46 protein-coding genes and 1 tRNA gene (1 of these 47 running past the window's edge) are annotated in these 57671 nt (G+C 60.8%); 15 read left to right on the forward strand and 32 right to left on the reverse strand.

Features of this window, described 5'->3' with window-relative positions:
- Window positions 1–57 precede the first annotated feature (57 nt).
- Window positions 58–1428: a cell envelope integrity protein CreD gene (gene creD / locus J5M57_RS24980; protein WP_207849941.1), complete on the forward strand. Its 1371-nt coding sequence runs from the start codon at window positions 58–60 to the stop codon at window positions 1426–1428.
- A 202-nt stretch (window positions 1429–1630) separates the two neighbouring features.
- Here the strand turns inward: creD and J5M57_RS24985 are convergent, their stop codons facing one another.
- From J5M57_RS24985 to J5M57_RS25020, 8 genes are all read right to left on the reverse strand, one after another.
- Window positions 1631–2260: a glutathione S-transferase gene (locus J5M57_RS24985; protein ID WP_207849940.1), complete on the reverse strand. Its 630-nt coding sequence runs from the start codon at window positions 2258–2260 to the stop codon at window positions 1631–1633.
- Window positions 2261–2393: 133 nt separating this feature from the next.
- Window positions 2394–2573, reverse strand: coding sequence for a hypothetical protein (locus J5M57_RS24990; protein ID WP_064589543.1), 180 nt, complete (start codon window positions 2571–2573; stop codon window positions 2394–2396).
- A complete protein-coding gene (locus J5M57_RS24995) occupies window positions 2570–3694 on the reverse strand; it encodes a PepSY domain-containing protein (RefSeq protein WP_207849939.1) in 1125 nt (374 codons plus the stop codon). The genes J5M57_RS24990 and J5M57_RS24995 overlap by 4 nt, the downstream gene beginning before the upstream one ends.
- 74 nt (window positions 3695–3768) lie before the next feature.
- Complete coding sequence (locus J5M57_RS25000; RefSeq protein ID WP_207849938.1) at window positions 3769–6207, reverse strand: TonB-dependent siderophore receptor; 2439 nt, start codon at window positions 6205–6207, stop codon at window positions 3769–3771.
- Window positions 6208–6455: 248 nt separating this feature from the next.
- Window positions 6456–7427 (reverse strand): FecR family protein, encoded by a 972-nt coding sequence (locus J5M57_RS25005; protein ID WP_207849937.1) that lies wholly within the window; start codon window positions 7425–7427, stop codon window positions 6456–6458.
- On the reverse strand, window positions 7424–7942 hold the full coding sequence (locus tag J5M57_RS25010; protein WP_083369393.1) for an RNA polymerase sigma factor: 519 nt from the start codon (window positions 7940–7942) through the stop codon (window positions 7424–7426). The genes J5M57_RS25005 and J5M57_RS25010 overlap by 4 nt, the downstream gene beginning before the upstream one ends.
- A 137-nt stretch (window positions 7943–8079) precedes the next feature.
- Window positions 8080–8787 carry a 3'-5' exonuclease gene (locus tag J5M57_RS25015; protein WP_083367725.1) on the reverse strand — a complete coding sequence of 236 codons (708 nt, stop codon included), beginning with the start codon at window positions 8785–8787 and terminating at the stop codon, window positions 8080–8082.
- Window positions 8784–10718 carry a putative nucleotidyltransferase substrate binding domain-containing protein gene (locus J5M57_RS25020; protein ID WP_347709576.1) on the reverse strand — a complete coding sequence of 645 codons (1935 nt, stop codon included), beginning with the start codon at window positions 10716–10718 and terminating at the stop codon, window positions 8784–8786. Before J5M57_RS25020 ends, J5M57_RS25015 begins: the two co-directional genes overlap by 4 nt.
- Before the next feature lie 259 nt (window positions 10719–10977).
- Here J5M57_RS25020 and J5M57_RS25025 point away from each other — a divergent pair, with 259 nt between their 5' ends.
- Window positions 10978–11424: a response regulator gene (locus J5M57_RS25025; RefSeq protein ID WP_207849935.1), complete on the forward strand. Its 447-nt coding sequence runs from the start codon at window positions 10978–10980 to the stop codon at window positions 11422–11424.
- 241 nt (window positions 11425–11665) lie between these two features.
- On the opposite strand, the gene J5M57_RS25030 is transcribed toward J5M57_RS25025, so the two are convergent.
- A complete protein-coding gene (locus J5M57_RS25030; RefSeq protein WP_169843471.1) occupies window positions 11666–13843 on the reverse strand; it encodes a malate synthase G in 2178 nt (725 codons plus the stop codon).
- A gap of 606 nt (window positions 13844–14449) precedes the next feature.
- Here J5M57_RS25030 and J5M57_RS25035 point away from each other — a divergent pair.
- The gene (locus tag J5M57_RS25035) at window positions 14450–14968 is read left to right on the forward strand and encodes a glycine cleavage system protein R (protein WP_007966538.1); all 519 of its coding nucleotides are present in this window, start codon (window positions 14450–14452) and stop codon (window positions 14966–14968) included.
- A gap of 223 nt (window positions 14969–15191) precedes the next feature.
- Here the strand turns inward: J5M57_RS25035 and rarD are convergent, their stop codons facing one another.
- The 5 genes from rarD to J5M57_RS25060 all read right to left on the reverse strand — a co-directional run bounded on the left by rarD (window position 15192) and on the right by J5M57_RS25060 (window position 21035).
- On the reverse strand, window positions 15192–16079 hold the full coding sequence (rarD, locus tag J5M57_RS25040) for an EamA family transporter RarD (RefSeq protein ID WP_064589534.1): 888 nt from the start codon (window positions 16077–16079) through the stop codon (window positions 15192–15194).
- Window positions 16080–16238: 159 nt separating this feature from the next.
- Window positions 16239–17213, reverse strand: coding sequence for a serine/threonine protein kinase (locus tag J5M57_RS25045; RefSeq protein ID WP_083367728.1), 975 nt, complete (start codon window positions 17211–17213; stop codon window positions 16239–16241).
- 166 nt (window positions 17214–17379) lie between these two features.
- Window positions 17380–19281, reverse strand: coding sequence for a PhoX family phosphatase (locus J5M57_RS25050; RefSeq protein WP_207849934.1), 1902 nt, complete (start codon window positions 19279–19281; stop codon window positions 17380–17382).
- 71 nt (window positions 19282–19352) lie between these two features.
- The gene (locus J5M57_RS25055) at window positions 19353–20117 is read right to left on the reverse strand and encodes a TOBE domain-containing protein (RefSeq protein ID WP_207849933.1); all 765 of its coding nucleotides are present in this window, start codon (window positions 20115–20117) and stop codon (window positions 19353–19355) included.
- Between the two features lie 183 nt (window positions 20118–20300).
- Window positions 20301–21035, reverse strand: a complete 735-nt coding sequence (locus J5M57_RS25060; RefSeq protein WP_207849932.1) for a ComF family protein — start codon at window positions 21033–21035, stop codon at window positions 20301–20303.
- 91 nt (window positions 21036–21126) lie between these two features.
- Between J5M57_RS25060 and bioB the strand changes: the two genes are divergently transcribed.
- The 6 genes from bioB to J5M57_RS25090 all read left to right on the forward strand — a co-directional run bounded on the left by bioB (window position 21127) and on the right by J5M57_RS25090 (window position 26119).
- Window positions 21127–22182: a biotin synthase BioB gene (gene bioB / locus J5M57_RS25065; protein ID WP_064589529.1), complete on the forward strand. Its 1056-nt coding sequence runs from the start codon at window positions 21127–21129 to the stop codon at window positions 22180–22182.
- A 146-nt stretch (window positions 22183–22328) separates the two neighbouring features.
- Entirely contained in the window at window positions 22329–23507 is a 1179-nt protein-coding gene (gene bioF / locus J5M57_RS25070; protein WP_207849931.1) for an 8-amino-7-oxononanoate synthase, read from the forward strand.
- A complete protein-coding gene (locus tag J5M57_RS25075) occupies window positions 23500–24231 on the forward strand; it encodes an alpha/beta fold hydrolase (protein ID WP_207849930.1) in 732 nt (243 codons plus the stop codon). Before bioF ends, J5M57_RS25075 begins: the two co-directional genes overlap by 8 nt.
- Window positions 24224–25036 carry a malonyl-ACP O-methyltransferase BioC gene (gene bioC / locus J5M57_RS25080; RefSeq protein ID WP_207849929.1) on the forward strand — a complete coding sequence of 271 codons (813 nt, stop codon included), beginning with the start codon at window positions 24224–24226 and terminating at the stop codon, window positions 25034–25036. The genes J5M57_RS25075 and bioC overlap by 8 nt, the downstream gene beginning before the upstream one ends.
- Window positions 25033–25713 (forward strand): dethiobiotin synthase, encoded by a 681-nt coding sequence (gene bioD, locus J5M57_RS25085; RefSeq protein ID WP_064589525.1) that lies wholly within the window; start codon window positions 25033–25035, stop codon window positions 25711–25713. The genes bioC and bioD overlap by 4 nt, the downstream gene beginning before the upstream one ends.
- Window positions 25714–25822: 109 nt before the next feature.
- Window positions 25823–26119: a pyrroloquinoline quinone biosynthesis protein PqqE gene (locus tag J5M57_RS25090; RefSeq protein ID WP_207849928.1), complete on the forward strand. Its 297-nt coding sequence runs from the start codon at window positions 25823–25825 to the stop codon at window positions 26117–26119.
- 53 nt (window positions 26120–26172) lie between these two features.
- Here J5M57_RS25090 and J5M57_RS25095 read toward each other — a convergent pair whose 3' ends face one another.
- Window positions 26173–27411 (reverse strand): delta-60 repeat domain-containing protein, encoded by a 1239-nt coding sequence (locus J5M57_RS25095; RefSeq protein ID WP_207849927.1) that lies wholly within the window; start codon window positions 27409–27411, stop codon window positions 26173–26175.
- 360 nt (window positions 27412–27771) lie between these two features.
- Here J5M57_RS25095 and J5M57_RS25100 point away from each other — a divergent pair, with 360 nt between their 5' ends.
- From J5M57_RS25100 to J5M57_RS25110, 3 genes are all read left to right on the forward strand, one after another.
- A complete protein-coding gene (locus tag J5M57_RS25100; protein WP_169843482.1) occupies window positions 27772–29577 on the forward strand; it encodes a phenylacyl-CoA dehydrogenase in 1806 nt (601 codons plus the stop codon).
- A 191-nt stretch (window positions 29578–29768) separates the two neighbouring features.
- Window positions 29769–31058 carry a GGDEF domain-containing protein gene (locus J5M57_RS25105; RefSeq protein WP_169843483.1) on the forward strand — a complete coding sequence of 430 codons (1290 nt, stop codon included), beginning with the start codon at window positions 29769–29771 and terminating at the stop codon, window positions 31056–31058.
- Between the two features lie 189 nt (window positions 31059–31247).
- Window positions 31248–33026: an acyl-CoA dehydrogenase C-terminal domain-containing protein gene (locus J5M57_RS25110; RefSeq protein WP_064589521.1), complete on the forward strand. Its 1779-nt coding sequence runs from the start codon at window positions 31248–31250 to the stop codon at window positions 33024–33026.
- A gap of 227 nt (window positions 33027–33253) precedes the next feature.
- On the opposite strand, the gene J5M57_RS25115 is transcribed toward J5M57_RS25110, so the two are convergent.
- Window positions 33254–34183 (reverse strand): LysR family transcriptional regulator, encoded by a 930-nt coding sequence (locus tag J5M57_RS25115; protein ID WP_064589520.1) that lies wholly within the window; start codon window positions 34181–34183, stop codon window positions 33254–33256.
- Between the two features lie 169 nt (window positions 34184–34352).
- Between J5M57_RS25115 and J5M57_RS25120 the strand changes: the two genes are divergently transcribed.
- Window positions 34353–35636, forward strand: a complete 1284-nt coding sequence (locus J5M57_RS25120) for an aminotransferase class III-fold pyridoxal phosphate-dependent enzyme (protein WP_207849926.1) — start codon at window positions 34353–34355, stop codon at window positions 35634–35636.
- Window positions 35637–35831: 195 nt separating this feature from the next.
- Window positions 35832–35990, forward strand: a complete 159-nt coding sequence (locus J5M57_RS25125) for a YqaE/Pmp3 family membrane protein (protein WP_003228885.1) — start codon at window positions 35832–35834, stop codon at window positions 35988–35990.
- A 133-nt stretch (window positions 35991–36123) separates the two neighbouring features.
- Here the strand turns inward: J5M57_RS25125 and J5M57_RS25130 are convergent, their stop codons facing one another.
- The 16 genes from J5M57_RS25130 to rpsU all read right to left on the reverse strand — a co-directional run bounded on the left by J5M57_RS25130 (window position 36124) and on the right by rpsU (window position 56685).
- Window positions 36124–37935: a S9 family peptidase gene (locus J5M57_RS25130; protein WP_207849925.1), complete on the reverse strand. Its 1812-nt coding sequence runs from the start codon at window positions 37933–37935 to the stop codon at window positions 36124–36126.
- Window positions 37901–39061, reverse strand: coding sequence for a pyrroloquinoline quinone biosynthesis protein PqqE (pqqE, locus tag J5M57_RS25135; protein ID WP_207849924.1), 1161 nt, complete (start codon window positions 39059–39061; stop codon window positions 37901–37903). The genes J5M57_RS25130 and pqqE overlap by 35 nt, the downstream gene beginning before the upstream one ends.
- Entirely contained in the window at window positions 39033–39308 is a 276-nt protein-coding gene (gene pqqD, locus J5M57_RS25140; RefSeq protein WP_207849923.1) for a pyrroloquinoline quinone biosynthesis peptide chaperone PqqD, read from the reverse strand. Before pqqD ends, pqqE begins: the two co-directional genes overlap by 29 nt.
- The gene (pqqC, locus tag J5M57_RS25145; protein ID WP_123469296.1) at window positions 39305–40057 is read right to left on the reverse strand and encodes a pyrroloquinoline-quinone synthase PqqC; all 753 of its coding nucleotides are present in this window, start codon (window positions 40055–40057) and stop codon (window positions 39305–39307) included. Before pqqC ends, pqqD begins: the two co-directional genes overlap by 4 nt.
- A gap of 140 nt (window positions 40058–40197) precedes the next feature.
- On the reverse strand, window positions 40198–41109 hold the full coding sequence (gene pqqB / locus J5M57_RS25150) for a pyrroloquinoline quinone biosynthesis protein PqqB (protein ID WP_169843487.1): 912 nt from the start codon (window positions 41107–41109) through the stop codon (window positions 40198–40200).
- A gap of 81 nt (window positions 41110–41190) precedes the next feature.
- Complete coding sequence (gene pqqA, locus J5M57_RS25155) at window positions 41191–41265, reverse strand: pyrroloquinoline quinone precursor peptide PqqA (protein WP_003444522.1); 75 nt, start codon at window positions 41263–41265, stop codon at window positions 41191–41193.
- A 168-nt stretch (window positions 41266–41433) separates the two neighbouring features.
- The gene (gene pqqF, locus J5M57_RS25160) at window positions 41434–43851 is read right to left on the reverse strand and encodes a pyrroloquinoline quinone biosynthesis protein PqqF (protein ID WP_207849922.1); all 2418 of its coding nucleotides are present in this window, start codon (window positions 43849–43851) and stop codon (window positions 41434–41436) included.
- 48 nt (window positions 43852–43899) lie between these two features.
- Window positions 43900–44694 carry a carbon-nitrogen hydrolase family protein gene (locus tag J5M57_RS25165; RefSeq protein ID WP_169843489.1) on the reverse strand — a complete coding sequence of 265 codons (795 nt, stop codon included), beginning with the start codon at window positions 44692–44694 and terminating at the stop codon, window positions 43900–43902.
- Between the two features lie 12 nt (window positions 44695–44706).
- A complete protein-coding gene (locus tag J5M57_RS25170) occupies window positions 44707–46389 on the reverse strand; it encodes an NAD(P)/FAD-dependent oxidoreductase (RefSeq protein ID WP_207849921.1) in 1683 nt (560 codons plus the stop codon).
- Window positions 46390–46612: 223 nt separating this feature from the next.
- Window positions 46613–47074 (reverse strand): Lrp/AsnC family transcriptional regulator, encoded by a 462-nt coding sequence (locus J5M57_RS25175; protein WP_207849920.1) that lies wholly within the window; start codon window positions 47072–47074, stop codon window positions 46613–46615.
- Window positions 47075–47372: 298 nt separating this feature from the next.
- Complete coding sequence (locus tag J5M57_RS25180) at window positions 47373–47939, reverse strand: PBECR2 nuclease fold domain-containing protein (protein ID WP_207849919.1); 567 nt, start codon at window positions 47937–47939, stop codon at window positions 47373–47375.
- Between the two features lie 203 nt (window positions 47940–48142).
- Window positions 48143–48219, reverse strand: a tRNA-Ile gene (locus tag J5M57_RS25185).
- Window positions 48220–48234: 15 nt separating this feature from the next.
- On the reverse strand, window positions 48235–51981 hold the full coding sequence (locus J5M57_RS25190) for an EAL domain-containing protein (protein ID WP_207849918.1): 3747 nt from the start codon (window positions 51979–51981) through the stop codon (window positions 48235–48237).
- Between the two features lie 126 nt (window positions 51982–52107).
- The gene (gene rpoD / locus J5M57_RS25195; RefSeq protein WP_207849917.1) at window positions 52108–53955 is read right to left on the reverse strand and encodes an RNA polymerase sigma factor RpoD; all 1848 of its coding nucleotides are present in this window, start codon (window positions 53953–53955) and stop codon (window positions 52108–52110) included.
- A gap of 67 nt (window positions 53956–54022) precedes the next feature.
- Window positions 54023–55987, reverse strand: a complete 1965-nt coding sequence (dnaG, locus tag J5M57_RS25200) for a DNA primase (RefSeq protein WP_064589508.1) — start codon at window positions 55985–55987, stop codon at window positions 54023–54025.
- A 482-nt stretch (window positions 55988–56469) separates the two neighbouring features.
- On the reverse strand, window positions 56470–56685 hold the full coding sequence (gene rpsU, locus J5M57_RS25205) for a 30S ribosomal protein S21 (RefSeq protein ID WP_002551877.1): 216 nt from the start codon (window positions 56683–56685) through the stop codon (window positions 56470–56472).
- Window positions 56686–56884: 199 nt separating this feature from the next.
- Between rpsU and tsaD the strand changes: the two genes are divergently transcribed.
- Window positions 56885–57671, forward strand: the 5' portion of a protein-coding gene (gene tsaD, locus J5M57_RS25210) for a tRNA (adenosine(37)-N6)-threonylcarbamoyltransferase complex transferase subunit TsaD (RefSeq protein WP_207849916.1). Its footprint extends 239 nt past the window's final position; 787 of the gene's 1026 nt are visible here — the first part of the coding sequence; it begins with the start codon at window positions 56885–56887; its stop codon lies beyond the right edge, outside the window.

A 57671-nucleotide genomic window follows, 5' to 3' on the forward strand; every position in this document is an offset into this window, starting at 1 on the left:
CACAAAACCCCCACACCCCCCAACCAGACTCTGCCCCAACCAAACAGGGAGAGTCCCATGAACAAGAATCTGACGATAAAACTCGGGGCCATTGCCCTGCTGATCCTGCTGTTGCTGATACCACTGCTGATGATCGACGGCATCATCGACGACCGCCAGCAACTGCGCGACGGCGTGCTGGAAGACATCGCCCGCAGCTCCAGCTACAGCCAGCAACTGAGCGGGCCGGTGATGGTGGTGCCGTATCGCAAGGTGGTGCGTACCTGGAAAACCAACGAGAAAACCAATCAGCGCTATGAAGAGCTCGGCGAAGAACGCGGTCGTCTGTATTTCTTGCCGGAGCGCTTTGAGCTCGACGGGCAAGTGCAAACCGAACTGCGCAATCGCGGTATCTACGAAGCGCGGCTGTTCCATGCCGACAATCGCATCAATGGGCATTTCTCGTTGCCGGCGCAGTTGGGCATCCAGGAAGACTTCGCCGATTACCAGTTTGATGCGCCCTTTCTGGCGGTGGGCATCAGCGACATTCGCGGCATCGAGAACGCGCTGAAACTGGAACTCGATGGCCAGCGCCTGGACTTCGTACCCGGCACGCAGGTGGGCTGGCTCGGTGAAGGGGTGCGGGTGACGTTGCCGGCGCTGGACACCGGCAAAGTCATGGAGCTGACCTTCGGCTTTGACCTGCGCCTGCAAGGCACCGGTTCGCTGCAGGTGCTGCCGGTGGGCAAGACCAGCCACGTCAGCCTTGCTGCCAACTGGCCGCACCCGAGTTTCATCGGCAACTTCCTGCCAGGCAAACGCGAGGTCAGTGATCAGGGTTTCAGCGCCGATTGGCAGACCTCGTTTTTCTCCACCAACCTGCAAGAAGCCATGAACCGTTGCGTGACCGGCAATGACTGTGAGGCCTTCAACGGCCGCAGCTTTGGCGTGAGTTTCATCGACCCGGTGGACCAATACCTGAAGAGTGATCGGGCGATCAAATATGCGCTGCTGTTCATCGTCCTGACGTTCGCCGGTTTCTTCCTGTTCGAAGTACTCAAGAGTCTGGCGGTGCACCCGGTGCAATACGCGCTGGTGGGTGTGGCGCTGGCGTTCTTCTACCTGTTGCTGCTGTCGCTGTCGGAACACATCGGGTTTGCCTTGGCGTATCTGCTGTCGGCCAGTGGCTGTGTGTTGCTGATCGGGTTTTATGTTTGCCACGTGCTGCACAGCGTGCGCCATGGGCTGAGTTTTTCCGCAGGGCTGGCGGCGTTGTATGGCCTGCTGTATGGCTTGCTCAGCGCTGAGGACTACGCGCTGCTGATGGGGTCGCTGCTGCTGTTCGGCTTGCTCGGGGTGTTCATGGTGCTGACGCGCAAACTCGACTGGTACGGGATCGGGCAGAAACCGGCCAAGCCACTGGCGTTTGATATCGGGGCGGTGCAATGAGCGGGTTGCGTGAGGAGCAGCGAGAGGCAGAGGTGTTGGTGACGCTGATCGTTGCGTCACTGCCGTCGGAACCGAGGTGGTGCCATCGCGAGCAGGCTCACTCCCACACGGGATCTCTGTCGTTGCATCTATCGCATGAACAACATAAATCACCTGTAGGAGTGAGCCTGCTCGCGATGAGGCCAGAACCGACGCCGCAGCCTTAAGGCTTGGGCAGGGTGGCGACCATGGACGGTCGCTGGCTCACTTCGAAATACCAGTTGGCCAGTTGTGGATTGGCGGTACGCCAGTCCAGATCCGGATGACGCAGATCGAGGTAACCCAGCGCACAGGCGACGCTGATCGCTGCCACGTCGAAGTGGCTGGTCAGCTCGGCGATGGCGTCACTTTCCAGATAGGCGAGGGCGCGACGGATCTTCTCGCGCTGCGCGTCTAGCCACTCATCCCAGTGCTTTTCCGGGGCGCGTAGCACCAGTTCGTAACGCACGATCACTGAGGCGTCCATGATCCCGTCGGCCATCGAGGCCAGGGTCAGGCGCCGCCAGCGGGCCGAACCTTCGCGGGGGATCAGCGGATTGCCGACGTGCTGCTGATCGAGGTATTCGAGGATCACACGGCTGTCATGGATCACGCTACCGTCGGCCAGGCGCAGGGCCGGGATCTTGCCCAGCGGGTTGTCGGCGTTGAGCGCAGCGTCCGGGCTGACCGGGCTGAGAACGCAGTCTTGCAGGGCGACGCGATCCTGCTGGCCGGTCTCGTGCAACAGCACCATCACTTTGCGCACGAACGGGGAGAGTGTGTTGTGGAACAGGGTCATGCTGGGGGCGGACATTGGCAAACCTCGGTGATCATCGAAGAACAGGAGGTTAGCCGCAGGAGCTACGGAACGCTGCGATCTTTTGATCTTGATCTAAAAAAAGCATCAAGATCAAAAGATCGCAGCGTGCCGCAGCTCTTTCAGGTGTTCAGCTTCGCGGCAGCAGGCCTCTTATGGCCAGAAACGCCGGAACCCCCAACCCGACCCAGCTCAACGCATCCCAGATCCCATCCCCCAGCAGCGCCGAAAACAACCCCGCCGCACTCAGCAGCGCAATCACCAGCGGCGTGCTGAAGACCTTCCAGAAATTGGTCTGACGCGGCTTCATGCAACGGCCTCCGCTGGCAGCGGTTTCGCAGCCCTGCGCCGCACCAGCCACAGGTACACGCCACTGCCGAGGACGATGATGGTCAGCACGTCGAGGGTCGCCCAGAGGATTTTCATCGGCATGCCGCCGTAGTCACCGAAGTGCAGCGGCTGCGACATCCCCATGGCGTCCATGTACCACGGACGTTCACCGACGGCAGTGACTTGCAGGGTGCTGGCGTCGATCAGCACCGGTGTCAGCAAATGCGAAGTCAGGTGGGTGCCGCCTTTCATGAACACCGAGTAATGGTGCTCACTGGAAAACCGTGTGCCGGGGAAGGCGATGAAGTCCGGGTTCATCCCCGGCGCGACGTCTTTGGCGATGTCCAGCAAACGGGTGGCGGGTGCCAGATGGGTCAGCGGCGGGGCATCGCGGTAGGGCGCGACCATGGCGTTCAACGTATCGTTGCGCCACGCGGCGATGATCAGGTCGGCGCAGGCGCTGATCACGCCGGTCACGCCGACCACCAGCGCCCAGGTCAGGGTGACGACGCCGATCAGGTTGTGCAGATCGAGCCAGCGCAGGCGGGTGGATTTGTCCTGGCGCACGGTGCCGAACTGCAAGCGGCGCATGAACGGCAGGTACAACACCGTGCCGGAGATGATCGCGACCACGAACAGCAGGCCCATGAACGCCAGCAGCAACTTGCCCGGCAGTCCGGCAAACATGTCGACGTGCAGGCGCAGGATGAACAGCATCAGGCCGCCGTTGGCCGATGGGGTTTCCAGTGCTTCACCGGTGCGCGCATCGAGCATGAAGGTGTGCGAGGCGTTCGGTTCGGTGCCGGCGGTTTTCGCCATGATCGTCAGCACGGCGTTGGGCTCGTCGTCCTCGAAACCGAAGTACTGCACCACGTCGCCGGGACGATATTTTTCTGCGGCCTCGACCAGTTGCGCCAGGTTCAGGTGCGGGGTATCGGCGGGCATCTCGCGCACTTGCGGCGCATCGCCGAGCAGGTGCTCGATCTCGTGATGGAAGATCAGCGGCAGACCGGTCAATGCCAGCAGCAGCAAAAACACGGTGCAGATCAGGCTGGTCCAGGTGTGGATGAATGACCAGCGGCGAATTGTTTTACTTTTCATTTCATGACCTTCAAAAACACCGAAGCCGTCCACGGGGGACGGCTTGGTGACAGGACCGGTTTCAGCTCACGCGCTTACCATTTGTAAGTGGCGCTGGCGACGACACTGCGCTGGTCGCCGTAGTAGCAATAGAAACCGTCGCAGGTGGAGATGTAGTCCTTGTCGAACAGATTGGTGGCGTTGACCGCGACCGACGCCCCTTTCAGGCTGTTGTCGAGGCGCCCGAGGTCGTAATGCACGGCGGCGTCGAACACCGTGTAGGCGTCCGCCTTGCCCAGCCAGGTGTTGGCCTTGTCGCCGTAGGTGTTGCCGGTGTAACGCACACCACCGCCTATACCGAAGCCGTCGAGCACGCCGCTGTGCCAGGTGTAGTCGGTCCACAGCGACGCTTGCTGGTTGGGCATCAGTTGCAGGCGGTTGCCCTTGTCCACGCCTTTCTGCACTTCGGACTTGGCCAGGGTGTAGGCGGCGATCACTTTGAGGTTGTCGGTGACGTCCGAAACCGCTTCCAGCTCCAGACCTTTGACCTTCACTTCACCGGCCTGACCGGTGATCGTTACGTTATTGACGATGGTGTTGACCGAGACGTTCTTCTGGGTCAAGTCATACACCGCAGCGCTCAGCAGGGTCTTGCTGCCTGGCGGCTGGTACTTGATGCCCAGTTCCCACTGCTTGCCTTCGGTCGGTTTGAGCGAGCCGGTGGACGTGGCGTCGGCGCCGGCCGTTGGCTGGAAGGACTCGGCGTACGACAGGTACGGCACGAAGCCCGAATCGAACACGTAGCTGAGCGCTGCGTTGCCGCTGAAGGCCTTGTCGCGCTGGGTGTTGGTGGCATCGCCCTTGTTGATGAACTGGGTGCTTGTGTGCACCCAGTCTTCACGCCCGCCCAGGGTCAGGCGCCATTGGTCGAGGGCCATCTGGTCCTGCACGTACAGGCCGGTCTGGTAGGTCTTCTGGTCATAGTCATAGTAGGCCGAAGAGCGCGGCGGACGGGTGATCGGCTGACCGTAGATCGGGTTGTTGACGTTGATGTCCGGCGCGGTGCCGAAGATCGAGGTGTAGTTGGTGTTGCTGCGTTGATGATCCAGGCCGAGCAACAGCGTATGGCGGATGTCACCGGTGGCGAAGTCGGCCTGGAAGTTGTTGTCGACGGCGAACTGGCTGATGTCTTCATCGGCGTTGGTGGTGCCGCGACCGACATTGCCCTGATCGTCAACGGTGTATCCGGCGTATTGCGTGTTGTAGCTGTTGACGGTCACGGTCTGGAACGACAGGTCCGACTTGGTGTAGCGCAGGTTCTGCTTGAACTGCCAGACGTCGTTGAGGCGATGCTCGAAGGCATAACCAAGCGCGTAGTAGGTGCGGTCGTAGAAGTCGTAGTCAGGATCGCCAAGATTCTTGTGATGGGAAATCTTGCCGAACGGCATGTCGATCTTGGTGCCCTGGATCGGGTAGAACTGGCTGGTGACACCGGTATCGTCGCGAGTGAACTGGCTCAGCAGGGTGAGTTTGGTGTCGTCGTCGATGTTCCAGGTCAGGCTCGGCGCGATGTTGTAGCGCTTGTTCTCGATGTGATCGATCTGCGTGTCGCTGTCACGCACCACACCGCTGATGCCGTAGAGAAACTGTCCGGCGTCGTCGATCTTGCCGGTGCTGGCGAAGTTGATCTGGCGATGATTGTCGCTGCCGTACTGCAGCTGGATTTCGCTGCTGGCGTCGCTGCTCGGGCGCCGGCTGACCATGTCCAGCAAGCCACCCGGCGGGGTCTGGCCATAAACGGAAGAGGCCGGGCCGCGCAGCAGGGCGAGGCGGTCGAGGTTCCAGGTTTCCTGTTTCGGGTTGGCGTACACACCTTTTGGCAGTGGCAGGCCATCGAGGAACTGGGTCGGCTCGAAGCCGCGCACGCGCAGCCAGTCGGAGCGGGTGTCGCTGCCGTAGCTGCTGGCGGTGATGCCGGGCATGTAGCGCACGGCGTCATCGAGGCTGTGCACACTGCGGTCGTCCATTTGCTGGCGGGTGGCGACGGAGATCGAACGCGGCGCTTCGACCAGCGCGGTGTCGGTCTTGCTGCCGGCAGCGGTGCGGGTGGCGGTGTAGCCTTCGACCGGGCCCCAGGCCGTTTCCAGGTTTTCCACGCCGATCACGGCGGTTTCCGGCAGCGCCAGTGTCCCTTCCGGCACGGCCACCAGGGTGTAGGTGCCGGTGCTGCTTTGTTCCAGTTGCAGACCGGTGCCCTGCAGCGCCGCGCGCAGAGCGCCGGCGGCGTCGTACTGACCGTTGACCGGCGCCGACGTCTTGCCGGCGGCCAGCGCCGGGTTCAGCGACAGTGCGAGGCCGCCCTGGCTGGCGATCTGGTTCAGCGTGGTCGACAACGCAGCGGCCGGCAGGTTGTAGGCGCGCACGCTGGAAGCCTGCTCAGCGGCGAGCAACGGGCTGCTGAGCAGCGGTGCGCCGAAAGCGATGGCTGCCGCCAACAGACTGGGGCGCAACAAGGTGTCTAGCGAACGGGACATGCGAAGGCTCCTGAATGGAAATATTTCTCAATTGCCTGTGTGCCGGACGAGAAGTAAAAAGTGATAGGGCTGGATGAAAATAATTTCGATTAACTGAAAAGTGACCGATTACCTGTGGCGAGGGAGCTTGCTCCCGCTGGAGCGCGAAGCGGTCTCTGCTGTCTTTCAGATAAACCGCATTGACTGGTTTGACGACGGCTGCGCAGCCGAGCGGGAGCAAGCTCCCTCGCCACAGAGGTCGGTCGCTCTTAAGGCTTGGTATCTGCTTTGGCCACCGTGACCCAATACGGCGTATGCCGCTCGATCTGCACCGGCAGGGTCGGCAGCAGGGCGCTCAAGGCCTTGTCGGTGTCGTGCAGCGGGAAGCTGCCGGTGATGCGCAGATCAGCCACTTCCGGTGCCACGCCCAAATGCCCGCGACGATAGCGCCCCAGTTCATGCACCAGATCCTCCAGCCGCGCGTTATCCACCACCAGCATGCCGCGGGTCCAGGCATCGGCGCCGGGCGTGAGTGCAGCGACCGCGTCGAGGCGGTCATTGCGGATCAGCACTTGCTGGCCTTCGCGCAGGATCTGCTCTTCAGGATGGCTTTGCGGATGCGCGGCCACCGCCGATTGCAGGACGCTCAGGCGCGTGCCTTCGTCTTCACGCTTGACCAGAAACCGCGTGCCCAGCGCGCGCATGCTGCCTTCGCGGGTTTCGACAATGAACGGCCGCGCATCGCCATGGCCGGTCTCGACCATGATTTCGCCTTCCTGCAGGACGATCAGTCGTTGCCTGGCATCGAAGCGCACATCCACCGCGCTGTGGGTGTTGAGGTTGAGCAGGGTGCCGTCGACCAGGCGTACCGTGCGTTGTTCGCCGGTGGCGGTGCGTTGATCGGCGAGCCAGTAATCCAGCGGCAAGTAGCGATCTCCAACGAACAGCGCCAGACCTACCACCGCGACGATGCTCGCCAGACCACTGCCCAGCTTGCGCACCCGGCGACGAATGCCTTCGCGTGATTGCAGCAAGGCGCTGCGGGCCGGGCCGTTGGCCACGCTGAAACGCTGATCGAGCATGCCCAACTGGCGCCAGGCCCGGGCGTGTTCTTCATGGGCGGCATGCCATTTGGCGAACTCTTCGCGCTCCAGCGGAGTGCCGGAATCCAGCGACAACTGCCAGGCAATCGCCGCATCCAGCACCTGAGCCGAGACCGGTTTGGAACTGGCCGGGCTCATGTCGGCTCACCGTACAGGGCGATGTAGCACTGACGAATCCCCTGCGCGAGGTACTGCCGCACCCGCGGCACCGAGACCCCGAGCTTCTCGGCGATTTCGGCATGGCCGAGGCCGTCGAGGCGGTTATAAAGGAAAGCGGCGCGGGCCTTGGTCGACAGTTTGCCAAGCAGACGGTCGATGGCCTTGAGGTCTTCGAGGATCAGTTGCTGTTCTTCCACCGAAGGTTGTTCACCTTCGGGGATCAGCATCAATTCAGTGAGGTAGGCCTGCTCCAGCGCGGCGCGGCGGAAGTAGTCGAACAGCAGGCCTTTGGCGATCGCCACCAGAAACGCCCGGGGCTCGCGGGGCGTCAGTAGTTCATCGCGCCCGAGCAGGCGCACAAAAGTGTCCTGGCTCAAGTCTTCGGCCCGTTGCGGGCACGCCACATTGCGCCGCAACCAGCTCAGCAGCCAACCGCGATGGTCGCGATACAACGCACCGACGAGTTCACTGTGAGGGCTTGGGACTGACGACACCAGACGCACCGATTGGGAAATGTTAACCAACGAGAATTGTTCGCGATTCTCGCAGAGGTGGGAATGGTTAGCAATTGGCCACTGGTCGGGTGAAGTTAATGGTGAACTCCTACATGGGATGTGGTTCGGCCGAAAATCTAGAAGGATGGCGCCTGCTGTCGGCGTTTCCACTGACTCAAACGCTGCTGCAAATTCAGCGGGCTATGAATCTGCTGCTGCCGCGCCCGGCTGAACAGAATCAGCGCCAGTTCCGCCGTTGCCAGCGCATCGGCGCTCGCGTTGTGCCGTTCGAACACTTCAAGCTTGAACCAGTCGATCCACTCATCCAGCCCAGCCTCACGGATGTTCGCCTGCGGACACAGCAGCGGCGCCATGTCCGCGACATCCAGAAACACATTCTGCAGCTTGTAACCCAGGTGTTCCTTCAGCGCCCGTCCGAGCATGTGTTGATCGAAGGGCGCATGAAACGCCAGCACCGCGCTGTCGCCGATAAATTCCATGAGTTCCAGCAAGGCCTCAGCCGGCTCACTGCCCGCCGCAATCGCATTCGGCCCCAACCCGTGAATCAACACGCTCGGGCTGAGCTTCAGCTCTCGACATTGCAGGGTGCGCTCGAACTGCTGACTGAAGTCGATCGCGCCGTCTTCGATGACCACGGCGCCAATCGACAGCACGCGATCCTTGTTCAGGTTCAGCCCGGTGGTTTCCAGATCCAGCACCACCCAGCGCTGTTCGCGCAGGCTGCATTCGCGCAGTTCGCTGATTGCCGGCAGCTTCGCCAGACGCTGTTGCAGGTCGGCCGACAGCAGAGGGCTGGCCGGGCGCAGCCACGAAAACAGGCTCATAGCTGATACCGCAAGGCCAGGCTGCTTTGCAGGCGCTGGGCCTGACGCAGGGATTCGCGCAGGATGCGTCGGTCCAGATGATTGAGGCTGTCGGGATCGACGCGGTTGGACCAGGGCAGGTTCTCGCGGGTCTGGATCTGGTGCTGTTGCATGCGCGTCTGCTGGATGAAGTGATACGCCTCTTCATACGCGGCGCCGTCGAGCCGTTCGATGACATCTTTTTCGACCAGCTGGCGCAAGCGTTCCAGGGTGTTGTTGGTTTCGATGCCGTGCGCCAATGCCAACAGGCGTGCGCCGTCGACGAAGGGCGTCAGGCCCTGGACCTTGAGGTCGAGGGTGGCTTTCTCGCCGTTCTTGCGTGCCAGCACAAACTCGCGAAAGCGCCCCACGGGCGGACGATTGCGCAGGGCGTTCTCGGCCATCATGCGCTGGAACAGGCGGTTGTCGCCGACCTGATCGAGAATCCCCCGGCGCAGTTGCGCGCAGCCTTTCTCGTCGCCCCAGACCACTCGCAGGTCGAAATAGATGCTCGAACCGAGCAGGTTCTCCGGCGTCGCCTCACGGATAAACGCCGCAAAACGCCGCGCCCATTCCGCCCGGGACAGACACAGCTCGGGGTTGCCGGCCATGATGTTGCCCTTGCACAGGCTGAAGCCGCACAGCGCCAGGCTCTGATTGATCTGGTGGGCGATCGGCAGCAGCTTGCCGCGAATCTGCGCCGCGTGCGCGGCATCCCGTGCTTCGAACAGAATGCCGTTGTCCTGATCGGTGTGCAGGGTCTGCTCGCGCCGGCCCTCGCTGCCGAAGCATAGCCAACTGAACGGCACGCCGGGGTCGCCTTTTTCGGCGAGGGTCAATTCGATCACCCGGCACACGGTGTGGTCGTTGAGCAGGGTGATGATGTGCGTGATCTGCGTCGAAGACGCACCGTGAGCCAGCATGCGTTCGACCAGTTGACCGATCTCGCCGCGCAGGCTCACCAATTGCTCCACACGTTGGGCGCTGCGGATGGTCCGGGCCAGATGCACCAGGTCGACCCGTTGCAGGGAAAACAAGTCGCGCTCGGACACTACGCCGCACAGGCGCTGGTCTTTCACCAGGCAGACGTGGGCGATGTGCCGTTCGGTCATGGCAATCGCGGCATCGAAAGCGCTGTGATCCGGCGAAAGAAAAAACGGTGCGCGGGTCATGTGCTGGTCAATGGCTTCACTGAAATCACCGCTGCCGTTGGCCACCACCTCGCGCAGGTCGCGCAGGGTGAAAATCCCCAGCGGCGCCTTGTGTTCATCCACCGCGACGATGCTGCCGACCTGTTGCTCGTGCATCAGCTTCACCGCCTCGCGCAGTGGCGTGTCGGGGCTGCAGGTCACGGGATGACGCATCGCCAGTTCGCCGAGGCGGGTGTTGAGCGAATACTGGGTGCCGAGGGTTTCCACGGCTTTCTGCTGAACTTGCTGGTTGACCTGATCGAGCAGGCTGCTGACCCCGCGCAAAGCGAAGTCGCGGAAGCTGTTGGACAGGGCGAACAGTTTGATGAATGCCGGTTTGTTCAGTTGCAGGCAGAAGGTGTCTTCGCCCGCCACATGCTCGGTGCGAGTGGCCCGCTCGCCGATCAGCGCGGCCAGCGGGAAGCATTCGCCGGTGGTGATCTCGAAGGTGGTTTCGGTGCCGGGCCTGGTGATGTGCTGGCGCTCGCCGACCACGCGCCCCTGTTTGACGATGTAGAAAAATTCGACCGGCCCGTCGGCGGGCTTGATGATGCTCTCGCCCTGGCCGTAGAAACGCAGCTGACATTGCTCCACCAGATAAGCCAGGTGGGCGTGTTCCATCTGATTGAAGGGCGGGAAGCGCTGGAGGAATTGCAGGGTGCCCTGAATGTTCTGCAACACTGCGGTTTTCCCTGCCTGGGTGAAGGCGTCCGCTTTACTCATAACCATTACCGCAGTCTTTTTTGAATTGTTGTTGTCGGATCGTTGCAGCCATGGTCGGCCCCTGCGCGCGGGGTGCCCATTGGACGTAAGTCTAGGTTTGGGCTGCCGTTGGGCACATTTGGGAAGTGCCCTACAAAAACAGTCGGAAATTCGCCCGCCAGCCTCTTGGAAAAAAATCCGACGAAGTGCACATTGAAGCTCTGCTTAGCGATGTCTGACGACTGTGCCAGGTGATTGAATTGAAAACGTAGAGAACGCCATGTCCGACCACGATATTTTGAGCGACGCCGAGCGTGAAGCGCTCAGCGCTGTAATGCTCGAACCCGATTTGCCGCCGCAGCGTGTACTGATCGTCGATGACGACAAGGACGCCCGGGAGCTGTTGTCGGAGATACTCGCGTTGGATGGCATTCGTTGCATGACCGCGGCCAGCGGCGAAACCGCGCTGAAGATGCTCGACGAAAAACCTTCGATCGGGCTGGTGATCACTGATTTGCGCATGGGCAATATCGATGGCCTCGACCTGATCCGCCAGGTGCGCGAATCGGTCAGGGCGGCACTGCCGATCATCATTGTCTCGGGTGACGCGGACGTGAAAGATGCCATTGCGGCGATGCATCTGAGCGTGGTGGATTTTCTGCTCAAGCCGATTGATACAGTGAAGTTGCTGGGTCTGGTCAAACACGAATTGGGCATTGATCCGTAATCGTGTTTAGCCGCTACCCTTGTGGCGAGGGAGCTTGCTCCCGCTGGGCTGCGAAGCGGCCCCAAACCCTGCATCCACATTAATCCTGACACATCGCATTCGCTGAAATTACGACGGCTGCGCCGCCGAGCGGGAGCAAGCTCCCTCGCCACAGGGATTACTGCCTGCTTGGGATTTCAGTCCAAACAAAAAAGCCCTGATCGCAAGATCAGGGCTTTTTCATGTCCGGCTTCAGCGCTAGTTACAGGCCGTTGGCCTTCTTGAACTCGCGGCGACGACGGTGCAGCACCGGCTCGGTGTAGCCGTTCGGCTGCTTGGTGCCTTCGATCACCAGTTCGACCGCCGCCTGGAAGGCGATGTTGCTGTCGAAGTTCGGTGCCAGCGGACGGTACAGCGGGTCGTTGGCGTTCTGACGGTCGACCACCGGCGCCATGCGCTTGAGGCTTTCCATCACTTGCGCTTCGGTGACGATACCGTGGCGCAGCCAGTTGGCGATGTGCTGGCTGGAGATACGCAGCGTGGCACGGTCTTCCATCAGGCCGACGTCATTGATGTCCGGCACCTTCGAGCAACCGACGCCCTGGTCGATCCAGCGCACCACGTAACCGAGAATGCCCTGGGCGTTGTTGTCCAGTTCGTTCTTGATCTGCTCCGGGGTCCAGCTCGGGTTGACCGCCAGGGGGATGGTCAGGATGTCGTCCACCGAGGCGCGGGCACGTTTGGCCAGTTCGGCCTGACGGGCGAACACGTCAACCTTGTGGTAATGCAGCGCGTGCAGCGCAGCGGCGGTCGGCGACGGTACCCAGGCGGTGTTGGCACCGGCCAGCGGGTGAGCGATTTTCTGTTCGAGCATCGCCGCCATCAGGTCGGGCATCGCCCACATGCCTTTACCGATTTGCGCACGACCTTGCAGGCCGGTGCTCAGACCGATATCGACGTTCCAGTTTTCATAGGCGCCGATCCACTTCTCGGCCTTCATGTCGGCCTTGCGCACCATCGGGCCGGCTTCCATGGAGGTGTGGATTTCATCGCCGGTGCGGTCGAGGAACCCGGTGTTGATGAACACCACGCGCTCGCTGGCGGCCTTGATGCAGGCCTTGAGGTTGACCGTGGTGCGGCGCTCCTCGTCCATGATCCCGACTTTCAGCGTGTTGCGCTTCAAGCCCAGCACGTCTTCGATGCGACCGAACAGCTCGTTGGTGAACGCCGCTTCTTCCGGGCCGTGCATCTTCGGTTTAACGATGTAGACCGAACCGGTGCGAGTGTTCTTGCGCGAGGTGTTGCCGTTGAGGTTGTGCATCGCCGCCAGGCACGTGACCAGACCGTCGAGGATGCCTTCCGGCACTTCGTTGCCGTCTTTGTCGAGAATCGCGTCGATGGTCATCAGGTGACCGACGTTGCGCACGAACAACAGCGAGCGACCGTGCAGGGTCAGTTCACTGCCGTCGACCTGGGTGTAGGTGCGATCCGGGTTCATGGTGCGGGTGAAGGTCTGGCCGCCCTTGGCGACTTCTTCGGACAGGTCGCCCTTCATCAGGCCGAGCCAGTTGCGGTAGATCACCACTTTGTCGTCGGCATCGACGGCGGCCACGGAGTCTTCGCAGTCCATGATGGTGGTCAGTGCCGCTTCCATCAGGATGTCTTTGACGCCGGCGGCGTCGGTCTGGCCGACCGGGGTGCTGGCGTCGATCTGGATTTCGAAGTGCAGGCCGTGGTTCTTCAGCAGGATGGCGATCGGGGCATTGGCATCGCCCTGGAAGCCGATCAGCTGAGCATCGTTGCGCAGGCCGGTGTTGCTGCCGCCCTTGAGGGAGACCAGCAGTTTGCCGTCAACGATCTTGTAGCCGGTGGAGTCGACATGGGAGCCGGCAGCCAGTGGCGCCGCTTCGTCGAGGAAGGCACGGGCGAAGGCGATGACTTTGTCGCCACGCACCTTGTTGTAGCCTTTGCCTTTTTCCGCGCCACCGTCTTCGCTGATCGCGTCGGTGCCGTAGAGGGCGTCGTACAGCGAACCCCAACGGGCGTTCGAGGCATTGAGGGCGAAGCGGGCGTTCATTACCGGCACGACGAGTTGCGGGCCGGCGGTACGGGCGATTTCATCATCGACGTTTTGCGTCGTTGCCTGGAAATCAGCCGCTTCTGGCAGCAGATAACCGATTTCTTGCAGGAACGCTTTGTAGGCTACGGCGTCGTGCGCCTTGCCAGCGTGTTCCTGGTGCCAGGCATCAAGACGAGCCTGGAAGTCATCGCGTTTGGCGAGTAGGGCTTTGTTCTTCGGCGCCAGGTCATGAATGACCTTGTCGGCACCTTCCCAGAATTTGTCGGCGGTGAGGCCGGTACCGGGAATGGCTTCGTTGTTCACGAAGTCGAACAGGACTTTGGCGACCTGCAGGCCACCGACTTGAACGTGTTCAGTCATTGCTTGCCTCACTCTGCTCAGCTATTTCGCTTTTCAGCTCTTCAATTTAACAATGAAGCCTCTGGCCATTTAAACCACAAACCTTCCGACCAGTACATGCCATTGCTGGCGGCTGGGCTGGGACCAATCAACGGCTTGTTGGCCTTGCTGACGGGGCTTTCAGGGTTGCGAACGTGCCTTGGGCAGACATCGATCCAGCGTTATGTAGTGCGCGCTGCGGCATACTACATGATGCGTTGCGCTTGTGAAAATCAGACTAATTACGTCGTTCTGCGACCTCATGACGCATTGCGGTCACGTCGCGGAACGGGATGTTCTCAAAAAACCAGCGGATTGTTCCAGCTAAATATAAAAAGTTGTACACATAAATACTGTGTGGCTTCCATTCAGCTTCGCTGAGCCTGCATTTGTGGCGAGGGAGCTTGCTCCCGCTCAGGTGCGAAGCATCCGCAAAAGATATTACTGCCTGGAGAGGTCGTCCTGCGGCCGCCAGCGGGAGCAAGCTCCCTCGCCACAGGTGTTGTTCACTTGAGCATGGCGGCTGAATGTCGGTGCTTGCCTATACTTGCCCTTCTACAACAAAAGTCATGACAAGAGGGCTGCGCCATGGACCATCTCGTACTCACTGTCTTCGCCCCGGACAAGCCCGGGCAGGTCGAGCGCATCGCCCAATGCATCGCCGAGCACGGTGGCAACTGGCTGGAAAGCCGCATGTCACGGATGGCCGGGCAGTTCGCCGGAATTCTGCGGGTGGGCGTGCCGGCGGAGGCTTACGACGAATTAGTCGATTCCTTACAAGCACTGTCGGCCCAAGGCATTCGCGTGCTGATTGCCGAGAGCGGCATCGAGCAGTCCTGCACCTGGAAACCGATCGCCATGGAGCTGGTGGGCAATGACCGCCCGGGGATCGTGCGGGATATCACTCGGCTGTTGAGCGAGCAAGGTGTGAACCTGGAAAGGTTGGTCACTGAAGTGCGCCCGGCGCCGATGAGCAGCGAGCCGCTGTTTCACGCCGAAGCGATTCTGGCGGTGCCGCTGACGCTGTCGCTGGATGTGCTGCAATCGCGCCTGGAAACCCTGGCCGATGATCTGATGGTCGAGCTGGTGTTACGCACAGACGTTTAACCGGCGCTTGGGTTATCCAGTGTTAACGTGCACCTGCCTGTGGATAACCTGTAGAGACCAGGCGCAGCGCCAGGCCGGCCGTGGCTTGCAGGGAACTGATCAAAAAACCGCCAACATTCAGTGACTTGCGCACAAACGGCGGGGATCACGCTGTGGATAACCTTGGGAAGGAACGTTGCAGGCCACGAGAACCGTGGCCTGCGAAGCTTTGTGCGTTTTTTGATCAGCTGCGTCGACGCAGACTGATCACCGCATCGACGCTGTAAACGGCCAGACCGGCCCAGATAAAGATGAACGCGATCAGGGTGCTCGACGACAAATGCTCGCCGAACAGCAACACTGCCTGCAGCAGCACCAGGGTCGGCGCCAGGTATTGCAGGAAGCCGATGGTGGTGTAGGGCAGGTGGCGGGTGGCGGCGTTGAAGCACACCAGCGGCACCAGCGTCACCGGGCCGGCCGCCACCAGCCACCAGGCTTGTGATGTGGTCCAGAACTCGGGTTGGGCGCTGGTGGCGGTCTGGTTGAACAGCAGCCAGGCCAGAGCAATCGGCACCAGCATCCAGGTTTCCACCACCAGACCCGGCAAGGCTTTGACCGGCGCCTGTTTGCGGATCAAACCGTAGAAACCGAAGGTCAGCGCCAGCACCAGCGACACCCACGGCAGACTGCCGACCTGCCACACCTGCTGCGCCACGCCGATGGCCGCCAGGCCCACCGCGACCCACTGCATGCGCCGCAGACGTTCACCGAGAATCAGCATGCCCAACAGCACGTTGACCAGCGGGTTGATGTAGTAACCGAGGCTCGCTTCGAGCATGCGCCCGTTGTTCACCGACCATACGTAGGTCAGCCAGTTGGCCGCGATCAGGGTGCCGCTCAGTGCCAGAATCGCCAGACGCTTGGGGTTGTCGAGCAACTCGCGCAACCAGCCGGGATGCTTCCACACCATCAGCAGCAAGGCGCCGAACAGCGCTGACCACAGCACTCGGTGAATGATGATTTCGACGGCCGGGACTTCGGCGATGGCTTTGAAATAGATCGGGAACAGGCCCCAGATGATGTAGGCACTCAGGCCCAGAATGTACCCGCGACGCGGGTTGGCGGCTTGCATGCAGAATCCTTGCTCAGGCAGCTGACAAAGGAGGGATTGTAAGGAGGTTGTATAGATGTGTCGTGTCAGAAAGTGAAAAGATCGCAGCCTTTGGCAGCTCCTACAGGGGAATGCGATCCATGTAGGAGAGCCAAAGGCTGCGATCTTTTGATCTTTAATTCAGAACAACTTCAAAGGTTCTTCATTGAGCGCGGACAACTGCTCGCGCAGCGCCAGCACCTGATCGCCCCAATAACGCTCGGTACCAAACCACGGAAAGCTGTGCGGGAACGCCGGGTCGTCCCAGCGCCGCGCCAGCCAGGCGCTGTAGTGCATCAGGCGCAGGGCGCGCAGCGGCTCGATCAGTGCCAGCTCGCGCGGATCGAAGTCGTGGAATTCGTTGTAGCCGTCCATCAGTTCCGACAGTTGGCCGAGGCATTCCTGACGGTCGCCCGCCAGCATCATCCAGATGTCCTGCACCGCCGGGCCCATGCGGCAGTCGTCGAGGTCGACGATGTGGAACATCTCGTCGCGGCACATCATGTTGCCGGGGTGGCAGTCGCCGTGCATGCGGATGTTCTGGTGCGGCGTGGCGGCGTACACATCTTCCACACGCTTGAGCAGATCGCGAGCGACGGACTCGTAGGCGGGCAACAGGCTCTTGGGAATGAAGTTGCCCTCGAGCAGCGTGTTCAGCGAATCATGGCCGAAGTTTTTCACGCCCAGCGCTTCGCGGTGCTCGAACGGCTTGGTCGCGCCAACCGCATGAATGCGCCCGAGCAATTGGCCGAGGCGATACAACTGATCGAGATTGCCCGGCTCCGGCGCACGGCCGCCACGGCGGGGAAACAGGGTGAAGCGGAAACCGGCGTGTTCGTGCAGGGTCTGGCCGTTGTGGATCAGCGGCGCGACCACCGGGATGTCGACGTCGGCCAACTCAAAGGTGAACGTGTGTTCTTCGAGGATGGCTTCGTTGGTCCAGCGCTGCGGACGGTAGAACTTGGCGATCAGCGGTTCGGAGTCTTCGATGCCGACCTGATAGACGCGGTTTTCGTAGCTGTTGAGCGCGAGAATACGCGCATCACTGAGGAACCCGATGCTTTCGACGGCATCGAGTACAAGGTCTGGGGTGAGGGTTTCAAACGGGTGGGCCATGCTGACTCCTGCGCGCAGCAGGCTGCCGCGTCCGGCCCAGCATGGTAGCGCAGATGGCAGCGGGGGAGGTGGTTGGTGTCTGTGCTGACGCCATCGCTGGCAAGCCAGCTCCCACATTTGGAATGCAATCCCCTGTGGGAGCTGGCTTGCCAGCGATGAGGCCCGATCAGGCGCCGACTACTCCGCCATCCTCACGGGTAATCGCCATCACCGAAGACCGCGGCTTGCCGTTCGGCAGATGCTCGGGGAAAGTCGACCCACCGTTCTCCCCCGGGTGCTGAATCCCGACAAACAACGTCTTCTGATCCGGCGAGAAGCTGATCCCGGTGACTTCGCAACCGATCGGTCCGACCATGAAGCGGCGAATCTCGCCGGTCTTGGGATCGGCGCAGAGCATCTGGTTGTTGCCCATCCCGGCGAAGTCGCCGGCGTTGCTCGAGTCACCGTCAGTCAGAATCCACAAGCGTCCGGCCTTGTCGAAACCCAGGCCATCGGGGCTGTTGAACATGTTCTGCGCATTGATATTCGACGAGCCGCCCTTCGGCGTACCGGCGTGCACGCTCGGGTTGCCGGCCACCACGAACAGGTCCCAGGCGAAGGTCTTCGACGCGTGATCGTCGCGGTCGGTGCGCCAGCGCAGGATCTGCCCGTAGACGTTCTTCGCGCGCGGGTTGGGCCCGCCCACCGGTTGCCCGTCTTCGCCGCGTTTGGCGTTGTTGGTCAGGGTGCAATAGACCTGGCCGTCCTTCGGACTGACCACGATCCACTCCGGGCGGTCCATGCGCGTCGCGCCGACCACGCTGGCGGCAAGGCGCGCATGGATCAGCACTTCGGCCTGATCGGCGAAGCCGCTGCTGGCGTCGATGCCGTTTTTGCCGTGAGTCAGTTCGATCCACTGGCCCTGGCCTTTCGGGTGATCGGGGTTGCTGTCGCCGTTATCGAACTTCGCCACGTACAGGGTGCCGTGGTCGAGGATGTCGCGGTTGGCTTTCGGGTTGCGGTGGTTGATGCGGTCGCGGCTGACGAATTTGTAGATGAACTCGCCACGCTCGTCGTCGCCCATGTACACCACGGCGCGACCGTCATCGGTCTCGGCCAGGGCGGCGTTTTCATGTTTGAAGCGGCCCAGTGCGGTGCGTTTGACCGGAGTCGATTGCGGATCGAACGGATCGATCTCGACCACCCAGCCGTGACGGTTGAGTTCGTTAGGGTTCTTGGCCATGTCGAAACGCGGGTCGAACGGGTGCCAGTTGATCTCGCGGCTGGCAGCCGAGACGCCGTAGCGCTTTTGCGCCGGGTCGAACTGCTGTTGGGCGTTGCTGCTGCCGAAGCAGTCGGTGAAGTTCTCTTCGCAGGTCAGATAAGTGCCCCAAGGGGTTTTACCGTTGGCGCAGTTCTGGAAGGTGCCGAGGACTTTCTTGCCGTGTTTGTCGGCAGCCGTTTTCATCAAATCGTGGCCGGCGGCCGGGCCACTGATGCGCAGCGGCGAGTTGCCGTGGATGCGGCGGTTGTAGCGTGAGCCCTGGACGAACTGCCACTGACCGTTCTTGCGTTGCACTTCGATCACCGACACGCCTTCGCAGGCCAGCGCCTTGCGCACGTCTTCGGCCGATTGCGGCATGCCGCCGTGCGGGTAGAGGTAGCGGTAGTTGGTGTATTCGTTGTTGATGGCCATCAGCGCGCGGTTTCGGTCGTCGGGGAATTCGAACAGACTCATGCCGTCGTTGTTGTCACCGAACTGCACTTCCTGTGCGGCGGCGGTGCCATTGCCGCTCGGGTCGAAGGCCGGGCCGTTCTTTTGCAGCGGCTGGCCCCAACTGATCAGCACCGAGGATTTGTAGCCCTTGGGCAGGCTGATGACGTCGGTGGTCGCAGCGGGAATGCTCTCGAAACCGAGCAGGCGACTGTTGCCGGCGCTGACTCCGGCAGCCAGTGCGCTGCGGGTCAGCAGGTTGCCGCCGAGGAACATGGCTGCGCCGCACAGCGCGCCGGCGCTGATGAAACCGCGACGGCTGAGGCCGACCATCTTTTCCAGATCAGTGGATTGGTTTTCTTCTAATAGGCTCACATCAGGCTCCCTGCTTGGTTTTGGCAGCAACCTTAATGGGGCGCGATGAAGTTTTTGTTGCAGGAAGTCCGTTACAGCGGCGTGCCGATCAGCACATTGTACGGCGAAAACTGCACCTGCACCGGTTGCGCGACATTCAGCCCGCGCGTGCGCAGCTGCAGCGGCTCGGCCAGAGCGCAGAGGATCTGGCCGTTGGGCAGGGCGACGCGCACTTCGCTGGGGCCATCCTCGGCGTCGAGAATGGCTTCGATGGTACCGCTCAGAAGATTGTGTCCAGATGTTGCGACCTGGTTCGGCGCCAGCAATTCAAGCCAACCAGCCTTGATCAGTGCCACCACTTCGGTGCCCGGTTGCAGCTCCAGGTGCACGGTGCTGTCGTGGGTGATTTGCGCATCGATGCACAGGCCTTCGGCCAGTTCGAGGCGGATCAGGTCATTGCGCCCCTGGCCGTCGATCGCCACGACCTTGCCGTGCAACTGGTTGCGGGCGCTGGTGCGCAGCATCAGGCGACCGAGCAGGTCCAGGTCGCTGGCGTCTTCGGCGGCTTCCAGCACCTGCGCCTGCAAGGCCTGCAGCTTTTGATAAAGACGCAACACTCGCTCGCCCTCGCTGGACAGCCTGGCGCCACCACCGCCCTTGCCACCGACGACGCGTTCCACCAGTGGTTTCTGCGCCAGGTTGTTCAGCTCATCGATCGCGTCCCAGGCCGCTTTGTAACTCAGCCCGGCGCTTTTCGCGGCGCGGGTGATCGAACCCTGTTCGGCAATGTGCTGCAGCAGGGCAATGCGCTGCGGACGGCGGACGATGTGCTGGGACAACAGGCTGGGCAGGGACATGGATAAGCGCTTTTTTGCGGTGGCGGTGGGAAGTGAAGTTGGCGGCTTGCGGCGCGAGAGTCAAGCCGAGCCGAGATCCCTTGTAGGAGTGAGCCTGCTCGCGATGGCGTTGTCATTGCCAACATCTATGCTGACCTTTCCACCGCTATCGCGAGCAGGCTCACTCCTACAAGGGTGCCGATTTCAGCTTCCGGGCTTTGGTGTGCGGGCCAGGCAATAGACGTCGACCCTTGTCGCCCCTGCATCCCTCAACAGTCGCGCCAGTGCCTGGGCCGTGGCGCCGGTGGTCAGTACGTCATCGATCAACGCGAAGTGCCGACCTTTCACATCCGCCTCGGGCGCGAGTGCGAAGGCGTGACGCAAATTGCGCTTGCGCGCCTTGGCGTCCAGGTCCTGCTGGGCGCTGGTGTCGTGAATCCGCCGGAGCACCTGTTCTTCAAATGGCAGATCGAGCTGTTTGCTCAACCATCGCCCCAGCATCGCGGCTTGATTGAACCCGCGTTGACGCAGGCGTTTGCTCGCCAGTGGCACTGGCAACAAGACGTCGGGTCGCGGCAAACCTTCATCGAAGCGATGTTGCAGGTATTGTCCGGCAACGTCGGCGAGCAGGTGACCAAACGGCCATTTCGCGTTGTGTTTAAAACGCGTAATCAGACTGTCCACCGGGAAGTCATAACGCCACGGCACCACCACCTGTTCGAAGGCCGGAGGCTCTAGCAGGCACTCGCCGCACGTCATGCCAGCGCCGGGTAACGGCAGGGCGCAGGTCTGGCAGTGCTCGCCGAGCCAGGGCAAATCGGTTTCGCAGGCGACGCAGATTGGCATTTCTGCTTCTGCGGGCTCATCGCACAGTAAGCAGGTTTGTACGTTTTTTAAACAGATGTAAACCTGTTGTTCGTGTCGTGGTTGACAGCGCATGGCTCTTCCTTAAATATGCCGAACATCCGTGTCGCGCCTGTGGGTATTCCGTTCCTGCAGCCGCCAGCCAAGCATAACCAAGGAACTGCCCATGAGCGCCAGCACCTCTGCCACCCTGCGTCACGACTGGTCTTTAGCCGAAGTCAAAGCCCTCTTCGTACAGCCATTCAACGACTTGCTGTTCCAGGCGCAGACAGTGCACCGCGCGCATTTCAACGCTAACCGCGTGCAGGTTTCCACCCTGCTGTCGATCAAGACCGGTGCCTGTCCGGAAGACTGCAAATACTGTCCGCAGTCCGGTCACTACAACACCGGTCTGGAAAAAGAAAAGCTGATGGAAGTGCAGAAGGTCCTCGAAGAGGCTGCCCGCGCCAAAGCCATCGGTTCGACGCGCTTCTGCATGGGCGCGGCGTGGAAACACCCGTCGGCCAAAGACATGCCGTACGTGCTGAAGATGGTCGAAGGCGTCAAGGCCATGGGCCTGGAAACCTGCATGACCCTCGGTCGTCTCGACCAGGAGCAGACCGCAGCGCTGGCCAAGGCTGGTCTGGATTACTACAACCACAACCTCGACACCTCGCCGGAGTTCTACGGCAGCATCATCACCACCCGTACTTACAGCGAGCGCCTGCAGACCCTGGCCTACGTGCGTGAGTCGGGGATGAAGATCTGCTCCGGCGGCATTCTCGGCATGGGCGAGTCGCTGGATGACCGCGCCAATCTGCTGATCCAGCTGGCCAACCTGCCGGAGCATCCGGAATCGGTGCCGATCAACATGCTGGTGAAAGTCGCCGGCACGCCGCTGGAAAACGCTGACGACGTCGACCCGTTCGACTTCATCCGCATGCTCGCCGTGGCGCGCATCCTTATGCCGCAATCCCACGTGCGCCTGTCCGCCGGCCGCGAAGCGATGAACGAGCAGATGCAGGCCCTGGCGTTCTTTGCCGGTGCCAACTCGATTTTCTACGGCGACAAACTGCTGACCACCGCCAACCCGCAGGCCGACAAGGACATGCAACTGTTTGCGCGTCTGGGCATCCAGCCGGAAGCGCGCGAAGAGCATTCCGATGAGGTGCATCAGGCCGCGATCGAGCAGGCGCTGGTGGAGCAGAAGAGCAGCGAGCAGTTCTATAACGCTGCGGTTTGACCGCCACTTGAAATGCAAAACCTTGTAGGCGTGAGCCTGCTCGCGATAGCGGTCTGACATTCACCAATAATGTCGACTGATACACCGCCATCGCGAGCAGGCTCACTCCTACAGGGGATCTGTGTCACTTGAAAGTCGAGGCCTGCATGTCTTTCGATCTCGCCGCACGCCTTGCTGCCCGCCGTGCTGAAAACCTCTACCGCCAGCGCCCGTTGCTCGAGTCCCCGCAGGGACCTGAAGTGGTGGTCGACGGCCAGCCATTATTGGCGTTCTGCAACAACGACTACCTGGGCCTGGCCAATCACCCGCAGGTGATCGAAGCCTGGCGCGCCGGTGCCAAGCGCTGGGGCGTTGGTGGCGGCGCGTCGCATCTGGTGATCGGCCATAGCGGCCCGCACCATGCGCTCGAAGAAGCATTGGCCGATCTCACTGGCCGGCCGCGTGCGCTGCTGTTCACCACCGGCTACATGGCCAACCTCGGCGCGGTCACGGCGCTGGTCGGGCAGGGCGATACGGTGTTGGAAGACCGGCTCAACCATGCCTCGCTGCTTGATGCGGGGCTGTTGTCCGGCGCGCGTTTCAATCGTTATCTGCACAACGACGCCGACAGTCTGGCCAAGCGTCTGGAGAAAGCCACCGGCAATACGCTGGTGGTCACCGATGGCGTGTTCAGCATGGACGGCGACATCGCCGATCTGCCGGCGCTGGCGCGTGAGGCCAAGGCCAGGGGCGCGTGGCTGATGGTCGACGATGCCCATGGCTTCGGCCCGCTCGGCGCCAATGGCGGCGGGATCGTCGAGCATTTCGGCTTGAGTCAGGACGATGTGCCGGTGCTGGTCGGCACCCTCGGCAAGGCGTTCGGCACCGCCGGCGCCTTTGTCGCCGGCAGCGAAGAGCTGATCGAAAGCCTGATCCAGTTCGCCCGGCCGTACATCTACACCACCAGCCAACCTCCGGCGCTGGCCTGTGCCACGCTGAAAAGTCTGGAGTTGCTGCGCAGCGAACACTGGCGTCGTGAACATTTGCAGACGCTGATTCGCCAGTTCCGCCAAGGTGCCAAGCAGATCGGTCTGCAACTGATGGACAGCTTCACCCCGATCCAGCCGATCCTGATCGGCGATGCCGCTCGCGCGGTGCGCCTGTCGCAGATGCTGCGTGAGCGTGGCTTGATGGTCACTGCAATCCGTCCGCCTACCGTGCCCGCTGGCAGCGCACGCCTGCGCGTGACCCTGACCGCCGCCCACAGCGTGGCGCAGGTGCAGCTATTGTTAGAAGGACTGGCCGATTGCTTTGCCCAACTGTCGCCGGAGCCAAGCCATGCGTGATCGCCTGATTCTGCTGCCCGGCTGGGGCCTCGGTGTTTCGCCGCTGGAGCCCTTGGCGGCGGCGTTGCGCGGGCTCGACGAGCATCTGCATGTCGAGATCGAGCCGTTGCCGGAGCTGGACTCCAGCGCTCTGCAGGACTGGCTCAACGAACTCGATGAGCGCATTCCTCAAGATGTGTGGCTGGGCGGCTGGTCGCTGGGCGGCATGCTTGCCTCTGAATTGGCAGCACGGCGCGGTGAGCGTTGCTGCGGCCTGCTGACCTTGGCGAGTAATCCGTCGTTCGTGGCTCACGAGCAATGGCCGAGTGCGATGCCGGGCGAAACGTTCGATGCGTTTCTTGCCGGTTGCACGGCCGATCCGAAAACCACCCTCAAACGTTTTACGCTGCTGTGTGCCCAGGGTGCGCAAGACCCACGCGGTTTGTCGCGCCTGATGCTCGGCGGCGCGCCGAACACCGCGCCAGTCGCATTGATGGTCGGGCTGGAATTGCTCGCCCAACTGGACACCCGTGATGCGTTGCAGGCGTTCCGTGGGCCGCAATTGCACCTGTTCGCCGGGCAGGACGGCCTGGTGCCTGCGGAGGCGGCGGGCGTTTTGTTCGCGCTGTTGCCGGATATCGAAATTGGCCTGATCGAACAGGCCAGTCATGCGTTTCTTCTGGAAGACCCCCATGGTGTGGCGGGTGCGATCCAGGCTTTTCTACATGAGTGTGGCGATGACTGATTTGTCTCTTGTTGCGCTGCCCGGCGGCTTGCCCGACAAGCGCCAGGTCGCGGCCTCCTTTTCCCGTGCAGCGGCCAGTTACGACAGCGTCGCCGAGTTGCAGCGCGACGTTGGCACGCAGTTGCTGCAGCGCTTGCCGGCGAGTTTCGTGCCGTCCCGTTGGCTGGATCTGGGTTGCGGCACCGGTTATTTCACTCGCGCACTGGCCGAGCGTTTCCCGGATGGCCAGGGGTTGGCGCTGGACATCGCCGAAGGCATGCTCGAGCACGCACGTCCGCTGGGCGGCGCGGAGCATTTCATCGCCGGTGATGCCGAGCGTCTGCCGCTGCAGGATGCGACCTGCGAGCTGGTTTTCTCCAGCCTTGCGGTGCAGTGGTGCGCCGACTTCGAATCGGTGCTCAATGAGGCTGTTCGCGTGCTGAAACCCGGCGGGATTTTTGCGTTTGCTAGTCTTTGTGTCGGGACGCTGTACGAATTGCGCGACAGCTGGCGCGAGGTCGATGGGCTGGTGCACGTCAACCGCTTCCGTGAGTTCGCCCGTTATCAACAGTTGTGCACGGCCAGCGGCTTGCGCACGGTGAGTCTGCAGAATCAGGCGCACGTGCTGCATTATCCGGATGTGCGCAGCCTGACCCATGAGCTCAAGGCGCTGGGTGCGCACAATCTGAACCCTGGTCGACCGGGAGGTTTGACCGGGCGAGCGCGGATTCTCGGTCTGGTCGAGGCTTATGAGCAGTACCGTCAGGCACAGGGATTGCCGGCGACCTATCAAGTGGTTTACGCCGTGTTGGAGAAACCCTTATGAGCGCAGCCTATTTCATCACCGGAACGGACACCGACGTCGGCAAAACCACCGTGGCTGCCGGGTTGCTGCATGCGGCACGATCAGCAGGGTTGAGTACGGCGGCGGGCAAACCGGTGGCTTCGGGCTGCGAAGTGACGCCCAAAGGGCTGCGCAATGCCGATGCGCTGGCATTGCTGGCTGAGTGTTCGCTGCCACTGACGTATCAACAGGTCAATCCGGTGGCGTTCGAACCGGCCATCGCCCCGCATCTGGCGGCGCGCGAGGCAGGCGTGGCGTTGACGGTGCAATCGTTGCTGGCACCGATGCGCGAGATTCTGGCGCTGAATGCCGATTTCACCCTGATTGAGGGGGCGGGTGGCTGGCGCGTCCCGTTGGCGGATCAGGCCAATCTCTCCGACCTGGCCATGGCGTTGAAGCTGCCGGTGATCCTGGTGGTGGGGGTCCGGTTGGGCTGCATCAGTCATGCGTTGCTGACGGCTGAGGCGATCGCGCGCGATGGCCTGCAACTGGCCGGTTGGGTGGCCAACATCATTGATCCGAAGACTTCGCGGCTGGAAGAGAACCTGGCGACCCTGGCCGAGCGGCTGCCAGCGCCGTGCCTGGGGCGTGTGCCGAAATTGAAGGCGCTGAGCGCCGAGGCGGTGGCGGATCATTTGCAGCTGGATTTGCTCGACTAATGTTTTTGGCTATGACAAGGCACTGTGCCATCAGTATTTTTGACGGGTGTTTTTCTGGCGCCTCTGCTTCAATGGCAACCATTGATCCTTCCCAAGGATGAGAACTCCCATGGAAATCTCCGGTAATACAGCTTTTTATGCGGGTTTGAGCACCATTCAGACCGGGCAGAACCGCGTCGATCAGGCCGCCAGCCAGATTGCCAACAACACCATCGAGCGTTCGGTTACCAGCCAGTCTTCCGAAGCGCAAGTGGATCGTCTGCGCGGTATTGACCGCAGCCAGCAAATGGATCCGGCCAGCGCCATGGCCGAGATGGCCCAAGGCAAGTTCCAGGTGGAGCTGGGCACCAAGGTCGCCAAGGCCTCCGATGAAATGCTCGGTACCATCATCGACACGTTTGCCTAGGATCTTGTCACTGAAAAAGCGCTCAAAACCTTTGAGCGCTTTTTTTTGAAGGGTCAAGACTGACCGCGCAAACCTACCGCCAGCGCGTACGAACTTCTGTTAACTGCCGTTAGAACCAACCGTCCAGAAGTCTGAATGGCGATATCCGAGTAGCTAATCGGCTTTGGTGCCGATGTGAAACCGAAATCTGGCCGTCCATCCTCCAGAAAACGTTTCACAATGGACTCCTTCCCATCCCGCGTTTGAGCGGTGCCGGCTAAAACAATCCTGCCGCTGGATTGCACCGACATGCACGCCCATTGAAGGTTGTCGTATCCATCGCGGGTCAGAACGGGCATGCCATCGTTAAACGCTGGATCAATCTGGCCATCAGCATCAAATCTCATCAACAGAGCAGCGCTCTGCGGTCCGGTGATGGAGCCGGCACATATCAACTTGTCCTGATGGACAACCAGTTGATTAATCAAAGTGTTTTTTTCAGGTACTGCGTACTGCGCATATCCGTCGTCGCCGAAGCTCAGGTCGGGGCTGCCGTCGGTGGTGTAACGCGCCAGTGTGAGTTGATGTTGTCCATTACTGATCATCAGGCCTGCGACGATAATTTTTCCGTCGCGCTGGACTTGTACGTGATCGGCGTTAGTAGGTTTGCCATCAAACACGACATCAATACTTCCGCCGTTGCCAAACGTTGAGTCCCGCGAGCCGTCACTGTTTAATCGAGTCAGTTTGCTGGCGTAGTTAGAGGAATTCGCCGGCGCCAGCTGATACACGTTGGCGATCAGTATCTTGCCATCCGTTTGCAGGCAGCCATCGGCCATTTTTCTCGGAAACGGCGAGGCAGTCGCGTCTTCAGGAGGATGGCGCAATACCTGGCGCTCGAATACCAGATCAGGCGTTCCGTTGGCGTTAAAGCGGGTGATGGCCGGATGGGCGACGCGAAGGCGACTGTCGTTTGATTCGGGCGTGAAAGTGCCAATCATGATGATCTTGCCATCACGCTGTAGTAACAGCCGCGTCGGGCTGGACGTGCCTTCTGATTCAAACCCTGCTGATGTCGGTTGAAAGCCTGCGAGGGGGAAACCGTTCGCGTCTGCACGACTGAATTGATATTTGCCGTCTTCTGATGTGCTGGCCAGATTGAGCGACTGGTCAGGGCTCAGGACGACCGCGCGAATATTTCTGGGAACGATGGGAGTGATCGGCTCCGGAAAAAAGTAGCCCTTTTCAAGCCCGAAATCTGGATCAAGGTCCGGATCCCGCCACCATGCTTCACTATCCTTCAATACGTCCATTGTCATGTCCTATGTTAGGTCTGATGAAGGCACTTCGACTGGAAACGTGCTGTCGCTATCAGATACCCGCTGAAACATGTGCACAACTGTCAGAAATTACAGGGGGGGCCTGATATTCGCGTCTATCCAGTTTTTTCGGTCATGGATCGTGCTCTATCAGCTGACGGGGTTGATGCCTTGACGGCCAGAGGGGCAGAACCACAAAGATGGCGGTGCCTGTGAGGGGCGTGGTGACGAACGGCAAAAGATCGATGCTTGACAAGATTTCGGCGTAAACGTATGTTTCAAACAACTGTTTGACCGTCATAACAAATCAACGCGGTCGTTCATTCCCGGTTACATCAGCAGAGGTTTATCGCTATGCCTGACTACAAGGCCCCCTTGCGTGATATTCGCTTCGTTCGTGACGAACTGCTTGGCTACGAAGCGCACTATCAGAGCCTTCCGGCTTGCGCCGACGCAACTCCGGACATGGTTGATGCCATTCTCGAAGAAGGCGCCAAGTTTTGTGAGCAGGTACTGGCGCCGCTGAACCGTGTGGGCGACCTCGAAGGCTGCACCTGGAGCGAGTCTGGCGTGAAAACCCCGACTGGCTTCAAAGAGGCGTACAAGCAATTCGTCGAAGGCGGCTGGCCAAGCCTGGCGCACGACGTCGAGCACGGCGGTCAAGGCCTGCCGGAGTCGCTGGGTCTGGCCGTCAGCGAAATGGTTGGCGAAGCCAACTGGTCGTGGGGCATGTACCCAGGGCTGTCGCACGGCGCGATGAACACCATCTCCGAGCACGGCACCCCTGAGCAGCAAGAAGCCTATTTGACCAAACTGGTGTCCGGCGAGTGGACCGGCACCATGTGCCTGACCGAACCGCATTGCGGCACCGACCTGGGCATGCTGCGCACCAAGGCCGAGCCTCAGGCCGACGGTTCCTACAAAGTCTCCGGCACCAAGATCTTTATCTCGGCCGGTGAGCACGACATGGCCGACAACATCGTCCACATCGTACTGGCCCGCCTGCCGGACGCACCGGCTGGCACCAAAGGCATTTCGCTGTTCATCGTTCCAAAGTTCCTGCCGAACGCTGATGGCACCATCGGTGCTCGCAATGCCGTGAGCTGCGGCTCGCTGGAACACAAGATGGGCATCCACGGCAACGCCACTTGCGTGATGAACTTCGACGGCGCCACCGGTTTCCTGATCGGCCCGGCGAACAAAGGCCTGAACTGCATGTTCACCTTTATGAACACCGCACGTCTGGGTACCGCACTGCAAGGTCTGGCCCACGCCGAAATCGGCTTCCAGGGCGGCCTGAAATACGCTCGCGATCGTCTGCAAATGCGCTCCCTGACGGGCCCGAAAGCGCCGGACAAAGCCGCTGACCCGATCATCGTGCACCCAGACGTGCGCCGCATGCTGTTGACCATGAAGGCATTCGCCGAAGGCAACCGCGCGATGGTGTACTTCACTGCCAAACAGGTCGACATCGTCAAATACGGCGTCGATGAAGAAGAGAAGAAAAAGGCAGACGCACTGCTGGCGTTCATGACGCCAATCGCCAAAGCCTTCATGACCGAAGTCGGTTTCGAAGCCGCCAACCACGGCGTGCAGATCTACGGCGGCCACGGCTTCATCGCCGAGTGGGGCATGGAGCAGAACGTTCGCGACAGCCGCATCTCGATGCTGTACGAAGGCACCACCGGTATCCAGGCGCTCGACCTGCTGGGCCGTAAAGTGCTGATGACTCAAGGCGAGGCTCTGAAAGGCTTCACCAAGATCGTCCACAAGTTCTGCCAGACCAACGAAGGCAACGAAGCCGTCAAAGAATTCGTTGCACCGCTGGCAGCACTGAACAAAGAGTGGGGCGAGCTGACCATGAAGGTCGGTATGGCCGCCATGAAGGATCGCGAAGAAGTCGGCGCGGCCTCCGTGGACTACCTGATGTACTCCGGTTACGCCTGCTTGGCCTACTTCTGGGCCGACATGGCACGTGTCGCCGCCGAGAAGCTGGCAGAAGGCAGCGGCGACGCAGCGTTCTACACCGCCAAGCTGCAAACCGCGCGCTTCTACTTCCAGCGCATCCTGCCACGTACCCGTACCCACGTGGCCACCATGCTGTCGGGCGCCAACAACCTGATGGACATGAAGGAAGAAGACTTCGCACTGGGCTACTAAGCCTTAACGCGGTCTGACGAAACCGTTGCTCCTTCGGGGGCAGCGGTTTTTTTGTTTCTGAAGCGCTCAGAAACCCGGCTTTTCTGCCGTTAAAGAGACTGCCTGTGATCTGGATCACATTGTGTGTGCTTAACTGGCCACATTGCAGGCACAATGCCATCTCTTTGATATGACGGGTCGGAGCTTTACCCTTGCCGCGTTCTTCCGCTGTACGTTTCAGTCATTTCCTACCTTCACTGCTGTTGTTGCTTGCGGGGTTGGCGGCTGCGTACGTCAAAGACCTCAACGTGTTCTTCACTTCGCTGTTCAACGTGCTGCCGACCCTGGTGCTGCTGTTGGGCGGGGCTTACTGCGCGGTTTACCGACGTCAGCGCGAACTGTTTCTGATGCTCACGGTGTACATCGCCTACTTTCTGCTCGACACCCAGACCGATTATTACCGCGACAACGGCAAAGTACGCGACGACGCCGCCGTGGTGTTCCACCTGGTCTGCCTGCTGCTGCCGCTGCTGTTCGGCTTGTTTGCGGCGTGGCAGGAGCGCACGCATCTGTTTCAAGACATGGTCGCGCGCTTCGCGGTGTTGCTGGCCTTCGGCAGTGTGGCGTTGGGGCTTGAGCAAAGTTATCCCCAGGCGCTGCTGATGTGGCTTTCGGAGATCCGCTGGCCGGCGCTGCACGGCGCGTGGATGAGCCTGATCCAGCTCTCTTATCCAGTATTTATCTCGGCGTTCCTGCTGCTGGCCTGGCAATACTGGCGCAACCCGCGCCCGCTGCACGCGGCGCAACTGGTTGGCCTGCTCGGCGTGTTCTGGATGCTGCCGAAAACCTTCATCCTGCCGTTTACCCTGAACATCATGTGCAGCCAAGTGATGTTGATGATCGCCGCCGCCGTTGCGCACGAGGCTTACCAAATGGCCTTCCGTGACGAACTCACCGGTCTGCCGGGGCGTCGCGCGCTCAACGAACGCATGCAACGTCTGGGGCGCAACTATGTGCTGGCGATGAGCGACGTCGATCACTTCAAGAAATTCAACGACACCCACGGTCACGATGTCGGTGACCAGGTGTTGCGTCTGGTCGCCAGCAAACTGTCGAAAATCAGCGGTGGCGGTAGGGCGTATCGCTATGGCGGTGAGGAATTTGCTTTGGTGTTCGCAGGCAAAACCCTTGAGGAGTGCATGCCGCACCTGGAAGTCATCCGCGAGTCGATTGCGTCCTACAACATTCAGTTGCGCAATCAGGAAAACCGTCCACAGGATGACTTGCAAGGTCGGCAGCGTCGCGGTGGTTCCGGTGCTTCCAGTGTCTCGGTCACGGTCAGTATCGGCGTCGCCGAACGCGTCGAGCAGCGGACCCCGGAAGAAGTCCTGAAGTCCGCCGACCAGGCGTTGTATAGCGCCAAGGGTGCCGGGCGTAACTGCGTCATGGCGTTCGGACAGAACCGCCGCGGGGCGGTGCGCATGGACAGCGCCGCCGGCTGAATCGAGGCCCAACCGTATATAAAGAGCCCGCTGCTTGCGGGCTTCTTTTTACCCTTGAAACGCCAGTGACCAAAAATAACAAATCGGTCACTGCCTGACCCTATGTGTCGCAAAAGTTGTTGAGGTACACTCGGCCTCACAGAAAACACCCTTCCACGAATCACCTGTTTAGATCTTGCGAGGTTTGCCATGGCTGACTACAAAGCGCCGCTGCGCGATATGCGCTTCGTCCTCAATGAAGTATTCGAAGTCGCCAAACTCTGGGCCGAACTCCCGGCACTGGCCGAGACCGTTGATGCGGAAACCGTAGAGGCCATTCTCGAAGAAGCCGGTAAGGTCACCAGCAAAAGCATCGCGCCACTGAGCCGAGCTGCCGACGAAGAAGGCTGCCACTGGAAGGACGGTGCCGTCACCACGCCGGCCGGTTTCCCACAGGCTTATCAGACTTACGCTGAAGGCGGCTGGGTCGGTGTCGGTGGCGATCCGGCTTACGGCGGCATGGGTATGCCCAAAGCCGTTTCGGCGCAGGTCGAAGAAATGGTCAACTCCGCCAGCCTGTCGTTCGGTCTGTATCCGATGTTGACCGCCGGCGCGTGCCTGTCGATCAACGCCCACGCCAGCGAAGAGCTGAAAGCCGCGTACCTGCCGAACATGTACGCCGGCATCTGGGCCGGGTCCATGTGCCTGACCGAGCCGCACGCCGGCACCGACCTGGGCATCATCCGCACCAAGGCCGAGCCTCAGGCCGACGGCTCCTACAAGGTCAGCGGCACCAAGATCTTCATCACCGGCGGTGAGCACGACCTGACCGAAAACATCATTCACCTGGTGCTGGCGAAACTGCCGGACGCCCCGGCGGGCCCGAAAGGTATTTCGCTGTTTCTGGTGCCGAAGTTCATGGTCAATGCCGATGGCAGCCTCGGCGCGCGCAACCCGGCGAACTGCGGTTCGATCGAACACAAGATGGGCATCCAGGCGTCCGCGACCTGCGTCATGAACTTTGATGAAGCCGTGGGTTATCTGGTCGGTGAACCGAACAAGGGCCTGGCGGCGATGTTCACCATGATGAACTACGAGCGTCTGGGCGTCGGCATTCAAGGCCTGGCCAGCGGTGAGCGTTCCTACCAGAACGCCGTCGAATACGCCCGTGATCGTCTGCAAAGCCGTTCACCGACCGGTGCGCAAAACAAAGACAAGGTCGCTGACCCGATCATCGTCCACCCGGACGTGCGTCGCATGCTGCTGACCATGAAAGCCTCGAACGAAGGTGGCCGCGCATTCTCCACCTACGTGGCGATGCAGCTCGACACCGCCAAGTTCAGCGAAGACCCGACCACCCGCAAGCGTGCGGAAGATCTGGTGGCGCTGCTGACGCCAGTGGCCAAGGCATTCCTGACCGACCTGGGTCTGGAAACCACCGTTCACGGCCAACAGATTTTCGGCGGCCACGGCTACATCCGCGAGTGGGGCCAGGAGCAACTGGTGCGTGACGTACGCATCACGCAAATCTACGAAGGCACCAATGGCATTCAGGCGCTGGACCTGGTCGGGCGCAAGATCGTCGGTAGCGGCGGCGCGTTCTACAAGTTGTTTGCTGACGAGATCCGCCACTTCACCGCGACGGCCAGCGCTGATCTGGGCGAATTCACCAAGCCGCTGAACGACGCCGTCGGCACTCTTGACGAGCTGACCGCATGGCTGCTGGATCGAGCGAAAACCAATCCGAACGAAATCGGCGCGGCCTCGGTCGAATATTTGCAAGCGTTCGGCTACACCGCCTACGCCTACATGTGGGCACTGATGGCGAAAGCCGCGCTGGGCAAAGAAGCGCAGGACGATTTCTACGCCAGCAAGCTGGGTACCGCGCGGTTCTATTTCGCCCGTCTGCTGCCGCGTATCCACTCGCTGAGCGCGTCAGTGAAGGCTGGTAGTGAATCGCTGTTCCTGCTGAACGCTGAACAGTTCTGATGATGTAGCGTGATGTAAGCATTCTCTTACATGACGTGCTGCTGTTCTCCCATAGGCGTAGATTGGATCCACAGCTAATCTACAACTCATGGACGTCGCGCAGGAAGCGCAAAGCAACAACACGGACACGTAGGATTCTGCCAGGGTGGCGGAGTGAAATGGATGTCAGGGAAACAGTCTGCAAAGCCCCGCTTCGGCGGGGTTTTCTTTTGCCTGAAGAAAAGTGTTCAGCTCAATGGATCTCGCGCAGGCGCGCCTTTGAGCGGTTTGTCCTCACGCTGAATCACCTCTTCCAGTAACGTCCGCAGCAGGGCCAAAGACGCCTGCTGGCGTTGCACATCGCGGCATACCAGCCCGACTGTCAGCGGCACCCGCGGTTCGCTCAGCGGTTTCCACAACAGATCCTCATCGTCGTATTCCTTCTGTGAACGCCCGGGCAGCACCGTCGCCAGTTTGGTGTGCGGCAGACTGTCGAGAATCCCCAGCATATTGTTCAGTTCGGCCTGCACCTGCGGCCGACGCCCGAGGCTCGTCAGTTGCGCCTGCCAGATCTGGCGGATCTGAAACTCTTCACCCAGCAGCAACATCGGCAACTCGGCGGCCTGACGCATCGAGACCTTCTTGAACTCACGCAACGGATGATCCGCCGGGATCACCAGCGTCAGCTCATCTTCATACAGCATCACGCCATGCAGCCCGGGCTGCCGCGGTGGCAGATAGCTGATACCGATGTCCAGCGAGCCGTTAAGCAAGCGGCGCTCGATTTCCAGCCCGGTCAGCTCATAAATCTGCACCACCAGATGCGGCTGCGCCTTGCGTACCCGCTCCAGCATTTGCGGCACGAGGCTGGTGTGCACGGTTTGCAGCACGCCAATCGCCAAGGTGCGCAAGGCCTGGCCCTTGAAGTTGCCCAGTGCCTCACGCGCGCGCTGCAGTCCATCGAGCAGCGGCAGGGCGTGGTTGTACAGCGTATGCGCGGCGAGTGTCGGCAACAGGCGTTTGCTGCTGCGTTCGAACAGGGTGACGTCGAGATTCTGCTCAAGTTGGCGAATCTGCTGCGACAGCGCCGGTTGCGAGATCGACAGGCGTTCGGCAGCGCGGCCGACATGACCCTCTTCGTAGACCGCGACGAAATAACGCAGTTGTTTGAAATCCATAAGTAATGCTTATCGAAAATGCTGGTAAATCGAAATGGCCCGAAGCCTTCAGTGAGCCTAGTCTAACCGCAATCACAAGGCTTACAGGGCCAGAGAGCGCGATGAATAGCGTTTGCTTCGACAGTGTTTGCATAGGCAGTTCAAAAAACCTCAAACGAGGTTTTTTTCAATGAATCTGTTCAGTTTGCGGCGCCAGGCGCCGAGTCTCGATGACCTCGCGTTTGATGCCAGCCCTCCCGATGCAGGCGAAAGCCTGAATGCCGCCCGCCTGATGCCCAGCGTCGAGCGCCCGCAGCAGGTGTTCGTTCGTGGTCAGGGTTCCTGGTTGTGGGACAGCAATGACCGCGCCTACCTCGACTTCTCCCAGGCCGGCGGCGCCAACAGTCTCGGGCACAGCCCCTCGGCGCTGGTCAAAGCCATTGCCGGGCAGGCCCAGGCGCTGATCAATCCCGGTTTCAATCTGCACAATCGCGGCATGCTCAGCCTCGCCGAGCGCCTGTGTGCCAGCACTCGCAGTGATCAGGCCTACCTGCTCAACAGCGGTAGTGAGGCTTGTGAAGCGGCGATCAAACTGGCGCGCAAATGGGGCCAGCTGCATCGTGGTGGCGCCTCACGGATCATCGTGGCCAAACAAGGCTGCCACGGCCGTAGTCTGGCGACGATTTCCGCGTCAGACAGTGGCAACCTGCACAACCGCTTCGCCCCGTTGCTGCCGGGTTTCGATCGAGTGCCATTCAACGACTTGCCGGCGCTGCACGCTGCGGTGGACGCGCACACCGTGGCGATCATGCTCGAACCGATCCAGAGCGATGCCGGGGTGATTCCGGCCACCGAACATTACCTCAAGGGTGTCGAGCGCCTGTGCCGCGAGCTGAGCATTCTGCTGATCCTTGACGAAGTGCAGACCGGCATCGGTCGCTGTGGCACCTTGCTCGCCGAACAGTCCTACGGCGTACGCGCCGATATCGTCGTGCTCGGCAAGGGCCTTGGCGGCGGCGTTCCGCTGGCGGCGTTGCTGGCTCGGGGCAAGGCCTGCTGCTTCGATGCGGGTGAGTTGGGCGGCACTCATCATGGCAACGCGCTGATGGCTGCGGCCGGTCTGGTGGTCCTCGACAGCGTGCAGGATCGGGCCTTTCTGCAGCAAGTCAACGAGAGCGGCCAGCACCTGCGTGAGGGCCTCGCGCGACTGGCACGCCGCTACGGCCATGGCGAGTTACGCGGGCAAGGGCTGTTCTGGGGCTTGAGCCTGTCAGAGGATTCTGCCGATGCCGTAGTCAATGCCGCGTTGCACGAAGGCTTGCTGCTCAACGCGCCGCATGCCAATTGCCTGCGCTTCACCCCGGCGCTCACCGTGAGCAAGGCCAACATCGACGAAATGCTCCTGCGTCTGACCCGCGCCTTTTCGCGGGTGCGCACCGCCCAACTGCAATGCCGTAAAGGAATTGCCGTTTGAGCTGAAGTGTCCTGCCTGATTTCAAGAACCGTCTCGCGGTATAACGCACGCCTCACGCCTGATTCTTTTGGCGTGGGGCGTTTTTTTGGCCTGGATGATGGCGATCAAATGGCGTTTGCACTGAACCCTGACGAATGGCGCTGGTCGATTAGCTTGTATGGCTCATGTGAGCCAACCCCCATTCAGGAGCTGACCATGGACTTCATTCGCATCATCATCGCCATTCTGTTGCCGCCACTGGGCGTGTTTCTGCAGGTCGGGTTCGGCGGGGCGTTCTGGTTGAATATTCTGCTGACGCTGTGTGGCTACATTCCGGGGATCGTGCATGCGGTGTATATCATTGCCAAGCGCTGAGCATTGCGGCGTCTGATACAAAGCCATCGCGAGCAGGCTCACTCCTACAGAGGATCGGTGTCGTTCACAAATCCTGTAGGAGTGAGCCTGCTCGCGATTGGGACACCGCAATTCCGAATAGCAAATGCGGTGTTCAGTCCGCCAACCCCATCACCCGCCGGTAAAACTTCCACTCCTGCTCCAGCGCATGCGCCTGATTCACCGCCCGGCGAAAGCCATGGCGCTCGTCAGCGTAGTAATGCGCTTCGACATCAATGCCATTGCGCTCCAGTGCCGTGACCATGTCGCGGGTCTGTTGCGGCACGACGACGGCGTCCAGTTCACCCTGAAAGAAAATCACCGGCACACGAATGTTGCTCGCGTGCAGCAATGGCGTGCGCGCCGCATAGCGCTCGGCGTCCTGCTCGGGATCGCCGATCAGCCAGTCCAGATAATCACCTTCAAACTTGTGCGTCGCCCGGGCCAGTGCCACCGGGTCGCTGACGCCATACAAACTGGCGCCGGCGCGGAACACCTGGTGAAACGCCAGTGCGCACAACGTGGTGTAACCCCCGGCGCTGCCGCCACGGATGAAGGCGCGCTCGCCATCGATCAAGCCTTGTCCGGCCAGGTATGCCACCACCGCGCAGGCGTCCTCGACATCCACCTCGCCCCAGCTCAGGTGCAAAGCCTGGCGATACTCGCGGCCATAACCGCTGCTGCCGCGATAGTTGAGGTCGGCGACGGCGAAACCGCGTTGCGTCCAGTACTGGATGCGCGGGTCGAGCATCGGGTAGCAGGCCGAGGTCGGGCCGCCGTGGATGAATACCACCAGCGGTGGTCTGGCTTCGTCATTCATGGCCGCGTAGAAAAAGCCATGGGCCTCGCCCGTGCCGCTCGGATAGCGCAGGGTTTGCGGACGGCTGATGCGTTCGGCGGGCAAGGGCGCCACACCACCGGCCAGCACCTGCACTTTGCGGGTAGCGCGATCAATCGCGATCACCGCTGAAGGGCTGATCGGCGAGGCAGCGATGCAGTAGATGAATTGCTGATCCAGCGCCAGATGGCGGAAGCGGCTGTAGTCGCCAGTGAAGTCTTCGCCGCCGAGCATCAGGCGGCCAAAACCGCCCTCGGTCCAACTCGCCAGTAACGAATCCTCGACCGGGAGCCAAGTGCAACCGCCCAGTTGCCACGGCGCCGGCGCATGATCGGCCTGCGCCGCTGGCAATGGTCTTAAGCCGTCGGAGGTTTCTACCCACGGCTGCCAGAATCCACCGCGATCGGTCAGGCAATGCAGGCGATTTCCGGCATCGAATCGCGGTTGCTGGATGGACTCTTCACCCTCGGCGCCAGCCACGCATCGCGGTGAACTGAATGCATCCTCGGCCAGGCGTTCAGCCACCATCAAACGCGTTGAGGTCCACGGCTGATGCGGGCGGCTCCACTCGATCCACGCCAAACGTCGACCATCCGGGCTGATGGTGGGGGAGGCATAAAAATCCGCGCCCTCAGCCAAGACATGCCGGGTGCCGTCAGCCAGATCAAGCGCTACCAGCCGATGCTGATCTTGCTGTTCCTCAACCGCCAGAACCTGGCCGCCAGCAAAATGCAGATCGCCATAACGGCACTCGCCTGACGTCAGCGCCTCAGGCGCGCCATCCAGCGTCTGTCGGTACAGCTGCTGGTCTGTCTCATTGACGAAAACCACCCCGTCCGGCGTCAGACAGAACGCCCCGCCGCCATATTCGTACACCCGGCTGCGCACACTGAAGCCCTTCGGCGTCAGGCATTTCGCCACGCCGTCGCGCCACTGCCAGATCCGGCACGCGGCATCTTCCGGGCGATATTCATTCCAGAACACACCGTGGGCGCCGAGCTGCAGCTCGGCGAAATCCATGCCGGCGGCGACGGCCTGGGTGGCGCTGAAAGGCTCAGCCCTTGGCGATGAGGCGTGAGTTTCGTTCATTACGGAAGGCCAGTTGTTCGATGGTCTGGGTAGCGTGCTCGGCTTCTTCGCGGGCCTTGAGGATCACGCCGTGATGTTCGGATTTGCTGCACACCGGGTCGGCATTGCTCGCGTCACCTGTGAGCATGAAGGCTTGGCAGCGGCAGCCGCCGAAGTCCTGTTCCTTCTCGTCGCAGGAGCGGCACGGCTCGGGCATCCAGTCGTAACCGCGAAAACGGTTGAAGCCGAACGAGTCGTACCAGATGTGCTGCATGCTGTGGTCGCGCACGTTGGGAAATTGTACCGGCAGTTGTCGGGCGCCATGACAGGGCAGGGCGGTGCCGTCCGGGGTGACCGTCAGAAACAGGCTGCCCCAGCCGTTCATGCAGGCTTTCGGGCGTTCTTCGTAGTAATCCGGGGTGACGAAAATCAGCTTGCATGGATGCCCTTCGGCTTCCAGCTTGGCGCGGTATTCGTTGGTGATGCGCTCGGCGCGCACCAGTTGCTCTTTGGTCGGCAACAGGCCGACACGATTGAGCTGCGCCCAGCCGTAGAACTGGCAGGTGGCGAGTTCGACGAAGTCGGCCTCCAGCGCGATGCACAGCTCGATGATGCGGTCGATCTTGTCGATGTTGTGCCGGTGGGTGACGAAGTTCAGCACCATCGGATAGCCGTGGGCCTTCACCGCACGAGCCATTTCCAGCTTCTGCGCGAAGGCTTTTTTCGAGCCGGCGAGCAGGTTATTCACTTGCTCGTCACTGGCCTGGAAACTGATCTGGATGTGATCGAGACCGGCCTTCTTGAAGTCGCTGATTTTCTGCTCGGTCAGGCCGATGCCGGAGGTGATCAGGTTGGTGTAAAACCCCAATTTTCGCGCTTCAGCTATCAGCTCGGCGAGGTCCTGGCGCACCAGTGGCTCGCCACCGGAAAAGCCCAACTGCGCCGCGCCCATCTCCCGCGCTTCGCGGAATACCTTGATCCACTGCTCGGTGCTCAGCTCTTTGCCCTGCTCGGCGAAATCCAGCGGATTGGAGCAGTACGGGCATTGCAGCGGGCAGCGGTAAGTCAGCTCGGCGAGCAGCCACAGCGGCAGGCCGACCTCAGGCTTGGGCGGCAGATCAGTCAAGGGTGATCCAGTGCTGCGCACGGGCAACCTCCATGAATTGCTCGATGTCGTCACCGAGCTCAGGCACGCCGGGGAACTGTTCATCGAGTTTGGCGATGATTGCCGCGACATCGCGTTCACCGTCGATCAAACCGCCGATCAGCCCGGCGCTGTCGTTGAGCTTGATCATGCCCTCGGGGTAGAGCAGCACGTGGCCTTTTTGCGCCGGTTCGTACTGGAAACGATAGCCGGGACGCCAGGTCGGGGTCTTGCTGCGGTCGAAACTCATAGGGTGATTCCTTTGTGCCAGACCCGTTGCTCGGTGACGCTGTGATACGGCGGGCGGTTCAGTTCGTAAGCCATGCTCATGGCATCGAGCATGCTCCAAAGAATGTCCAGTTTGAACTGGAGAATTTCCAGCATGCGCTCCTGACCCTCACGGGTCTTGTAGTGCTCGAGCGTGATCGCCAGACCATGCTCGACATCGCGCCGCGCCTGACCGAGGCGGGTACGGAAATATTCGTAACCGGCCGGGTCGATCCACGGGTAATGCTGCGGCCAGCTGTCGAGGCGCGACTGGTGGATCTGCGGCGCGAACAGTTCAGTCAGCGAGCTGCTGGCGGCTTCCTGCCAACTGGCGCGGCGGGCGAAGTTGACGTAGGCATCGACGGCGAAACGCACCCCGGGCAGCACCAGCTCCTGAGAGCGCAGTTGATCCGGGTCGAGACCGACCGCTTGCCCAAGGCGCAGCCAGGCTTCGATGCCGCCGTCTTCACCGGGAGCGCCGTCGTGGTCGAGCAGGCGTTGAATCCACTCGCGGCGGATTTCGCGATCCGGGCAATTGGCGAGAATCGCCGCGTCTTTCAGGGGGATGTTCACCTGATAGTAGAAGCGGTTGGCGACCCAGCCCTGAATCTGCTCGCGGGTGGCGCGGCCTTCATACATCGCCACGTGATACGGATGGTAGATGTGGTAGTAGGCGCCCTTGGCGCGCAGGGCCGCTTCGAATTCGCTGGGGGACATAGGCGTGTCAGTCATTGCGGTTCTCCGGGGAACAACCCTAGAAATATCTGGTGTCTGTGCCGGCCTTATCGCGAGCAGGCTCACTCCTACAGGTGATCGCATTCCAATGTAGGAGTGAGCCTGCTCGCGATAGACCGCGCAGCGGTCTCAAATGCTTACAGCACGATACTCATGCCATCAAACGCCACTTCAACATTACGCCGCGCCAGTTCCGCGCGCTCAGCCGAATCCTCATCGAGAATCGGGTTGGTGTTGTTGATGTGGATAAGCACCTTGCGCTGTTCGGGCAACTGTTCCAGCACTTCGAGCATGCCGCCGGGGCCGTTCTGCGCCAAGTGGCCCATCTCGCGACCGGTGCGGGTGCCGACGCCACGGCGCTGCATTTCATCGTCGTCCCACAGCGTACCGTCCACCAGCAAGCAATCGCTGCCGGCCATGATCTCCAGCAGCGGCGCGTCGACCTTGCCCAGGCCCGGGGCGTAAAACAGTTTGCCGCCGGTGTTGAGGTCTTCGACGATCAGGCCGATGTTGTCGCCCGGGTGCGGGTCGAAGCGGTGCGGCGAATACGGCGGCGCGGCGCTACGCAACGGCAGCGGGGTGAAGCGCAGGTTCGGGCAGGCGGCGACGGTGAAGCTCTGGTCGAGCTCGATGCGATTCCAGTCCAAGCCGCCGTTCCAGTGGGTGAGCATCTTGAACAGCGGGAAGCCGGTGCTCAGGTCTTCGTGAACCATGTCCGTGCACCACACCTGATGCGGGCAGCCTTCGCGCAGGCTGAGCAGGCCGGTGGTGTGGTCGATCTGGCTGTCCATCAGAATGATCGCGCTGATGCCGGTGTCACGCAGGGCGCGACCCGGTTGCATCGGGGCGAAACTCTGCAGTTGCGCGCGGATGTCCGGCGAGGCGTTGCACAGCACCCAGTTCACGCCATCATCGGAAATCGCGATGGACGACTGGGTGCGGGCCTTGGCATTCAGGCTGCCGTCGCGAAAGCCTGCGCAATTGACGCAGTTGCAGTTCCACTGCGGAAATCCGCCACCGGCGGCCGAACCCAGAATCTGGACGAACATGAACGCTCCCATCTTTCAACGCTGAAAATAAAACGCCTCGGCGAGCCGAGGCGTTGCACTGCAAGTCTGCGTAGGCAGAACTCAGCGGCTGGCGAAGTACATGGTGACTTCGAAGCCGATACGCAGGTCGGTGTAAGCCGGTTTGGTCCAAGCCATGAGGTGACTCCTTCAAGTGGGTGACGCGGTGGGTGGGATAGCGCTGTCCATAGTTATAGTCCACGGCAGCGCAGGGATGTTCCAAATAGTTAGGCTGCTATGTTACTCAAAATTTCCAGGTGATTGCCCGTGAATCTTTGAGAAAGCTCCTTGCAGCCTGCGTAATGATCATTTTCCCGCTTGCCACGGTGCGCCCGGTGACACGCTGCTGGCCAGACAGTGCCAGCCGGCCTCGGCGTTGATCAAGCGTTGCGCGGCCGCCAGCAGTGCCGGACGCTGCAGTTGCGCAATGGCTGCGATCAATTGCGCCAGATAATCCGACGAGTGGCCGGCGAGCTTGGCCTGCCACAGCAGCTCGGCGGCGTCCCTGACGGACAGATTGCTCTCGTCGAATTGCTCCACGAGTGACTGGCGCAACTGGTTGAAGCTGTGGTCGTCCAGGCTTTCGATCAGCTCCGGAGCGCTGGCGAGGAACTGTTGAATATGCTTGAGCAACGCCTCGGGCGCGGCGTTGGGCGACTGCACGCCAAACAGCAGTCCGCTCTGGCCGTGCAGCTGGCGCAAGGCGCTGAACACTGCATAACCCAACTGCAATTCGACCCGCAGACGCTGATAGAACGGTGTCTGGCACAGCTGCGCGAGCAGACGCCAAGCGGCTTCGTCGGCGATCTCGTGGCTCGCGGTCGGACAGAACAGCAGCAGCGCATGTTCGCTGGAGTCGGTGTCGATGTGGCTCCAGATTTGTCGAGCGTCACTCGCTGGCTGGACGGGGAGGTGATTGTCCGGGACCCCGGGGATCCGGCTCAGGGCCAGGCCCATGGCAGATTGGGTCTGTGCGCTCAAGCCAAGGGCGAGTCCGTCCCAACGGGAAGTTGTCCACAGTTGTTTGACGTCGTCCGAACGCGCCGCCGTTGGCAGGCAGTGTTCAGGCAATGCCTTGAGTAACTGGCGGATCGGTATCAGCGGGGCTTCTGGCTCTGGGCTCGCAGAATCGGCATCAACTTGCGTCAGACATTTCAGCGCATGCTCCAGGACGCTGGGCATGGGTTCCTGCAGACCGGTCAGTTTCAGCAGCCATTGAGTCCCGCTGGCACTGAATGACAACTCGACCCCGGCCTGACGCGCGTCCTCTTGGGTTTCCCGCAGACTGCGTTGCAGCTTCCCGTGCAGATCGGCCGTTGCCGCCGCTTCCAGTTGCCAGCGCAGGTAAATCGCCCCTTCAGCAGTGGTGTCCGCCAAAGCCTGGCTGAATTGCATCGGTGAGCGTTCGCGGCGGCTGCGTGAACGATCCTGAGCGAACGTGCGCAGGCCTCGGTGGGCGCTGGTTTGACCGCGAATCAACCCGGCATTGGCCAAAGGTTCGCTGGAGCCGAGGAAGGGGTTGGCGGCGGGTAGCTGCCAGTGCGCGCTGAAGTTACCCACAACGCCGATGTCGCGCAGGATCTGTCTGAGCGCGACGACGCCGTTTTCCGACAAGCCGTGTTCGTGGCGTTCGCTATCGAGCCGTGCCAGTTGCAGTGCGCCGCTGATCTGTTGCTGACGCTCCAGCAGCTTGGCGTACTCCTCGCGCAACGCTTTCCAGTCCTGCTGCGCGGCGAAGAAGCTCAGCCAATCCAGCACCTGTTCGCGAAGGGCGTTCAGGGATTCGCCGGCGGCGCTGAATTGCAGGTGCAGCAAGGCTTGTCCGGCAAACTGGTACAGCGGCGTGGCTTTCAGGCTGTGCGCGAGATTCTGTTGTTGCAGATGGGCGAGCAGGCCGCCGGGCTTGGCGTTGTTCAGCCAGTAGCAGAGGAACGCCAGCGCTTCGACGGAGGCGTCGGGCAGTGCTTCGAAGCCAAACAGTAGATGGCAGTGCTGCTCGCCGACCTGTTGATAACTGTTTGCCGGCAGTGGCTGGGTCGTCGCTTGCGCAATGTTATCCCCAACCGGCAACGCCGCCGCGAACTGCTGCGCCAGTGTTCGCAACACTTCAAGGCTTTGCGGCCCGACCAGACTCAAGGTCATTTGCCCGCTGCGATAAAAACGCTGATGAAACTCCTTCAACGCCTGCTGGAACGCCGGTTGCTCGACCTTCAGGCTGTCGCGATTACCCGCATGAAATCCACGCAACGGATGCGTCGCTGGTAAACCCTCGTACAAGGAAAGTGCCTGCTGCGCTGTAGGATCCTGCGACCACGCGACAAATTCCGCGTCGAGTACTTCGCGTTCACGCAACTGATCGTCCGGATTCATACGCGGGTGTGCGAGCATGTCTGACAGACGTTCGAGCCCGGCGCCGAAGGCCGAGGTCGGCAGTTCAAAGAAGAAGTCAGTGGTGCGCTCGCGGGTGCTGGCATTCACCTGGCCGCCATGCCTTTGCACGAACGCCATCAGTGCCTGATCGGCAGGAAAGCGCTCAGTGCCGAGAAACAGTAAATGCTCAAGGAAGTGCGCCAGCCCCGGCCACTCCAGCGGCACATCATGACTGCCGGCGGCCACTCGCAACGCGGCGGCGCTGCGCTTCAAGCCGGGCACATGACGCAGGGTCACGCGCAAGCCGTTGGCCAGAATTTCAGTGTGAGGGCGGGGGTGAGTCGGCGCAGGCATGGGCACTTCCAGAACAGTGAAGTGCCAATGCTAGCGGATTGCGTGGGGTCAGCGCTTGTTCAGTGCGTCGTAAAGCTCGGGACGACGGTCACTGAGGTAGCGATTGGCGGCGCGGGAATCGACCATCAACTGACGATCCAGCTCACCGACGATCAGCGCCTCATCAAGGCCCGCCTGGGCGACACGACTGCCGTCCGGCGCGGCGATGCTGCTTTGCCCGCAATAGTGGATCTCGCCTTCATGCCCGCAATAGTTGGCGTACGCCACGTAGCACTGGTTTTCGAAGGCGCGGGAACGCACGGTCACGTCGGCGACGAAATCGAACGGAATCATGTTCGCCGTCGGCACCAGAATCAGCTCGGCGCCGGCCAGCGCCAGACGCCGCGCGTTCTCCGGAAACTCCAGGTCGTAGCAGATCAGGAAGCCGAGCTTCCAGCCATTGAGCTCGACCACTGGAAACTCGTCTTCGCCCCGGCTGAACATTGAGCGATCCAGATCACCAAACAGATGCGTCTTGCGGTAATTGCACAGGCGCTCGCCGTGCGCATCGATCAACTGCACGGCGTTGTAGATCTGCCCGTCGGCGGTGCGCTCCGGATAGCCGTAGACAATCGCCAGGCCGGCGGCTTTGGCGATTCGAGCGATCTGTTGCGCCCACTCACCGTTGTAGACCTCGGCCAGCGTACTGGCTGCCTCGGCGCCGATGTTGTAGCCGGTCAGAAACATCTCCGGCAGCACCAGCAGGTCGGCGCCCTTGGCCTCCATCGCCACTTGGTGCAGGCGATGCAGGTTGGCGGCGGGCTCCAGGGGCAGCGGTGGACATTGGTAAAGGGCTACACGCATCAGGGATTCCTCTTACTCGGGCAAGGCGATAGGGCCGATGTCTTTGAACACATCACCCGGGCCCGGGTTCTCTTTATGTGTCGACCCGCCGAAATGCTTCATGATGCCCCACACCGCGTTGAGCGAGGTCTGCACTGCGCCTTCGACCCACGCCGGGGTCCACGATACGTCGTCGCCGGCGATGAAAATCCCGCGCTGCTCGGCGGGCATGTCGTCCTGCATGAAGTGCGCGTACATGCGCTGGTTGTAGCGATAGTGGCCGGGCAGGGCGCCTTTGAATGCACCGAGGAAGTGCGGATCGGCTTCCCACGACACGGTGATCGGATCGCCGATGATGCGCGCGGCGATGTCGACTTTCGGGTAAATCTTCTTCAGCGCGTTCAACGCCAGTTCCACGCGTTTTTCCACTGGGTGCGGCAGCATCTTCAGTGCGTCGCTCATCCACGAGTACGACAGGCAGATCACGCCCGGCTTGTCGTCACCGTTGTCGAACAGGTAGGTGCCACGGGTCAGGCGATCGGTGAGGGTCATGCTCATCAGGTCGCGACCGGTTTCCGGATCCTTGTCCTTCCAGAACGGCCGGTCGACCATCACGAAGGTTTTCGACGACTGCATGTAGCGCGTGCGGTCCAGCGCCATCCACATCTTCTGCGAGAACAGGGTTTCGTCGCACTCGATCTGGGTGGTCAGCAGCCAGCTCTGGCAGGTGGTCAGCACGGCGGCGTATTCACGGGTGTCGCCGTTGTTGTCGGTGACGGCGAACCGGCCGTCCGGCGCGTGGGCGATTTTCTTCACGCCGGAACGCGGCGCACCACGGTGCAGGGATTTCAGGCTGGTGCCTTCAGGCCAGTGCACGCAACGCTCCGGCACATGCCGCCAGATGCCTTGTGGCACTTGTTCCACGCCGCCGACCACCAGGTGCTGGTGATCGTCGCAGTTGGTCATCACCACCCGGAAGATTTCCAGCATCGAGTTAGGGAAGTCCGAGTCCCAGCCACCGGTGCCGAAACCGACCTGACCGAACACTTCGCGGTGATGGAACGACAGCTTGGCGAAGGCCTTGGAAGTGGCAACGAAGTCGTAGAAGGTGCGGTCGTCCCACAGCGGTACGAGCGTGTTCCACAGCTCTTTGAGGCGCGGCACATCGCGGTCGCGGATCGCTTGCTGGATATCGGAGAATTGCGAGCCGGCCTCCAGCGCATCCGCCCAGGCGTCAGCCACTTCCTGGAACAGTGCAGGAAGGTCCGCCAGTTTCTGTGCGTAATGGGTTTTGCCTTCCAGGTCGATCACCGTGCTGCCGGAAGCCGGCGTCAGCGGGTTCGGGAACGGTTTGGTCTCGAGGCCGAGCTTGTCGACGTAGTGGTAGAACGCGGTGGAGGACACCGGGAAACGCATGCCACCGAGTTCCGCGACAATGCCGTCGGTGCCGTTGAACGCTTGCGAACGCAGACGTCCGCCGAGCTTCGAAGCCTCGTAAACCACCGGTTTCAAACCGAGTTTCATCAGCTCGTACGCGGCCACCAGGCCTGCAATACCAGCGCCGACAATCGCCACTTCAGCGCCATGATGGTGTTCAGGAATACTGCCGAGACCGGCCGGGTGTTCGATCCAGTCGTCGAAAGCGAAGGGAAAGTCCGGACCGAAAATGGTGACTGGTTTTTTACCGTCTGCAGGATGGCGATTGTTCTTGTTCATGGCTGACCTTGCTGGCGACCCGACGCCGAATGCGCGTCTGAGTATAGGAAAAGATGCCAGCCATTCTAGGGAGCACGGACCACGTTAATAAGACGCAAAGTGTCGTCGTTTTGCCAAATAACTGATCAATATGACGATTAGTAACTACACACCGACCAAAATAGGGGGGCGAGCCTGCCCGCGAAGAGGCCCTGTAATCCACCCGAGAAGTCCGGACACAACCTTAAACCGGCTGCCCCCGATCAATCTTGCTACTCAAAATGATCGACGTCGTCGTCTTCTCCACCCCGTCCACACTGCCAATCTGATCCAGTAACTGGTCCAGTTGCTCCGGCGAATCGGTGCGCAACCACGCCACATAATCAAATTCGCCACTCACCGCACACAATTGCTGCACCTGCGCCATCGCACTCAAACGGCGTAACACTTCCTTGCCGGAACGTGGCTGCACCTTGATCCCGACGTACGCCTGCAACCCACCATCGACCACACGTTGCCCTAAACGCACGCCATAACCGGTAATCACTTTGGCCTTTTCCAACCGCGCCAGGCGTGAAGTCACGGTGGTGCGTGCAATGCCCAACTGCCGGGCGAGCATGGCTACGCTTTCGCGGGCATTGATCTGCAGGGCGGCGATTAGCTGTCGATCGATTTCATCGAGTGCGGGGGGGCGGTTGTCGGGCAAGGGGTGGGCTCCATTGGCGCGGCGGCGGGTGAGTTATGCATGTTACAGGCACGATCAGCGACACGCTTGCAGGTGATGTTTAAACGGATCATCCAAGCGTCGACGTTATCGTCCTGCGCTAACAAAACATCGGATATTTGATTTGACTTGCCTGGCCTATTTCTCAAGAATGCCAGCAAGAGCGCGAAATCTGCTGCCTTGCAGGGCATTAGCGGACGTAGGTACCTCAGCGATGCTGCAACATCGGTGTAAGGTGAGACCTCTTCATCCCATTTCCTGAGGATGCAAATATCAGGATTCAAACATCAAGGGCAGCCAAATGGCTGCCCTTTTCTTTGTCTTCAAGAATGTATCGCTTGTACAAAAGGTCGCCTTGGCGGTGCTTGTTCATGGCTCTTGCCGGAGCATGCATAAAGTTCCAGAGGACGTGCCCGTTTCGCACATCGACCACGACAAGCATGTCATTTTTTGCCTCATACGCATTGATGAATGCCATTCGGTATCCGCCGTTATCGTAAAGGACTTTCCATACTTCGAAAGGCCCCGTCAGTGTATCAATGGCATGTCGGACATAGCGTTCTCGGGAGTCTGGACGTTTCTCGACGATGTGCGCCAGTTTGTCTCTCATAACTGCAACATTCCCAATGGGCGTGAGGATGGTAACCGCCAATACGGAGTCGTCGAAAAACCCGAAGTGATCCAAGAGGATTTTGAGGGCGCCTTCTGCGTCGTCAGCCCTTTTTATTTCTTCTATTGCGGCTGACCGAAGCTCTCGCGATAACGTTCTCAGGTCGGGTAGAGCAAGGTCGATCCAGGTTTGTTGATCGGCTGCTTCCTTTATCAGTGGCGCAGCATTCACGAGCATGAAAATAATCCTGAGCGGGCGGTAGCGTCCGGAGATTACTCGTCGGGAGAAACGCTCAACAATATGCGGGGAGTTGAGATAACACAGCTTCGGAACTTGCCTACAGCCTCCGGGGAAGTCTTCTGAACATTGCGCTCGCAAAGACTTGTCCTCTCAACCGATCGCCCAAGAAAAAGCCGCGCATGTAGCGCGGCTTTCAAATTTGGTGGGCCCACACGGACTTGAACCGTGGACCAAAGGATTATGAGTCCTCTGCTCTAACCAACTGAGCTATAGGCCCTCAGTAGGTCGCGGATTATAGCGACGGTTTGGCGGCTGTGCTATCCGAATAATCCGATACGGTTATATGAAGAAATGTCGCGGCGAATTCTTCTGGCGGCAGTGGCAGGCTGACGATGTAGCCCTGGATCTGTTCGCAGCCCTCGGCGGCGAGGAATTGTTGTTGGGCCTGGGTTTCCACGCCTTCGGCAATCACGGTGAATTGCATGCTCCGGCCGAGCGCGATGATTGCCCGCACAATGGCCGCGTCGTGGGGATCGTCCGGCAGGCCGCGGACGAACGACTGGTCGATCTTGAGGATGTCCAGCGGCAGGCGCTTGAGGTAGCTGAGCGAGGAGTAGCCGGTGCCGAAGTCGTCGATCGCCAGTTGCACACCCAGGTGTTTGAGCTGATGCAGCACCGCCAGCGCTTCTTCGGCCTGGCTCATGATGAAGTTTTCGGTAATTTCCAGTTGCAGCAAATCCGGCTGCAGACGGTTTTCCCTGAGCAGTTGTTCGATGCGCCCGAGCAGGTTCGGCTGGCGCAGTTGTGCGCCCGCGAGGTTGACCGACAAAGGACCGAGGCTGTCGTAGATCTGGTTCCACTCGAACATCTGCCGGCAGGCGGTCTCGAGCACCCAGTCACCGATCTGTAGGATCATGCCGTTCTCTTCGGCCAGCGGGATGAAGTGCTCGGGCGGCACGTCGCCGAAGGTCGGATGGTGCCAGCGAATCAGGGCTTCGGCGCCGACCAGGCTATGGTCGTCGAGGCTGATTTTGGGTTGGTAGTAGAGGAACAACTCATTGCGCTCGATGGCTCGGCGCAGTTCATGCTCCAGCGCCACCCGTTCGCTGGCCTGGGCGGTGAGGTCGCGGGTGTAGCTCTCGACGCGGTTGCGGCCCTTGGCCTTGGAGCGGTACATCGCTGCGTCGGCGTTTTTCACCAGGGTGGCGACGTCACAGCCGTCCCTTGGGTAGAGGCTGGTGCCGATACTGGCGCTGATGAAGAACTCGTGTTCGCCGGCCTGGAACGGGGCGCTGAAGCAATTGAGCAGTTTGGTGGCGATGTGGTCGGCGTCGCTGGCCTGTTGCAGGCCGGGCAGCAGGATGATGAATTCATCGCCGCCCAGGCGCGCGACGGTATCGATGTCGCGCAATTGTTCTTTCAAGCGCACGGCGATGCCCTTGAGCAGCAGGTCGCCTACCGGGTGCCCGAGGCTGTCGTTGATGTGCTTGAAACGGTCGAGATCGAGGAACAGCACCGCGCCCTGACCGCCATTTTCCTGCTGACTGTTGAGCGCCGTGAGCAGGCGACTTTCAAACAGCGTGCGATTTGGCAGGCCGGTCAGCGGGTCGTGGTGCGCCTGATAATCGAGCTTGGCCTGCGCGTGCTTGAGGCTGGAGATATCGGCAAACACCGCGACGAAGTGGGTGATGAACCTGTCGCGGTTGCGCACGGCGCTGATGGTCAGCCAGCTCGGGTACAGCTCGCCGTTCTTGCGCCGGTTGGAAATTTCGCCCTGCCAGTGGCCCTCGTCGGTCAACTGGTGCCACATCGCCGCATAAAACGCGCTGTCGTGCAGTCCGGAGGCGAGCAGGCGCGGGGTGTGGCCGAGGGCTTCGCTTTCACTGTAGCCGGTGATTTCGGTGAAGGCCCGATTGACCGCGCTGATGTGCTGCTGGGTGTCGGTGATCAGCACGCCCTCGGCGGTGCTTTCGAATACGGTGGCCGCTTGCTGCAGCTTTTCCTGCATCAGATGGCGCTCGGTGATGTCCCGGGCGATGGTCAGCATGCAGTCTTCTTCGCCGATCGGCAGCGGTCGACTGGACACTTCGCAGAGGCGGATCTGCCCGTCGCTGCGGCGGATGTGGCAGGTAAAGTCGCGGACGAAACCGTCGCGGTGCAGCAGGTCGAGCATCTGTTTGCGTTCGTTGAGGTTGACCCAGATCCCCAGGTCCAGCGCCGAACGGTCTACGGACATCGCGCTGTTGAACCCGGTGATACGGCTGAAACCTTCGTTGACCTCCAGCAGCAGGCCATCGCTCTGGCGTGACAGCAACAAGCCGTCCGGTGAGGCATGGAACGCCTTGGCGAATTTCTCCTCGGAGGTTTGCAGTTGCTGCTGGGTTTCTTTGAGCTGGGTGATGTCACGCACCACCACCACCAGCGCCGGGGTGGTGTCGAGGTCGAACGGTTCGGCAGAGATCAGACCGGTAAACACCTGGCCGTTGTTGCGGCGAAAGGGCATTTCCAGGTTACGGATACTGCCGGCCTGCAAGCGCTGGAGCAGTCCCGGCCCGACCCCGGGAATGCCCCAGATGTTGAGTTCGGTGGCGGTCTGGCCGACGACATCCTCGGCCTTGAGTCCGATCTGTTCTTCAAAGGCTTCGTTGACCTCCAGCAGGCAGCCATCCGACAGCCGCGCGATCACCAGAATGTCCGGGCATTGCTGGAACACCGAAGCGAACTTCTGCTCCGACAGCCGCAACGCTTCCTCGGTGCGCTTGGTTTCGCTGATGTCGATCATCAGCCCGCGCATCACCGGTTCATGCCCGTGTTCTATCAGGCTGACGATGTCGCGCACCCACAGGCAGCGCCCGTCTGCGGTGATGACCCGATAGTCGAGAGTGTGATCGCGCCCCTCACGCACCGCGTCATCGCAAATGGCCTGGGCGCGGGTCAGGTCGGCGGGGTGGATGATGTTGCGCCAGAACCCGGGGATCAGCCAATGCGCCTGTGGATAACCGAGCAGGTCTTCGGCATGGGGCGACACGTAGCTGTAGGTGAAGTCGCTCATGCGCGCTTCCCAGGCAATGGCCGACAGGCTTTCGACCAGGCCGCGGTAGTGGTATTCGCTGCTGCGCAGTTCCTGTTCGAGGTCAACGCGCCGAGCGATTTCCGAGCTCAAGCGGCGGTTGATGCGAATGACCACCGCGAGGATGATTATCAGCAATACCAGGCCCGGCAGGCCGTAGATCAGCAGGTCTGACCAGAAGGTTCGATGGTCCAGGACATTGCCGACCCAATGCTCCTGAATGCTGCTGATTTCCTCCGGACTCATGTCCGCCAGGACTTTATCCAGAATGCCCACCAGCATCTTGTTGTCACGCGGCACAGCCATCGCCAACTGATAGCGGTACGGGGTTTCGCCGCTCACGTACAAGCCGTCGAGCTTGAGCTGGCGAAGACTCCAGACGCTGGAGGCGAGATCGCCGACCACGGCGTCTACTTCATCCGTAGCCAAGGCCTGCAAGGCCGAGCTGACATTGGGCATGGCCACCAGGTTCAGGTCGGGATGGTGGGTGCGCAGGAGTTCGTGGGGGGCGTAATTCTCCACTACGGCGATCTTCAGGCCGTACAGGTCTTCGATTTTGCGCGGTTGTGCACCGCCGATATGGGCGAGGATCACGATCGGGAAATCGAGATAGGGACGGGTGAACGAGAGGTAGTTCTGGCGCTCGGGCGTGGACATGATCCCCGGCAGCAGGTCGATTTTGCCGTTTTTTACCTGCGCCAGCACTTCGGTCCAGCTCGACGGCTCGATCGGGGTGAGTTTGACCGCCAGGCGCTGGCGGATCACGTCAATGTAATCAGCGGCGAGGCCTTGATAGCGGTTCTGTTCATCGCGGAACTCGAACGGCGGCCACGAAGCATCGACACCCAGGCGCAAGTCCGGGTGAGCCGCGAGCCAGCTACGTTCTTCATCGGTCAGAGTCAGCGCGTTAGCCGTTGCGGTCCAGATCATCAGTGACAGCAAGAAAAGCACGGGCGCCAGTCTGGGCATAACCGTCTCGTTAGGGCACGGGATTCATTGTTTCGAGTGTAGACGGGGTATGCGGGGGAGGGGCGTTGCGAGGGATTTAATCTGCTGTAAAAACAAAACCCCCGGCCTGGGCCGGGGGTTCTGGTATCACTCGTCGAGGAAGGAGCGCAGATGCTCGCTTCGCGTCGGGTGGCGCAGCTTGCGCAGCGCCTTGGCTTCGATCTGACGGATCCGCTCACGCGTTACGTCAAACTGTTTGCCCACTTCTTCGAGTGTGTGGTCGGTGTTCATGTCGATACCGAAGCGCATGCGCAGTACCTTGGCTTCACGGGCAGTGAGGCCGGACAGCACTTCGCGAGTCGCTTCTTTCAGGCTTTCAACGGTTGCAACATCGATTGGCGACTGCATGGTCGAGTCTTCGATGAAGTCACCCAGATGAGAGTCTTCGTCATCACCGATCGGGGTTTCCATGGAGATCGGCTCTTTAGCGATCTTCAATACCTTGCGGATCTTGTCCTCAGGCATTTCCATGCGTTCGCCCAGCTCTTCCGGAGTCGGTTCGCGACCCATTTCCTGCAGCATCTGGCGGGAAATGCGGTTGAGCTTGTTGATCGTCTCGATCATGTGCACCGGAATACGGATGGTGCGGGCCTGGTCGGCGATCGAGCGAGTGATCGCCTGACGGATCCACCAGGTGGCATAGGTCGAGAACTTGTAACCACGACGGTATTCGAACTTGTCCACCGCTTTCATCAGACCGATGTTGCCTTCCTGGATCAGATCGAGGAATTGCAGGCCGCGGTTGGTGTACTTCTTGGCGATCGAGATCACCAGACGCAAGTTGGCTTCAACCATCTCTTTCTTCGCGCGGCGGGCCTTGGCCTCACCGATCGACATGCGACGGTTGATATCCTTGATTTCAGCGATGGTCAGGCCGGTCTCGGTTTCCAGCGCCATCAGTTTCTGCTGGCAACGGATGATGTCCGGCTGTACGCGACCAATGGCTTCGGCGTATTTGCTCTTGCCTTTGGCCAGGGCGTCGGACCAGCTTTCGTCGACTTCGTTGCCCGGGAACTGACGCAGGAAATCAGCGCGTGGCATACGTGCATCACGTACGCACAGCTGCATGATCGCGCGCTCTTGTTGACGCAGACGATCCAGGGCACTGCGAACACGCTCGACCAGGGCTTCGAATTGCTTCGGCACCAGTTTGATCGGCATGAACAGCTCGGCCAGGGCCAGCAACTCGGCAATCGCTGCCTTGTTGTGACGACCGTGCTTTTTCAGGGCCTTGCGGGTGATTTCCATCTGGTCGGACACAGCGCCAAAACGCTGGGCAGCGATGACCGGATCCGGACCGCTTTCGGCTTCTTCTTCGTCATCCGAAGCTTCGGCGTCATCGTCGTCGGTGTCGTCATCCGCTTTCACGGCTTTCGGATCGATCGGCGGTGGCACTTCGGCAGCCGGCGGCGCAATGCCGTCGTCCGGGTCGATGTAACCGCTCAGAACGTCGGACAGGCGACCACCCTCGGTGGTGACGCGAGTGTACTCGGAGAGAATGTGGTCAACCGTGCCAGGGAAGTGCGCGATAGCGCTCATCACTTCACGGATGCCTTCTTCGATCCGCTTGGCGATTTCGATTTCGCCTTCACGAGTCAGAAGCTCGACCGTACCCATTTCACGCATGTACATGCGCACTGGGTCAGTGGTGCGACCGATATCGGTCTCCACCGCTGCCAACGCGGCGGCTGCTTCTTCCGCAGCGGCCTCGTCGGTATCGGCGTCGGCCAACATAAGGGCGTCCGCATCCGGAGCACTCTCGTGTACGGGGATCCCCATGTCGTTAATCATGCGGATGATGTCTTCCACCTGCTCCGGATCTGAAATATCCTCGGGCAGGTGGTCGTTGACCTCGGCGTAAGTCAGATACTTCTGCTCACGACCCAGTTTGATCAACTCAATAATACGAGACTGCTGTTGCGCTTTTCCGGACATAACACCCTATCCACTGAAGGTCTTGGCGGGCAAAAAACAAGCCGAGGATTATACCTGAGCTATGACCTCACGCGCCAGTTGAGGTCGGGTTTGATGCGGAAACATTGCGACTTAAAAGGTCGCGCAGTTGATTTTTCTCTTCGGCACTCAGTTCGCTTTGACGCGCTTTTCTGAGCAACTGTTCCAGATTTCGCTCGCGTTGGCGGGCTGACAAGCTAGTAATGGTGTCGAAAAACTGTTGTTCAAGGTTTTCTCCGTCAATCAGCCACTCCTTTTCCGCCAGCGCCTTGAGCAGACGACCCTGTTCAGTACCGTGCCATCGCGCGATCAACTGAAATGAGTTTAGCTTGGGATTCTTCTGTACGGCTTCGAGCAGCGCCACAAGCAACTGGGCATTGGTCTGATTTTCGTCCGCAATGTGCCCGGCGTCCTCGACGCGCTTGGCCAACTGCGGGTGATGGAGCAAGGTACGCAGGGCGGTCAGGGTCGGCGATTCAACGCCAATCGGCGTCCGCGGGCGCTGCTGGTCGCGATCGCCGCCACGCTTGCCGTTCTTGTCCCAGGGTTTCTTGTCCCATTTCTTGCCGCCGGCGCCGGGTTTCTTCGGCGTCCATTCCTGCTGCGGCACATACATGTCCTGTGCCTGCGGCTGATGGTAGTCGCTGTAGTCCGGCATTGCGTCGTAATCGATGCCCGGATCGTAGGCCGGCGGTGCTTCCTGCGGCGCGCTCTGGGCCAGCTGACTGACGGTTTCACTGCTCAGGCCGGTGATTTCGCTCAGGCGCTGGCGCATCAGAATGCGCAGGTTGGCCCCGGGCACCTTGTCGATCAGCGGTGCGGCGAGGGTGGCCATGTGGGCCTTGCCCTCAAGCGAGCGTGGATCCGCTTCTTCGGTCAATTGCTGGAAGAAGTAGTCCGCCAGCGGCTGCGCATGCTGATTGATGCGCGCCTTGAAGGCGTCAGTGCCTTCGGCGCGGACCAGGGTGTCCGGGTCTTCGCCTTCGGGCAGAAACAGGAAGCGCGCGCGGCGTCCGTCCTGCAGGCACGGAAGTGTTGCCTCAAGCGCGCGCCATGCGGCGTTGCGCCCGGCCTGGTCGCCGTCGAAGCAGAACAAAACGTTCGGCACGACGCGAAACAGGCGCTTGAGGTGCTCTTCGCTGGTCGCGGTGCCCAGCGTCGCGACGGCATTGCGCAAGCCTTGCTGGGCGAGGGCGATGACGTCCATGTAACCCTCGACGACGATGATTTCGTCGAGGTTGCGGTTGTTCTTGCGGGCCTCATAGAGGCCGTAGAGTTCCTGGCCTTTATGGAAGACCGGGGTTTCCGGCGAGTTCAGGTACTTCGGTTTGTCGTCGCCGAGTACCCGGCCGCCGAAAGCGATGATCCGGCCACGGGTGTCGCGGATCGGGAACATCACGCGATCGCGGAAGCGGTCATAGCGTTTGCCGGTTTCGGCGTTCTCGATCAGCAGGCCGGCGTCGATCATGGCTTTCTGCTGCAGGGTGTCGCTGCTCAAGTGCTTGAACAGATTGTCCCAGCCCGGCGGCGCGAAGCCGAGACCGAAGTCCCGGGCAATCTCGCCGGTCAGTCCGCGGCCCTTGAGGTAATCCACGGCGGCTTTGCGCGCTGGGTGGCTCTTGAGCGCCTGCCGGTAAAAGTCGGCGGCGGCGGTCAGCAGCGGGTACAGCGGCGAATCGGTCGGTTGCCGCGGTTTGTGCGGGCGGCCGCTTTCTTCGCGGGGGATTTCCATGCCGGCGGCTTTGGCCAGATCCTCGACGGCCTGGGGGAAGTCCAGGTTGTCGTGGTCCATGAGAAAGCCCAGGGCGTTGCCGCCGGCACCGCAACCGAAGCAGTAATAGAACTGCTTGTCGGGGCTGACGCTGAACGACGGGGTTTTCTCTTTATGGAACGGGCAGCAGGCGGTGTAGTTCTTGCCGGCCTTTTTCAGTTGCACGCGCGAGCTGACCACGTCGACGATGTCGGTGCGGTTCAGGAGGTCGTCAATAAAGCTCTGGGGAATCAGCCCGGCCATGGCGTTCTCGTCTGTGCGGTAATTGAGTCCGATGCGAAGGGCGGCCGGACGCAGGTCTTGACTGAGGCGCGCATGATGGGCGGCTCGACCGGTGTCGTTTGCTTGATCGCTGTCGGGAAGTGTATCTGCCGAAAATCCACTGACGTTAGTACCTATCAGTCTTCGACTATTTGAAAGTGTTGCGCTGAATCCGCTGACGGCCGATAAATGGCCTCGGATAGCTCAATAAAGCGGGCACGCATGCAGGTGCCTTGGGCTGATCGTCGTAAGAGGAATCAGTGGGTGTGCTCGTCAGTAGCCTTGAAAGGCTCGTCAGAAAAGACGTGCACCGCTGGCAAAAAAGCCAGGTCTGACGTGTGAAGCAGATTTGTCTCGGTCGCGTGTGCGGCTTCGACAGTGAAGCATCAAGCGTTTTACGCAAATGCCATTAGCCCGGCTGAGGGCCGGGCTTAGGCAAGAAGCTTGCTACGAACGTCTGTGTATTAGTACAGACGAACGGCGCGGCGCTGTTCGCGCTGAACTTTCTTGGCGTGACGCTTAACAGCGGCTGCTGCTTTGCGCTTACGCTCAGAAGTTGGCTTCTCGTAAAATTCGCGGCTACGAACTTCAGCCAGTACACCGGCTTTTTCGCAGGAGCGCTTGAAACGACGCAGAGCTACGTCGAAGGGTTCGTTCTCTTTAACTTTGACGGCTGGCATCCAGAGCTACCTTCATTCATTACCGGGGTCAACATCCTCGCGGCAAAAGAGCACTTGAAGACGTCGGTTTTTAAGGGTTGCGGATGTTAACCCCTCATCGCTCGGAATGCAAAGCCTCTGATCGAAAACCGCTGGTCGGGGCCTCACGCGGCGACTATTATGCGCGCCTTCGAATTCAGCCTAAACAAGGCGCAAACCCATGCTAGTACTGGGATTAGAAACCTCCTGCGACGAAACCGGCGTCGCGTTATACGACAGTGAACGCGGCCTGCTGGCCGACGCGCTGTTCAGCCAGATCGACCTGCACCGCGTCTATGGTGGCGTGGTGCCGGAGCTGGCCTCCCGTGATCATGTGAAACGCATGCTGCCCTTGATTCGTCAGGTGTTGGCCGAGGCCGACTGCGTGCCGACCGAGATCGACGCCATCGCCTATACCGCGGGTCCTGGCCTGGTCGGCGCGCTGCTGGTGGGGGCTTCCTGCGCTCAGGCGCTGGCGTTTGCCTGGGGCATTCCGGCACTCGGCGTGCACCACATGGAAGGCCACCTGCTGGCGCCGATGCTGGAGGCAAAGCCGCCGGAGTTTCCGTTCGTCGCTTTGTTGGTTTCCGGTGGTCATACGCAGCTGGTTCAGGTCGATGGCATCGGCCAATACAGCCTGCTCGGCGAGACCCTCGACGATGCGGCCGGCGAAGCCTTCGACAAAACCGCAAAAATGATGGGCCTCAATTATCCGGGCGGACCGGAAATCGCCAAGCTGGCGGAGAAGGGCGTTGCAGGACGTTTCACCTTCCCGCGTCCGATGTGTGATCGTCCGGGGCTGGATTTCAGCTTCAGCGGCTTGAAGACCTTCGCCCTCAACACCTGGCAGCAATGCGTCAGCGCCGGGGACGACAGCGAGCAAGCCCGTTGCGACATCGCGCTGGCGTTCCAGCAGGCCGTGGTGGAGACTTTGACCATCAAGTGCAAGCGTGCCCTGAAACAGGCCG

Origin of the sequence: Pseudomonas sp. 86_A (assembly GCF_017491705.1) — a bacterium.
In the GTDB taxonomy this organism is placed as follows: Bacteria; Pseudomonadota; Gammaproteobacteria; order Pseudomonadales; family Pseudomonadaceae; genus Aquipseudomonas; species Aquipseudomonas koreensis.

Coding starts and splice junctions, on each gene's coding strand:
- creD (WP_207849941.1), top strand. CDS start 58: ATGAACAAGAATCTGACGATAAAACTCGGGGCCATTGCCCTGCTGATC.
- J5M57_RS24985 (WP_207849940.1), bottom strand. CDS start 2,260: ATGTCCGCCCCCAGCATGACCCTGTTCCACAACACACTCTCCCCGTTC.
- J5M57_RS24990 (WP_064589543.1), bottom strand. CDS start 2,573: ATGAAGCCGCGTCAGACCAATTTCTGGAAGGTCTTCAGCACGCCGCTG.
- J5M57_RS24995 (WP_207849939.1), bottom strand. CDS start 3,694: ATGAAAAGTAAAACAATTCGCCGCTGGTCATTCATCCACACCTGGACC.
- J5M57_RS25000 (WP_207849938.1), bottom strand. CDS start 6,207: ATGTCCCGTTCGCTAGACACCTTGTTGCGCCCCAGTCTGTTGGCGGCA.
- J5M57_RS25005 (WP_207849937.1), bottom strand. CDS start 7,427: ATGAGCCCGGCCAGTTCCAAACCGGTCTCGGCTCAGGTGCTGGATGCG.
- J5M57_RS25015 (WP_083367725.1), bottom strand. CDS start 8,787: ATGAGCCTGTTTTCGTGGCTGCGCCCGGCCAGCCCTCTGCTGTCGGCC.
- J5M57_RS25020 (WP_347709576.1), bottom strand. CDS start 10,718: ATGAGTAAAGCGGACGCCTTCACCCAGGCAGGGAAAACCGCAGTGTTG.
- J5M57_RS25025 (WP_207849935.1), top strand. CDS start 10,978: ATGTCCGACCACGATATTTTGAGCGACGCCGAGCGTGAAGCGCTCAGC.
- J5M57_RS25030 (WP_169843471.1), bottom strand. CDS start 13,843: ATGACTGAACACGTTCAAGTCGGTGGCCTGCAGGTCGCCAAAGTCCTG.
- J5M57_RS25035 (WP_007966538.1), top strand. CDS start 14,450: ATGGACCATCTCGTACTCACTGTCTTCGCCCCGGACAAGCCCGGGCAG.
- rarD (WP_064589534.1), bottom strand. CDS start 16,079: ATGCAAGCCGCCAACCCGCGTCGCGGGTACATTCTGGGCCTGAGTGCC.
- J5M57_RS25045 (WP_083367728.1), bottom strand. CDS start 17,213: ATGGCCCACCCGTTTGAAACCCTCACCCCAGACCTTGTACTCGATGCC.
- J5M57_RS25055 (WP_207849933.1), bottom strand. CDS start 20,117: ATGTCCCTGCCCAGCCTGTTGTCCCAGCACATCGTCCGCCGTCCGCAG.
- J5M57_RS25060 (WP_207849932.1), bottom strand. CDS start 21,035: ATGCGCTGTCAACCACGACACGAACAACAGGTTTACATCTGTTTAAAA.
- bioB (WP_064589529.1), top strand. CDS start 21,127: ATGAGCGCCAGCACCTCTGCCACCCTGCGTCACGACTGGTCTTTAGCC.
- bioF (WP_207849931.1), top strand. CDS start 22,329: ATGTCTTTCGATCTCGCCGCACGCCTTGCTGCCCGCCGTGCTGAAAAC.
- J5M57_RS25075 (WP_207849930.1), top strand. CDS start 23,500: ATGCGTGATCGCCTGATTCTGCTGCCCGGCTGGGGCCTCGGTGTTTCG.
- bioC (WP_207849929.1), top strand. CDS start 24,224: ATGACTGATTTGTCTCTTGTTGCGCTGCCCGGCGGCTTGCCCGACAAG.
- bioD (WP_064589525.1), top strand. CDS start 25,033: ATGAGCGCAGCCTATTTCATCACCGGAACGGACACCGACGTCGGCAAA.
- J5M57_RS25090 (WP_207849928.1), top strand. CDS start 25,823: ATGGAAATCTCCGGTAATACAGCTTTTTATGCGGGTTTGAGCACCATT.
- J5M57_RS25095 (WP_207849927.1), bottom strand. CDS start 27,411: ATGGACGTATTGAAGGATAGTGAAGCATGGTGGCGGGATCCGGACCTT.
- J5M57_RS25100 (WP_169843482.1), top strand. CDS start 27,772: ATGCCTGACTACAAGGCCCCCTTGCGTGATATTCGCTTCGTTCGTGAC.
- J5M57_RS25110 (WP_064589521.1), top strand. CDS start 31,248: ATGGCTGACTACAAAGCGCCGCTGCGCGATATGCGCTTCGTCCTCAAT.
- J5M57_RS25115 (WP_064589520.1), bottom strand. CDS start 34,183: ATGGATTTCAAACAACTGCGTTATTTCGTCGCGGTCTACGAAGAGGGT.
- J5M57_RS25120 (WP_207849926.1), top strand. CDS start 34,353: ATGAATCTGTTCAGTTTGCGGCGCCAGGCGCCGAGTCTCGATGACCTC.
- J5M57_RS25125 (WP_003228885.1), top strand. CDS start 35,832: ATGGACTTCATTCGCATCATCATCGCCATTCTGTTGCCGCCACTGGGC.
- J5M57_RS25130 (WP_207849925.1), bottom strand. CDS start 37,935: ATGAACGAAACTCACGCCTCATCGCCAAGGGCTGAGCCTTTCAGCGCC.
- pqqD (WP_207849923.1), bottom strand. CDS start 39,308: ATGAGTTTCGACCGCAGCAAGACCCCGACCTGGCGTCCCGGCTATCGT.
- pqqC (WP_123469296.1), bottom strand. CDS start 40,057: ATGACTGACACGCCTATGTCCCCCAGCGAATTCGAAGCGGCCCTGCGC.
- pqqB (WP_169843487.1), bottom strand. CDS start 41,109: ATGTTCGTCCAGATTCTGGGTTCGGCCGCCGGTGGCGGATTTCCGCAG.
- pqqF (WP_207849922.1), bottom strand. CDS start 43,851: ATGCCTGCGCCGACTCACCCCCGCCCTCACACTGAAATTCTGGCCAAC.
- J5M57_RS25165 (WP_169843489.1), bottom strand. CDS start 44,694: ATGCGTGTAGCCCTTTACCAATGTCCACCGCTGCCCCTGGAGCCCGCC.
- J5M57_RS25170 (WP_207849921.1), bottom strand. CDS start 46,389: ATGAACAAGAACAATCGCCATCCTGCAGACGGTAAAAAACCAGTCACC.
- J5M57_RS25180 (WP_207849919.1), bottom strand. CDS start 47,939: ATGCTCGTGAATGCTGCGCCACTGATAAAGGAAGCAGCCGATCAACAA.
- J5M57_RS25190 (WP_207849918.1), bottom strand. CDS start 51,981: ATGCCCAGACTGGCGCCCGTGCTTTTCTTGCTGTCACTGATGATCTGG.
- rpoD (WP_207849917.1), bottom strand. CDS start 53,955: ATGTCCGGAAAAGCGCAACAGCAGTCTCGTATTATTGAGTTGATCAAA.
- dnaG (WP_064589508.1), bottom strand. CDS start 55,987: ATGGCCGGGCTGATTCCCCAGAGCTTTATTGACGACCTCCTGAACCGC.
- rpsU (WP_002551877.1), bottom strand. CDS start 56,685: ATGCCAGCCGTCAAAGTTAAAGAGAACGAACCCTTCGACGTAGCTCTG.